48 protein-coding genes (1 of these 48 only partly in view) are annotated in these 55,722 nt (G+C 73.9%); 29 read left to right on the top strand and 19 right to left on the bottom strand.

Features of this window, described 5'->3' with window-relative positions; translation table 11 throughout:
* A protein-coding gene (locus tag DOO78_RS19350; RefSeq protein WP_165838984.1) for an IclR family transcriptional regulator crosses the window boundary here: on the top strand, positions 1-590 show its 3' portion. Its footprint begins 214 nt before the window's first position; the window shows 590 of its 804 coding nt (coding positions 215-804); the start codon falls outside the window, past its left edge; its stop codon occupies positions 588-590.
* Between the two features lie 239 nt (positions 591-829).
* Here DOO78_RS19350 and DOO78_RS19345 read toward each other — a convergent pair whose 3' ends face one another.
* From DOO78_RS19345 to DOO78_RS19325, 5 genes are all read right to left on the bottom strand, one after another.
* The gene (locus tag DOO78_RS19345) at positions 830-4,558 is read right to left on the bottom strand and encodes a cellulose biosynthesis protein BcsC (RefSeq protein WP_111471513.1); all 3,729 of its coding nucleotides are present in this window, start codon (positions 4,556-4,558) and stop codon (positions 830-832) included.
* A complete protein-coding gene (gene bcsA / locus DOO78_RS19340) occupies positions 4,558-9,054 on the bottom strand; it encodes a UDP-forming cellulose synthase catalytic subunit (protein WP_128080100.1) in 4,497 nt (1,498 codons plus the stop codon). The genes DOO78_RS19345 and bcsA overlap by 1 nt, the downstream gene beginning before the upstream one ends.
* The gene (gene bcsQ, locus DOO78_RS19335) at positions 9,051-9,866 is read right to left on the bottom strand and encodes a cellulose biosynthesis protein BcsQ (protein ID WP_165838983.1); all 816 of its coding nucleotides are present in this window, start codon (positions 9,864-9,866) and stop codon (positions 9,051-9,053) included. Before bcsQ ends, bcsA begins: the two co-directional genes overlap by 4 nt.
* 28 nt (positions 9,867-9,894) lie before the next feature.
* Complete coding sequence (locus DOO78_RS27900; protein ID WP_207802977.1) at positions 9,895-10,308, bottom strand: hypothetical protein; 414 nt, start codon at positions 10,306-10,308, stop codon at positions 9,895-9,897.
* Between the two features lie 449 nt (positions 10,309-10,757).
* Positions 10,758-11,645, bottom strand: coding sequence for a LysR family transcriptional regulator (locus DOO78_RS19325; RefSeq protein WP_111471510.1), 888 nt, complete (start codon positions 11,643-11,645; stop codon positions 10,758-10,760).
* A 148-nt stretch (positions 11,646-11,793) separates the two neighbouring features.
* Here DOO78_RS19325 and DOO78_RS19320 point away from each other — a divergent pair, with 148 nt between their 5' ends.
* Positions 11,794-12,003, top strand: a complete 210-nt coding sequence (locus DOO78_RS19320) for a DUF1127 domain-containing protein (protein WP_165838982.1) — start codon at positions 11,794-11,796, stop codon at positions 12,001-12,003.
* Positions 12,004-12,046: 43 nt separating this feature from the next.
* The gene (locus DOO78_RS19315; protein ID WP_111471508.1) at positions 12,047-12,901 is read left to right on the top strand and encodes a CmcJ/NvfI family oxidoreductase; all 855 of its coding nucleotides are present in this window, start codon (positions 12,047-12,049) and stop codon (positions 12,899-12,901) included.
* 130 nt (positions 12,902-13,031) lie between these two features.
* Here the strand turns inward: DOO78_RS19315 and DOO78_RS19310 are convergent, their stop codons facing one another.
* Entirely contained in the window at positions 13,032-13,487 is a 456-nt protein-coding gene (locus tag DOO78_RS19310) for a MarR family winged helix-turn-helix transcriptional regulator (protein ID WP_111471507.1), read from the bottom strand.
* A gap of 75 nt (positions 13,488-13,562) precedes the next feature.
* Between DOO78_RS19310 and DOO78_RS19305 the strand changes: the two genes are divergently transcribed.
* The 3 genes from DOO78_RS19305 to DOO78_RS19295 all read left to right on the top strand — a co-directional run bounded on the left by DOO78_RS19305 (position 13,563) and on the right by DOO78_RS19295 (position 15,291).
* Positions 13,563-13,916 carry a DUF1428 domain-containing protein gene (locus tag DOO78_RS19305; protein ID WP_111471506.1) on the top strand — a complete coding sequence of 118 codons (354 nt, stop codon included), beginning with the start codon at positions 13,563-13,565 and terminating at the stop codon, positions 13,914-13,916.
* Between the two features lie 81 nt (positions 13,917-13,997).
* Positions 13,998-14,777 (top strand): VOC family protein, encoded by a 780-nt coding sequence (locus DOO78_RS19300; RefSeq protein WP_111471505.1) that lies wholly within the window; start codon positions 13,998-14,000, stop codon positions 14,775-14,777.
* Positions 14,778-15,057: 280 nt separating this feature from the next.
* Positions 15,058-15,291 carry an alpha amylase C-terminal domain-containing protein gene (locus tag DOO78_RS19295; RefSeq protein ID WP_111471504.1) on the top strand — a complete coding sequence of 78 codons (234 nt, stop codon included), beginning with the start codon at positions 15,058-15,060 and terminating at the stop codon, positions 15,289-15,291.
* 216 nt (positions 15,292-15,507) lie between these two features.
* Here the strand turns inward: DOO78_RS19295 and DOO78_RS19290 are convergent, their stop codons facing one another.
* Entirely contained in the window at positions 15,508-17,847 is a 2,340-nt protein-coding gene (locus DOO78_RS19290; RefSeq protein WP_207802976.1) for a xanthine dehydrogenase family protein molybdopterin-binding subunit, read from the bottom strand.
* A gap of 140 nt (positions 17,848-17,987) precedes the next feature.
* Between DOO78_RS19290 and DOO78_RS19285 the strand changes: the two genes are divergently transcribed.
* From DOO78_RS19285 to DOO78_RS19245, 9 genes are all read left to right on the top strand, one after another.
* Complete coding sequence (locus DOO78_RS19285) at positions 17,988-18,767, top strand: fumarylacetoacetate hydrolase family protein (RefSeq protein ID WP_111471502.1); 780 nt, start codon at positions 17,988-17,990, stop codon at positions 18,765-18,767.
* 3 nt (positions 18,768-18,770) lie between these two features.
* Positions 18,771-20,000: an MFS transporter gene (locus DOO78_RS19280; RefSeq protein WP_111471501.1), complete on the top strand. Its 1,230-nt coding sequence runs from the start codon at positions 18,771-18,773 to the stop codon at positions 19,998-20,000.
* A 245-nt stretch (positions 20,001-20,245) separates the two neighbouring features.
* Positions 20,246-21,670, top strand: coding sequence for a PepSY-associated TM helix domain-containing protein (locus DOO78_RS19275; protein WP_111471500.1), 1,425 nt, complete (start codon positions 20,246-20,248; stop codon positions 21,668-21,670).
* The gene (locus tag DOO78_RS19270; protein WP_111471499.1) at positions 21,667-22,359 is read left to right on the top strand and encodes a MotA/TolQ/ExbB proton channel family protein; all 693 of its coding nucleotides are present in this window, start codon (positions 21,667-21,669) and stop codon (positions 22,357-22,359) included. The genes DOO78_RS19275 and DOO78_RS19270 overlap by 4 nt, the downstream gene beginning before the upstream one ends.
* Positions 22,360-22,365: 6 nt before the next feature.
* Entirely contained in the window at positions 22,366-22,797 is a 432-nt protein-coding gene (locus DOO78_RS19265; protein WP_111471498.1) for a biopolymer transporter ExbD, read from the top strand.
* 4 nt (positions 22,798-22,801) lie between these two features.
* Positions 22,802-23,626: an energy transducer TonB gene (locus DOO78_RS19260; RefSeq protein WP_111471497.1), complete on the top strand. Its 825-nt coding sequence runs from the start codon at positions 22,802-22,804 to the stop codon at positions 23,624-23,626.
* Positions 23,627-24,042: 416 nt separating this feature from the next.
* Positions 24,043-25,005: a transglutaminase family protein gene (locus DOO78_RS19255; RefSeq protein ID WP_111471496.1), complete on the top strand. Its 963-nt coding sequence runs from the start codon at positions 24,043-24,045 to the stop codon at positions 25,003-25,005.
* A gap of 27 nt (positions 25,006-25,032) precedes the next feature.
* On the top strand, positions 25,033-25,953 hold the full coding sequence (locus DOO78_RS19250) for a transglutaminase-like domain-containing protein (protein ID WP_111471495.1): 921 nt from the start codon (positions 25,033-25,035) through the stop codon (positions 25,951-25,953).
* 5 nt (positions 25,954-25,958) lie between these two features.
* Positions 25,959-26,693 carry an N-formylglutamate amidohydrolase gene (locus DOO78_RS19245; protein WP_207802975.1) on the top strand — a complete coding sequence of 245 codons (735 nt, stop codon included), beginning with the start codon at positions 25,959-25,961 and terminating at the stop codon, positions 26,691-26,693.
* A gap of 70 nt (positions 26,694-26,763) precedes the next feature.
* Here DOO78_RS19245 and DOO78_RS19240 read toward each other — a convergent pair whose 3' ends face one another.
* On the bottom strand, positions 26,764-27,600 hold the full coding sequence (locus DOO78_RS19240; protein ID WP_243634615.1) for a transporter substrate-binding domain-containing protein: 837 nt from the start codon (positions 27,598-27,600) through the stop codon (positions 26,764-26,766).
* Positions 27,601-27,751: 151 nt separating this feature from the next.
* Here DOO78_RS19240 and DOO78_RS19235 point away from each other — a divergent pair, with 151 nt between their 5' ends.
* On the top strand, positions 27,752-28,912 hold the full coding sequence (locus DOO78_RS19235; RefSeq protein WP_111471493.1) for a phytanoyl-CoA dioxygenase family protein: 1,161 nt from the start codon (positions 27,752-27,754) through the stop codon (positions 28,910-28,912).
* A gap of 157 nt (positions 28,913-29,069) precedes the next feature.
* Here the strand turns inward: DOO78_RS19235 and DOO78_RS19230 are convergent, their stop codons facing one another.
* Together DOO78_RS19230 and DOO78_RS19225 are read right to left on the bottom strand one after the other, a co-directional pair.
* A complete protein-coding gene (locus tag DOO78_RS19230) occupies positions 29,070-29,855 on the bottom strand; it encodes an ATP-binding cassette domain-containing protein (protein ID WP_111471492.1) in 786 nt (261 codons plus the stop codon).
* Between the two features lie 67 nt (positions 29,856-29,922).
* Positions 29,923-30,846, bottom strand: coding sequence for an energy transducer TonB (locus tag DOO78_RS19225; RefSeq protein ID WP_111471491.1), 924 nt, complete (start codon positions 30,844-30,846; stop codon positions 29,923-29,925).
* 263 nt (positions 30,847-31,109) lie between these two features.
* On the opposite strand from DOO78_RS19225, the gene DOO78_RS19220 reads away from it, so the two are divergent.
* The 4 genes from DOO78_RS19220 to DOO78_RS19205 all read left to right on the top strand — a co-directional run bounded on the left by DOO78_RS19220 (position 31,110) and on the right by DOO78_RS19205 (position 34,254).
* Positions 31,110-32,075: an ABC transporter substrate-binding protein gene (locus DOO78_RS19220; RefSeq protein WP_165838981.1), complete on the top strand. Its 966-nt coding sequence runs from the start codon at positions 31,110-31,112 to the stop codon at positions 32,073-32,075.
* Positions 32,072-32,830: an ABC transporter permease gene (locus DOO78_RS19215; RefSeq protein WP_165838980.1), complete on the top strand. Its 759-nt coding sequence runs from the start codon at positions 32,072-32,074 to the stop codon at positions 32,828-32,830. Before DOO78_RS19220 ends, DOO78_RS19215 begins: the two co-directional genes overlap by 4 nt.
* Positions 32,817-33,494, top strand: coding sequence for an ATP-binding cassette domain-containing protein (locus DOO78_RS19210; RefSeq protein WP_243634614.1), 678 nt, complete (start codon positions 32,817-32,819; stop codon positions 33,492-33,494). The genes DOO78_RS19215 and DOO78_RS19210 overlap by 14 nt, the downstream gene beginning before the upstream one ends.
* Positions 33,495-33,594: 100 nt before the next feature.
* On the top strand, positions 33,595-34,254 hold the full coding sequence (locus DOO78_RS19205; RefSeq protein WP_207802974.1) for a response regulator: 660 nt from the start codon (positions 33,595-33,597) through the stop codon (positions 34,252-34,254).
* Between the two features lie 46 nt (positions 34,255-34,300).
* Here DOO78_RS19205 and DOO78_RS19200 read toward each other — a convergent pair whose 3' ends face one another.
* The 4 genes from DOO78_RS19200 to DOO78_RS19185 all read right to left on the bottom strand — a co-directional run bounded on the left by DOO78_RS19200 (position 34,301) and on the right by DOO78_RS19185 (position 40,016).
* On the bottom strand, positions 34,301-35,692 hold the full coding sequence (locus tag DOO78_RS19200; RefSeq protein ID WP_111471488.1) for an ATP-binding response regulator: 1,392 nt from the start codon (positions 35,690-35,692) through the stop codon (positions 34,301-34,303).
* Positions 35,689-36,828: an FIST N-terminal domain-containing protein gene (locus DOO78_RS19195; RefSeq protein WP_207802973.1), complete on the bottom strand. Its 1,140-nt coding sequence runs from the start codon at positions 36,826-36,828 to the stop codon at positions 35,689-35,691. The genes DOO78_RS19200 and DOO78_RS19195 overlap by 4 nt, the downstream gene beginning before the upstream one ends.
* A 179-nt stretch (positions 36,829-37,007) precedes the next feature.
* A complete protein-coding gene (locus DOO78_RS19190) occupies positions 37,008-37,832 on the bottom strand; it encodes an ABC transporter permease (RefSeq protein ID WP_111471486.1) in 825 nt (274 codons plus the stop codon).
* Between the two features lie 63 nt (positions 37,833-37,895).
* Positions 37,896-40,016, bottom strand: a complete 2,121-nt coding sequence (locus DOO78_RS19185; RefSeq protein WP_111471485.1) for a catalase — start codon at positions 40,014-40,016, stop codon at positions 37,896-37,898.
* Positions 40,017-40,262: 246 nt separating this feature from the next.
* Between DOO78_RS19185 and DOO78_RS19180 the strand changes: the two genes are divergently transcribed.
* Complete coding sequence (locus DOO78_RS19180) at positions 40,263-40,517, top strand: DUF3297 family protein (protein WP_111471484.1); 255 nt, start codon at positions 40,263-40,265, stop codon at positions 40,515-40,517.
* 16 nt (positions 40,518-40,533) lie between these two features.
* A complete protein-coding gene (gene purU / locus DOO78_RS19175) occupies positions 40,534-41,394 on the top strand; it encodes a formyltetrahydrofolate deformylase (RefSeq protein WP_111471483.1) in 861 nt (286 codons plus the stop codon).
* Between the two features lie 129 nt (positions 41,395-41,523).
* Here purU and DOO78_RS19170 read toward each other — a convergent pair whose 3' ends face one another.
* From DOO78_RS19170 to DOO78_RS19155, 4 genes are all read right to left on the bottom strand, one after another.
* Positions 41,524-42,495 (bottom strand): Bug family tripartite tricarboxylate transporter substrate binding protein, encoded by a 972-nt coding sequence (locus DOO78_RS19170; RefSeq protein WP_111471482.1) that lies wholly within the window; start codon positions 42,493-42,495, stop codon positions 41,524-41,526.
* Positions 42,496-42,563: 68 nt separating this feature from the next.
* Complete coding sequence (locus tag DOO78_RS19165; protein ID WP_111471481.1) at positions 42,564-43,280, bottom strand: ribonuclease activity regulator RraA; 717 nt, start codon at positions 43,278-43,280, stop codon at positions 42,564-42,566.
* Between the two features lie 25 nt (positions 43,281-43,305).
* Positions 43,306-45,051 carry an L-arabinonate dehydratase gene (gene araD, locus DOO78_RS19160; protein ID WP_111471480.1) on the bottom strand — a complete coding sequence of 582 codons (1,746 nt, stop codon included), beginning with the start codon at positions 45,049-45,051 and terminating at the stop codon, positions 43,306-43,308.
* Between the two features lie 233 nt (positions 45,052-45,284).
* Positions 45,285-46,268, bottom strand: a complete 984-nt coding sequence (locus DOO78_RS19155) for a Bug family tripartite tricarboxylate transporter substrate binding protein (RefSeq protein WP_243634613.1) — start codon at positions 46,266-46,268, stop codon at positions 45,285-45,287.
* Positions 46,269-46,385: 117 nt separating this feature from the next.
* On the opposite strand from DOO78_RS19155, the gene DOO78_RS19150 reads away from it, so the two are divergent.
* From DOO78_RS19150 to DOO78_RS19140, 3 genes are all read left to right on the top strand, one after another.
* Entirely contained in the window at positions 46,386-47,099 is a 714-nt protein-coding gene (locus DOO78_RS19150) for a GntR family transcriptional regulator (RefSeq protein ID WP_111471478.1), read from the top strand.
* Between the two features lie 190 nt (positions 47,100-47,289).
* Positions 47,290-47,964 (top strand): ribulose-phosphate 3-epimerase, encoded by a 675-nt coding sequence (rpe, locus tag DOO78_RS19145; protein ID WP_111471477.1) that lies wholly within the window; start codon positions 47,290-47,292, stop codon positions 47,962-47,964.
* A 21-nt stretch (positions 47,965-47,985) separates the two neighbouring features.
* Positions 47,986-49,635, top strand: a complete 1,650-nt coding sequence (locus DOO78_RS19140) for a heparinase II/III family protein (RefSeq protein WP_207802971.1) — start codon at positions 47,986-47,988, stop codon at positions 49,633-49,635.
* A gap of 27 nt (positions 49,636-49,662) precedes the next feature.
* Here the strand turns inward: DOO78_RS19140 and DOO78_RS19135 are convergent, their stop codons facing one another.
* Complete coding sequence (locus tag DOO78_RS19135; RefSeq protein ID WP_111471476.1) at positions 49,663-50,787, bottom strand: glycosyltransferase family 4 protein; 1,125 nt, start codon at positions 50,785-50,787, stop codon at positions 49,663-49,665.
* 140 nt (positions 50,788-50,927) lie between these two features.
* On the opposite strand from DOO78_RS19135, the gene DOO78_RS19130 reads away from it, so the two are divergent.
* The 4 genes from DOO78_RS19130 (at position 50,928) to DOO78_RS19115 (ending at position 55,593) form a co-directional block, all read left to right on the top strand.
* Entirely contained in the window at positions 50,928-51,911 is a 984-nt protein-coding gene (locus DOO78_RS19130) for an aldo/keto reductase (RefSeq protein WP_111471475.1), read from the top strand.
* Positions 51,912-52,015: 104 nt separating this feature from the next.
* A complete protein-coding gene (gene purH / locus DOO78_RS19125) occupies positions 52,016-53,593 on the top strand; it encodes a bifunctional phosphoribosylaminoimidazolecarboxamide formyltransferase/IMP cyclohydrolase (RefSeq protein ID WP_111471474.1) in 1,578 nt (525 codons plus the stop codon).
* Between the two features lie 249 nt (positions 53,594-53,842).
* Entirely contained in the window at positions 53,843-54,457 is a 615-nt protein-coding gene (locus DOO78_RS19120; RefSeq protein ID WP_111471473.1) for a carbonic anhydrase, read from the top strand.
* A gap of 104 nt (positions 54,458-54,561) precedes the next feature.
* Positions 54,562-55,593 (top strand): DNA recombination protein RmuC, encoded by a 1,032-nt coding sequence (locus tag DOO78_RS19115; protein ID WP_243634612.1) that lies wholly within the window; start codon positions 54,562-54,564, stop codon positions 55,591-55,593.
* The last annotated feature ends 129 nt before the right edge of the window (positions 55,594-55,722 follow it).

The following is a 55,722-nucleotide window of genomic DNA, read 5'->3' as shown; positions in this document are numbered from 1 at the left end:
CCGCGCGCTATGAGCTCGGCCCGCTGATGCTGCGTGCCGGCCTCGCCGCGCTCGGGCGGTCCGATGCGCTGAAGCGGGCGGAGCGGGTGCTGGAGGGGCTGGCCGCGCGCACCGGGGAGACGGCGGCGGCGGCGGTCTGGGGCACGCATGGGCCGACGCATGTGCGGCTCGTCGAGGCGCGGCACGAGCTGGCCGCGAATGTCCCGCCCGGGCATGTCTGCCCGATGACCTATTCCGCCTCGGGGCTGGTCTTCTGCGCCTTCGGCGATGCCACGCAGACGCGGCCCCTGGCCGCGCAGGAGGTGGCGCAGAACCGCGCCATGGCGCGGCCCGGCGCGCCGACCAGCCTGGCCGCGCTGGACCGGCTGGCGGAGACGGTGCGAGCGCGGGGCTTCGCCACCACCGCCAATGAGGGGGAGGGCGGCCTGTCCGCCGTCTCGGCGCCGGTCTTCGAGGCGGATGGCAGGCGGCTGCGCCTGGCGCTGACCGTCTTCGGCCGCGTCGGCCGCCTCAATGTCGATCCGGCGGGGCCGGTGGCGGCGCTGCTGGTCGAGGCGGCGCGCCAGCTCGCCGCCGAATTGCACGGGTAGCGCCGCATCGCCCCGATGGCGATCCGCCCCAACCTGTCGCCTGCCGTTGCCCTGCCGCGGCTTGGCCGCGGCAGGCTGTGACGCATCCTGGGCCCGAGGCGAATCACGGGGCCCCCGCGACGGCGCGCAGCGACGTCATGGGGATGTCTCTCGGGGTTCCCGCGACGGCGCACAGCGACGTCGTGGGGATGTCTCTCGGGGCCCCCGCGACGACGCGCAGCGACGTCGTGGGGAATACCTTAGGGCCCCAGCCGCTGCCGCAGATAGACCATGGCCCGCGTCTCGTTCCAGTTCGCCGCCCGGTCGTAGCGCAGCGTGCCGCCGATCTGCAGCGAATCGGTCAGCGGATAGCTGCCGTCCAGCCGCACGCCGCCGATGACGCCGTTGCGCGTCTGCCCGTTGTAATGCGTGCTGAGCGTCGGGTCGCCCGCCGCCTGCGCCTCGAGCGAGCGCTGCAGGCCCCGGTCGTTCGGAAAGAGCGGCGCGTTGCTCTCGTGCCAGTTGGTGTAGCCGAGGGAGCCGCCGACCCGGTAGTCGAGCTCGCCCCAGCGCGCGCGGTAGTCGACCGGGATGTTCACGGCGGTGAAGGATTGCGGGCTGAAATACCCGCCCTGGCCGAGCGTGAAGTAGCGCAGGTTCTTGTCGTAGCCGAAATACACCAGGTCGAGCCCGCTGGTCAGCTCCTCGCCCGGCTTGCGCAGCACGGCATAGGAGAAGCCGGCGCCGGCCTCGACGCGGCTGTTGTCGGCGACGCCGCTGCCATCGAAGCTCGCCCAGCCGCCGCCGCCGTAGAGGGTGACGGGACCGGTCGTGTATTCGAGCTGCGCCCGCCCGCCGGTGCGCGTCACGCCGCCCCAGCTGCGGCCGCTCAGCGGATCCCGCTGGCCGCCCCAGGAGAGCAGGCTGTCGGTCACCGCGCGCCGCTCGCCGGTCACCCGCAGCCGCAGGCTGTCGTTCAGCAGCGGCGCGAATTCCACGCCGCCCAACATGTTCTCCTTGAGGAAGCCGAGCGGCGTGGTGCCGGCATCGAGGGTGAAATTCGGCCGTTGGTAGGCGAGGCCGAGGCCGACGCCGCTGGCATCCTCGCGCGGCCGCGCCGCGGCGCCCGGGTTGAGCGCGTTGCTGCCGAAGCGCCGCAGGCTGTCGGCATCGGCGCTGAGGCTGCCGGTGCTGACCGTCACCGGCGTCGCGCGCGCCACGATGCGCCCGTTCAGCGTCTCGGAGCGGATCGAGGCCTCGAGCGGCGCCGAGAATTCCTGCAGCCGGTCGAGGCCGGCCGTGCCGGAGCGGCTGCGCAGCGCGACGCCGCCCTGCAGCCGGCTCGCCCCCTCCTCCTGCACCGAGGCGAGCTCGCGCGCGATGTCGAGCGAGACCTGGTCGCGCAGCGGCGGCGCGCCGAGCCCGGCGCTCGAAGGCGCGGTGGCGCTGCTGCCGAAGGAGACCTGGCGCAGGAAGGGGTTGGGCGCGGCGAGGCCGGCCGTCTCCCCGGCGCCCTCGGGGCGCATCTGGCCGAGCTGGATGCGGCGCAGCTCCTGCGCCTCGCGCAGCGCCCGCATCGCCCGCCGGTCGTTGCCCGAGGCGCGGGCGATGCGCGCTTCCATCAGCTTCACCCGCGCATCCATCGGATGCAGGGCGAGCGCCTCCTCCAGCAGCGATTCCGCCCGCGCCCGGTCGCCGGCGAGGATCGCGGCATCGGCCGCCGTCATCCGCGCCTCGAGGTTGCGCGGGTCGCGCGCCAGCACCGCCTCGGCGATGCGCCGCGCCTCCTCCGGCTGCCGCGCGCCGTTGTGCAGCCGCGCCAGGGCGAGGCGGATGCTGGGATTCTCCGGATCGGCGGCAAGCAACGGGGCGAGCTGGTCATAGGCCTGCGCCTGCTGGCCCTCCTCGTTCAGCCGGTCGGCGGTGCGGATGGCGCTGCCCGCCCGCAGCGTGGCCAGCTCGCGCCGCTGCTCCGCGGTCAGCCGCGGATCGGCGCCGAGCAGCCGCGCCTGGGTCTCGGCCTCGGCGCTGTTGCCGGCGGCGAGCAGGGCGCCGGCGATCGCCAGCCGCGCCGTCGGCGAGGCATCGGCATTCACCGCGAGCGCCAGCCGGGCGGCCTCCGCCGCGCCGCCGGCATTCCCCGTCGCGCCGAAGGCGCGGATCACCGCGGCGGCGGTGGCGCCGCTCGGGTCGCGCCGGCTGGCCATCGCCAGCAGGCGCTGGCGGATCTCCGGGCTGCGCAGCGCGCCGGCGGCTCCGGCGACCTGCTGCACCTCGTCGACGGTGCGGGCGCGGGCGAGCAGGGCGTTCATCGCCGCCGGGCGCTGCCCCGCCGGCACCCGCCCGAGCAGGGCCACGACATCGCCGTTGCGCCCCTGCTCCTCGGCGAGCAGCGCCGCGGCATGCAGCGAATCGGCATCCGCGCGGCCACCGAGGCGCTCCTCCACCAGCGACCGCGCCGCGGCCGCCTCGCCCTGGCGCGTCAGCACCCGCGCCAGGTCGAGCCGCACCCAAGGGTTGCCCGGCTCGGCCTCCAGGGCCTGGCGCAGCAGCGCCGCCCGGGCGGCGAGGTCGGTGGTGCGCTCGGCGCTGGCGCGCAGCGAGGCGGCCCGCGCCGCGCCGGGGCTGGCGGGGCCGCCCGGCGGCCGCAGCCGGTCGGCCTCGGCGACCCGGCCCTGGGCGCGCAGCGCGCGTTGCAGCCCGGCCATGGCGGCGCCGAAATCCGGCCTCCGGGTGAGGGCGGCGCGGAACCGGGTCTCGGCGGCGGTGGCGTCGCCGCGGCGCAGCAGCACCTCGCCGAGCAGCGCCTCGGCATCGGCGCGGTCCGGCACCTCGCGGGCGACCGCCTCGCGCAACAGCGTCTCCGCCGCGTCGAGATCGTTGCGGGCGAGCGCGGCCCGGCCTTCCTGCAGCCCGACCGCATAGCCCGCGCCATCGAGCGCCGCGCCCCAATGCGGCCGCTGCTCCGGCGCGATGGCCAGGGCGCGCTCGATCAGCGTCTTCGCCTCGGCGGCGCGGCCCTCGCGCAGCCGCACCACGCCAAGGCCGGCCAGCGCATCGGCATCCTCGGGCTTCACCGCCAGGGCGTCGGCAAAGCCGCGCTCGGCCTCGCGCAGCCGGTTGCCGTTCAGCTCCTCGAAGCCGCGGATGCGCGCCTGGTCGCCCTGGGTGATGGCCGGGCGGGCCTCGCGCAGCTCGGCGAGGCGGCGGCGCATCGCCTCATCCTCGGGGAAGCGGGCGAGGAAGGCCTCGACCGCCGGCCGGGCGACGGGATCGGTGCCCTGCCAGAGCACCGCCTGCCGCCAGGCGCGGGTCGCCGCCTCGGCCAGCTCCGGCCGGTCGGCGAGGCCGCGCAGCCGCTCGATCCCCTCGGCGCGGTTGCCGGCGCGGTAGGTCAGCACCTCGGCCAGGGCGAGCTGCAGCCGGGCATCATTGGGCGAGCGGGCGGCGAGGGCGGTCAGCCGGGTGCGCGCCTCCTCGTAGCCGGCCGGCGTGCCGGCCAGGGTCTGGTAGTATTCGATCGCGCTCTCGGGCGGCGGCCCCTCGGCGCCGAAGAGCGTCCGGTAGCGGGCGATGGCCTCGGCGGCGCGGCCCTCGCGGCCGAGCCGCCTGGCCTCGGCCAGCGCCCCGGGGTCGATGCGGCTGGCCCGCAGCGCCGCCTCGATCTCGGCGATGCGCGCATCCGCCGGGTCGCGCTGCCGCAGCCGGGCGAGATAGCCGCCGGCGCGCTGCGCGTTGCCCAGGCCCGCCGCCGCCCGGGCGGCGCCGGCCAGCGCCGCGGCGTTGTCGGGCTCGACCGCCAGCACGCGCTCGTAGCCGCCGAGCGCCATGTCGAAGCGGCTCTGCTCCTGCCAGAAGGCCGCCTGGCGCAGCAGGGCGGCGATGGCGCCGCTCCCCTGGCCGCCCTCCTGGGCGAGACCGGCGGCGGGGCCGAGGCCGAGCGCGGCGGCGAGGGCGGCGGCGAGATGGCTGCGGGTCGAGGCGGGCATCAGATCTTCCCCCGCAGGCGCAGGATGGCGCGGCGGCGCAGCGCCGCATGCGCCGTCAGGCCGAGCAGCAGCCCGCTCGCCACCAGCAGGGCCAGCAGCCAGAACGGGCTGTTGCCGAACCAGCGCTGCGGCCAGAGCCAGAAGGGCAGCCGGCCGGCGTCGTAGGTCGGGCCGGTGCGGAAGCTGCTGACCTGCTCGCCGTTCAGCACGGCGAGGTCGCCCTGGATGCGCGGCAGCTGGGCCGGGTCGCGCAGCGCCGCGACCATCGCCTCGACCGCCGCCGGCGTGGCGCCGGTGACGACGAGCAGCGACTTGCCGGCCTGCAGCGGCGATTCGAAGCCCATCAGCGTGCCCATCCCCTCATGCGCATGGGCGAGCAGGGCCGAGGCGCTGGCCCGCTCGGAGCGCGAGGGGCCGCCGAGGACGAGGGCGCCGAGCGTCTGCAGCGCATCCGGGACGCTGACGGTCAGCCGCTCGCCCTCCAGCCGCACCGGCGCGTCCCGCAGCAGCGGGCGCAGCGGGCCGAGCTGGCCGAGGGCGCCGATGGCGATCAGCTCGCGCGTCGCCACCTGCTGCATCTGGCTCGTGCTCGCCACCGCCAGGCCGGTCGCGGGCAGGCCGACCTGGGCGGCGAGCTGGCCGACGAGGTTGAGGAAGGCCGAGATCTCCACCGGGTTCGGCCGGTCCGGCAGGACGAAGCCGGTGTCGGAGAGATCGGCGAGGCGGGTGTAGGGGAAGCCGGCGCTGGCGAAATGCGCGAGGTTCGGCAGCCGGGCGAAGCGGTGCGCGCGCGAGAGGTCGATGCTGCTCTCGGGGTCGATGCTGGCGCGGATGTCGCCCGGCGTCGCGGCGCATTCGCCGCGGCTGAGCGGGCGCATGTCGAAGCGGAGCTGCAGCTCGTTTTGGCCGAAGACGAGGTAGGGCGGCAGGCCGAGATGGCCGCCGGCCCGGCCGGCATCGGCGCTGGCCTGGGCCATCAGCCAGCGCCAGGGCGACCAGCCCGCCTCGTCGGCGAGGCGGAAGCTGCGGAGATAGGTGTCGCCGATCGAGACGTCGAGCCGCGCCGCGGCGAGGTCGATGACCGGCGCCGGCGGGTTGCGGAAGCCGATGTCGATGCCGAGCGGGCGGTTGCGGAAGGTGACGAGGTCGGGCGCGGTGCGGAAGGGGATGCGGACCGGGCCGGGGGCATAGCCCGAGGCCTGCAGTTCGCTCGCCGAGACCAGCTCGCCGAAGCGCACCGGGCGGTCGGTCGGGATCCAGCGCGGCGCGTCGTAGGGCTGGCGCGCCGGCAGGCGGGGCGCCTCGACCTGGGCGATCGGCCCGGCCAGCGTGCTGCGGCCGGCGGCGAGGGCGAGGGCGGCGGTGGCGGCCTCGGCGCCGTTGCGGCCGGCGACGACGAGCAGCGTGCCCATGGCGTCGTTCGGGTTGGCCAGCAGGGCCAGCGTCGGGCCGTCGATGCGCGGCATGGCCAGCCCCACCGGCTCGGTGCCGGCGCCGGCGAGGAGCAGGACCGCGTCGCCCCGCTCCGGCAGCGTGTTGCGCACCGGGAAGCGGGCGCCGCGATAGTCGGCGAGCTGGGCGAACCAGGAGGCGGTGACGGCGGCGGCGCGCAGCAGCGGGCTTCCCGGCTCGGCCGGCAGCACCACCGGCAGGGTCAGCGGCTCGTGCACGATGCGGGCGTCGAAGAGCGGCTGCGGCAGGCGCGCCAGGTCGCGCACCGGCGGCAGCCGCTCGATGGTGAGCTGCAGCGTCGACAGGTCGGAGATGTTCGCCCAGAGCAGGCCGGAGAGCGGGTCGTTGCACTCCGTGGTGTAGCGGCCGGCGAAGCGGAAATTGAGCCGGTTGCTGTCGGTGAAGAAGACCGGGTTGATGGGGAATTCGAGGGGGCCGAAGCTCGCCTGCGCCGGGTTCGGCCGGATCGAGCCGACCACCTGCTCGTTCAGGGTGATGCTGACCTCGCTCTGCCCGGGGAGCAGGGCGGGCGAGGCGCCGCCGATGACGACGAGCCGGGCCTCGCTCACCACCTCCTCGGCGCGCAGGCCGAAGAGCAGGCCCTGCAGGTCCGAGAGGCCGCGCAGCTGCATCGGGCCGCGCAGGCCGAGCTGGCCGAGGCGCAGCGTCACCCGCCGCGACGGATCGGGCGCGGCGGCGGGCGGCTCGGCGGCCGGCGCCAGGGGCTGCGCCAAGGGCTGCACGAGGGACTGCGCGAGGGGTTGGGGCTGCGGCTGCGCCACGGCGGCGGCGGGCAGGAGGAGGCAGAGCAGCAGCGCCGCGGCCTTGCCGGCCGCCGGCGGCAGCCGCTCCGAGCGCGGCGGGAGGATGTCGGACATGCGATCCTTGGGCTCGGTCTGGGCGGGTTTCCCGCTCGGGGCGTGACGGCGGAGATCGAAGCGCAGCCCGCCGCTGAAGACGTTGAAGGTGCTGGCGACCACGGCGCGGAGGGCGCGCAGCGGCCGGTCGAGCGGGAAGGCGTCCCACTCCAGCCAGGCATCGGCCCGGCCGAAGACCGTGCGCACGATGGCGGCGTCGTCGGCGAGCGAGGCGGGGGTGAAGATCAGGTGCACCGCCTCGCCCTCCCACTTCACGACCTTGGCCGGCACCGTCACCTGCTCGGTCGGCAGGACGAAGCTGATGCGGAGCTGGTCGCCGTCCCGCAGCCCGGTGGGGCGGGGGGCGGTCAGGGCGCCGCCGCCGAGGGAGAGGTCGCTCGTCACCGCCGCGACCTCGCGGCCGTCCTCGAGATGCAGCCGGGCCGGCAGGATCGCCGGCACGCGGGCATTCTCGCGCAGCTGCGGGCGCTCGCGGCCGACGGCGATGCTGGCGAGCAGGGGCACCAGGCAGAGCGCCGCCCAGATCGAATTCAGCAGGTAGGCCTGGAACCGCAGCGTGTCGGCGCCGCTGGTCAGGATGCCATGGATGCCGACGCCGAGGCCGAGGCCGAGCAGCGCCGCCATGATCAGGTTCGGCACCACGGCGCGGAAGTCGAGATAGCCGTTCGCGATGGTGCCGCCCTTGGCGGTGACGTTGAACTTGCCCTTGCGCGGCGAGAGCAGGGTCATGATCGTCACCGGCAGCAGGTGCACCGCGAGCGAGGTCTCGTAGATCTCGCTCCAGAAGGAGTGTCGGGTGTTGCCGGTGATGCGGCTGTTGGTGGCGATGGAGTGCACCATGTGCGGGCCGGCATAGGCGATGATCGCCAGCGGCGAGGCGGCGATGATGTTCACGCCGAGCAGCAGGTAGGCGAGCGGCGAGGTGAGGAAGATCAGCCGCGGCAGGCTGAAGAGGAAGCTGCTCGCCGCCATGAAGTAGCAGAGCCGCTGCCAGAGGGTGAGGCCGGAGGCGAGGAGCGGGTTCTCGATCCTGAGGATCTGGATCATGCCGCGCGCCCAGCGCATGCGCTGGCCGATATGCAGCATCAGCCGCTCCGTCGCCAGGCCGGCGGCGAGCGGCAGGCGCAGATAGGCGGTGCGCCAGCCGAGGCGCTGCATGCGGAGCGCGCAATGCGCGTCCTCCGTCACCGTCTCCGTCGGCACGCCGCCCACCTGCTCGAGCGCGATGCGGCGGATGACGGCGCAGGAGCCGCAGAAGAAGGAGGCGTTCCAGAGGTCGTTGCCCTGCTGCACGCGGCCATAGAAGAGCAGCCCCTCGTTCGGCACCTTGCGGCCGTTGGCGAGGTTCCGCTCGAAGGGATCGGGCGAGTAGAAGTGGTGCGGCGTCTGCAGCATGCAGATCTTTGGGTCGCGCACCATCCAGCCGAGCGTCATCTGCAGGAAGGCGCGCGTCGGGATGTGGTCGCAGTCGAAGATGACGACGTATTCGCCGCGCGTCAGCTTCAGCGCGTGGTTGATGTTGCCGGCCTTGGCGCCCTTGTTGTCGGGGCGCACGACATAGCCGGCGCCCGCGGCGGCGGCGAAGGCGCGGAATTCGGGGCGCCGGCCGTCATCGAGGATGTAGACCTTCAGCTTGTGCCGCGGCCAGTCCATCGCCATGGCCGCCAGCACCGTCGGCCGTACCACCTCGATCGCCTCGTTGTAGGTCGGGATGTAGACGTCGATCTCCGGCCAGCTGTCGGGGTCGGCGGGCAGCGGCACCGGCTTGCGCTCGAGCGGATGCACGGTCTGCAGGTAGCCGAGCGCCAGGGTGAGGACGGCGTAGGTCTCGGCGAGGAGGAGGCCGCTGCCGAGCAGCAGCTGCAGCGGCGTCTCGAACTCCAGCGTCTCGGTCAGGCGCCAGACCAGGTAGCGCACCGAGACGATGCAGGAGATGACGGCGAGGAACATGGTGACGCGCCGGCCCGGGACGCGCCGCAGCAGCAGCAGCGTGGCGATGCCGGCCAGGGCGAAGCAGCTCTGCTGCCAGGCCGAGAGCGGCACGCTGACGATCACCGCCGCGAGCAACAGGCCGGCCAGGGCGGCCAGAAGGTCGAGCGGCCGCAGCCGCAGGGCGCCGCGGCCCGGCCGGCGCCGCAGGGCGCGCCATCCCCGCGCCCGGCTCACGACGCCACCTGGAAGCACGGGCCGGCCTCGGCGGCCCCGGCGGGCCGCGGCGCCGGCAGGCCGGCGCCCAGGCAGCCGGCGAGGTGGCGCACATCCTCGAGCGCCGGGCTCTCCTCGGGCATGGCGGCGAGGCTCTGCCGCTCGGCCAGCGCGCGGGGGATCCGCCGGTCGCGGGCGACGGCGCCGACGAGCCCGAGGCCGAGGGTCTGGTCGGCGCAGTCGAACACCGCGGTGGAGAGCGGGTCCTCCGCCTCGACCTGGTTCAGCACCACCTGCACCCGGGCGTTCCGCAGGGCGGCGACGGTGCCGCGGCCGAAGAAGCTGCCGGCGGCGAGCTGGGGCAGCAGCGCGGCGCTCGCGGCATCGGCGAGCAGGATCACGAGCACGGTCTGCGCCAGGGCGGCGAGCAGGTGCAGCGCCGTCGAGGGGCCGGGCGGCAGGTCGGCGAGCACGACCAGCGCAGGGTCGGCGAGCATCTCCTGCAGCGGCGCCGTGAGCAGCGCCGGCGCCTGGTCGAGCGCCTGCGCCAGGCCGAGCGCCGAGCGCATGTCGGTGGCGCCGTGCGGCAGCAGCAGGACGCCGCTGGCGGTCTCGACCAGCGCCTCGCGCCAGCCGACGCCCTGGGCGAGCCCGGTCATGAAGCCCGGCTCGTAGTCGAACGGCACGCCGAAATGCAGGCGGAGCGCGTTCTGCGGATCGCAGTCGAGGGCCAGCACCCGATGGCCCTGCTGGCGCAGCAGCACGGCGATGGCGGCGCAGAGCGTGGTCTTGCCGACGCCGCCCTTGGGCGAGGCGAAGCAGATCAGGGGCACGGGGTGGACTCCGGAGCGGGGCGGCGGGTCATGGGCCGGTCCTGCCCGGCGGCCAGGCGGCGCGATGCCGGGCCACGGCCTGGCGGACCTCGCCGAGGAGGGCAGGCTCGGACAGCGCCGCCGGGCGGCCGACGAGGCGGGAGGCCGGCGCGGCCGGCCAGACGGCCGGGGCGGCGGCCAGGGGGGGGGCCAGAGGGGCGGCCGGTGGGGCGGCTGGCGGGTCGGAGGCGGGCGCCGGGCCGGCGGCCGCCGGAGCCGCCGCGGCGACCGGCGGCCTCGGGGCGGCCGGCGCGACCGGCGCCGGGGCGGGCGGCGGCTCCGGGCTCGCCGCCGGCACCATCCGCAGCCCGGCGGTCACCTCCTCGAAGGGGAAGCTCACATAGCCGAAGCGACGCAGGCCAAGTCGCCTGGCGACGGCAGCGATGTCGGGATCCTGATCCATCGAAGCGTCTCCTTCCTGGCGCGGCCCACCTGGGCGGGCGCGGCCGGACAGGTCCTTCGCTGCGGGATCGGGCGCATCATCCCGACACCTCAACCAGGACGGTTATGTCCTAGGGCAAAATATCACGGTTTTATGAGAAACCCTATGTTTTGGTTCAGCATCCTGGAGGATTTAATAACCTAAAGTTGGGTGTTGCCGCCTTCCGCGGCCAGCCTCGCGCGGCCCTGCTTTCGGGCCGCTGGCCCTAGGGCCGATCCCGACCGGGCGGATCGGCTGCCCGGATGACGATGCTCTGGAAACAGGAGCCTAGGGCGCTTCCCGTGAACCGGTATTCAGGGGAAGCGCCCTGGAGCAGATCCCGATCAGGTGGACTTACCTGATCGGGTGAAGATGCTCTGAAAACGGGAGCCTAGGGCGCTTCCCATGAACCGCTGTTCAGGGGAAGCGCCCTAGGCGCCGAGATGGCGGGCCAAGTGGTCGACGAAGACCTGCACCCGCGGCAGCCGGTGCCGGCCGGGGGCCGTCACCGCCCAGATCGGCACCTCCTCCGAGACATGCTCCGCCTCGAGGAGCGGCACCAGGCGACCCTCGGCGATGTCGCGGGCGACGATGAAGCCGCTCACCCGGATGATGCCGAGCCCGGCCAGCGCCATGTCGCGCAGCGCCTCGGCGCTGTCGGTGGTGGCGACGCCGCGAACGGCGAGGCTCTGCAGCCCCTCGGCGCTGCGGAAGGGCCAGACCGTGAGCCGCGACCGGCCGCGCAGCACCAGGCAGTCATGCGCCAGCAGCTCCTCGGGCCGCACCGGCCGGCCGCGGCGGGCGAGATAGGCGGGGGCGGCGCAGACCACCCGCCGGCCCTCGGCGATCCGCCGCGCCAGCAAGGAGGAATCGCCGAGCGCGCCGGTGCGCAGCAGCACGTCCACCTGCTCCGCCACCAGATCCACCCGCCGGTCGGTCACCGTCAGGTCGAGGGTGATGGCCGGGTAGCGGGCGAAGAAGTCCGGCAGCAGCGGGATCAGCCGGTGCCGGGCGAAGGCGGTGCCGGTGTTCACCCGCAGCAGCCCGCCGGGACGGCCGCGGCAGGCGGTCACGTCCTGCTCCGCCGCCTCGATCAGCGAGAGGATGTCGCGGGCCCGCGCCAGATAGACCTCGCCCTCCGGCGTCAGGCCGAGGCGGCGGGTGGTGCGGGTCAGCAGCCGCACCCCGAGCCGCGCCTCGAGCCGGGTGAGCTGCTTCGACATGGCCGAGGCGGTGAGGCCGAGGTCGCGCGCCGCGGCGGCGAGGCTGCCGGTCTCGATGATCCGGACGAAGGCGGCCATGTCGGAGGGCTGGCTCATGGTGGGCGCCCCATTGCTGAAGGATGGTCACGAGTGTCGGTCCATCCTGCCGGATTATCGCCGTCTGGGACCAGATCCACCTTGACCCCAGGAAGGCCGGCGAGCCCTGCCTCGCCGCCGAGAGGGTCAGACGATGCACATCACCCGCGTGACCGCACCCGCCATCCCGGACCTCGCCTCGCGCCCCACCCCGGCGCCGCAGCCGCGCACCCCGCATTGGCTCGCCTGGCTGGAGGCGCGGCTGGCCCGCCGGGCCGAGCGCCGGCAGCTCCTCGCCCTCGAGCCGCGGGAGCTGCGCGACATCGGCCTCACCCCGGCCGAGGCCTGGGCGCTGGCCCGCGCCCCGCGCCGGCACTGATCCGCCTGCACCACCGCCTGCCACGACACGGAGGATACCCGCCATGAGCCTCGACCTTGCCGAAGCCCCCCTCGCCACCCGGCCGTCCGCCACCATCGAGGCGGAGCTGAACTATCTCGGCCCGGTGGAGGGCCGCCCCTACACCTACACCTTCGAGCCGCCGGAGGGCCGGCCGCGCAGCAATATCGGCATCGCGCCGCAGCGGGTGGCGATCCGCGACCTGCGGCCGCTCGCCGCCACCGCCTCGGTCGACCGCGAGGGCTTCGCGGTGGCGCGCGGCGCCAGCGTGCTGCGCGACTTCGACGACGAGGCGGCGATCCGCGCCGTCTACTACCCGGAGAGCGCGCGCATCCTGCAGGCGGCGACCGGCGCCGCGCGGGTGCACATCTTCGACCACACCATCCGCCGCCGCATCCCCGGCGCCGAGGATCGCGGCGCGGTGCCGCGCCAGCCGGTCTCGCGCGTGCATGTCGACCATACCGAGCGCTCCGGCCCGCAGCGGGTGCGCGACCTGCTGGGCGAGGAGGCGGAGGCGCTGCTGCGCGGCCGGGTGCAGATCGTCAATCTCTGGCGGCCGCTGGCCGGGCCGGTGCGGGACATGCCGCTCGCCGTCGCCGATGCCCGCACCGCCGCGCCGGCGGATTTCGTGGCGAGCGACCTGATCTACCGCGACCGCGTCGGCGAGACCTACCAGGTGCGCTTCAACCCGGCGCATCGCTGGTACTGGCTGCCGGAGATGATGCCCGAGGAGGCGCTGCTGCTGAAATGCTACGACAGCCGGCGCGAGGGCGTGGCGCGCTTCGCGCCGCATACCGCCTTCGCCGACCCGACCGCGCCGGCCGACGCGCCGCCGCGGCAGAGCATCGAGATCCGCGCGCTGCTCTTCCATCCGGCGTGAGGGCGGCATGGGCGCGGCGCGCCGCCCGGTCGGCATCGCTCTCGCCCGCGATGCGGACCGGATCGTCGCGCGCCGGCGTCGCTGCGGGGGTGAGGGCGACGGCGCCTTCGGTCGTGGTCGCATTGGCTTTTCAGCCGAGGCTGCGCAGGGTGGCGCGGAGGTCATCCGCCCCGCAGCCCCGCAGCCCGGCCTCGATCGCGGCATGGGTGGCGCGCCAGAGCGGCAGCGCCGCGGCCAGCCGGGCATGGCCGGCAGCGGTGAGGCGAAGCTGGCGGCTGCGCCGGTCGGCCGGATCGGGCGCGACCAGGACGAGGCCCTCCCGCTCCAGCGGCTTCAGCGCCGCGGTCAGGGTGGTGCGGTCCATCGCCAGCAGGCGCGCGACGGGCGCCATGGTCGCCGCCTCCGGCCGGTTGAGCGCCATCAGCAGCGAGAATTGCCCGTTGGTCAGCCCGGCCGGCCGCAGCGCCTCGTCGAAGCGGCGCGCCAGGGCCCGCGCGGCGCGCTGCACATGCAGGCAGAGGCAGGCGTCGCGCACGGCGAGGGTGGTCTCGAAGGGGATCGGCTCGGTGATGACGCTGATTGACATGCACGTATTATGTTGATATCAACATATATGTCAAGGCGGCGCCGGGCCGCCGGGACGAGGAGAGGGAACCACCGGATGCCCTATGTGGAAGGCTTCGTGCTCGCCGTGCCGAACGACCGGAAGGCGGTCTTTCTCCAGCAGGCCGCCGCGGCGGCGCCGGTGTTCAAGGAGTGCGGCGCGACGCGCGTGGTGGAGTGCTGGGGCGACGACGTCCCCGAGGGCAAGCGCACGGATTTCCACCGGGCGGTGCAGGCCGAGCCGGGCGAGGTCGTGGTCTTCAGCTGGATCGAATATCCCTCGAAGGAAGTGCGCGACGCCGCCAACCAGCGCATCCGCACCGATCCCCGGATGCAGGCGATCGGCGAGAAGATGCCCTTCGACGGCCGCCGCATGATCTTCGGCGGCTTCCTGCCGATCCTCGACGTCTGATGCCGAGGGCATGGCGGCGGCCGGCCAGGCGGCCGTTCCCGGGTCAACGGCGACGGCCCCCGGCCTGAGGGAGAGCGCGGCATGACCAATGCGCATGGCGACTTCATCTGGTACGAGCTGTGGACCTCCGACCCGGATGCGGCCGCGGGCTTCTATGGCGGCGTCCTCGGCTGGCAGGCGACGCCGGTGGAGGGCTCGGCCATCGGCTATCGTCTCCTCGGCCCGGGGCAGGCGGCGGTGGCCGGCCTCATGGAGGTCCCACGGGACGCCGCCGCGGCCGGTGCGTCGCCGCGCTGGCTCGGCTATGTCGGCGTCGACGATGTCGACCGGGCCGCTGCCGCGGTGCTGCGGGAGGGCGGCGCGCAGCACGTCCCGCCGACGGACATTCCCGGCATCGGCCGCTTCGCCCTGCTCGCCGACCCGCAGGGCATCCTCTTCTACCTGATGCGCGGCGCCGGCGAGGCGGCGAGCACCGCCTTCGCGCCGGACCGGCCCGGGCATTGCCATTGGAACGAGCTGTCGACCCCCGATCCCGCCGCGGCGCTCGCCTTCTACGGGGGGCTGTTCGGCTGGGCGCCGGGCGATGCCATGCCGATGGGCGAGCTCGGCGAATACCGCTTCCTGGTGCAAAGCGGCCGGACGATCGGCGCGATGATGCCGCGCCTGCCGCAGGGCGCGGCCTCCTGGCGGTTCTATTTCGGCGTCGCGGACATCGATGCCGCGGCCGCGGCCGTCGCCGGGCATGGCGGCGCGGTCCTGCACGGCCCGGCGGAGGTGCCGGGCGGGCTGTTCGTCATCCAGGCGCGCGATCCGCAGGGCGCGGCCTTCGGGCTGGTGGGACAGCGCCGGCCGGGGGGCTGAGCCCGCCATGGCGGCGGCGCGGCAACGGCGCTGCCCAGCGGGCGTGTCCTAAGGGCGTGTCCCAAGGGCGTTTCCTCAGGGTGTTTTCTGGGGGTGTTCCGGCGGCGGAGGGCGGTGTTGGAGGGTCTGTGATGACGACGCACGGTTTTGTTGGCAGATCGTAATGCCCGGCTCGGTTTAACTCGGCCTAGAGGAAGACTGGCGCAGCCTAGGAGCCCCCCGGCTCCGGTCGCCCCCGCGCTGGACTGCCTGCAAGACGTTGCGAAAGGCGCCCCCTGTGATGTTCAAGCATCTTGTCGTCGCCACCAACCTGCATCCGGGCCAGCCGCACTATTTCGTCGGCTACAAGGATGACGGCGAGTACACGGAAGTCATCTGGACCAACGACAGCTGGCAGGCCCGCTGGTTCGATGCGCCGGACGCGCAGACCGAGGCCAAGCTCCTGGCGATGCTCTGCCCCACCTACAGGATCGAGGCGCAGCAGGTGAGCAACGCCGGCGCGGCGGGCGGCTAGACCGCGATCCGCTCACCCCGGTTCGCGGAGCATGGTCGGTCCCGGTGTTTGGTCACGTGTGTCACGCCTTCGCGTGATCCCATCTCAGGCGATCACGCTCCAGAGCGGATCCCGATCGGCTGGCGCCGCCCGCTCCCCGCACCACCGCTGCGCGGCGTCGCGGGGAGCGGGGCGGTCACCAGGCGGCCATCAGGTTCCTGGGGCCCATCCGCGGGATCAGGCGCCCCCCGGGTGCAGCAGCGCCCAGACCCGCGGCGGGGTCAACGGCATCTGCAGGCGATCCGCCGCCGCCGCATGGCCGCCCCGCGCCAGCGCATCCGCCACCGCATTCACCAGCGCCGGCGTCGCGCCGATGGTGCCGAGCTCGCCCACGCCCTTCACCCCGAGCGGGTTGGTGGTGCAGGGGATGCTCTGGTCGAGCGCCGTCACGTAGCCGGCGATCATGTCGGCCCGAGGCATGGCGTAGTCCATGAAGCTCGCCGAGAGCGGCTGCCCCGAGTCGGGATCGTAGATGATCTGCTCGCAGAGCGCCTGGCCGAGCCCCTGCAGCGCGCCGCCGGCGATCTGCCCCTCGACGATCAGCGGGTTCACCACCCGCCCGGCATCGTTGGCCGAGACGTAGGAGAGGATCTCCACCTCGCCGGTATCGGGATCGATCTCCACCTCGCAGACATGCGTGCCGTTCGGCCAGGTGGGGCCGCCCACGGTGCTGGACGAATCGATGAAGATCCGGCCGTCGGGCTGCTGCGCCGCCAGCTCGAACAGCCCGATGCCGCGATCCGTGCCGGCGACCTGGATGCGGCCCTCGCGGTATTCGAGATCGACCGCCGCGGCCTCCAGCGCCTCCGAGGCGAGGTCCTTCGCCCGGTCCACCGTCCGGTCGGCGGCGACCTTCACGGCCGAGCCGGCGGTGAAGAGGGAGCGCGAGCCGGCGCTGCCGAAGCCGCTGCCGCGGTCGCTGTCGCCGAACACCACGCGGATCCGCTCGATCGGCACGCCGAAGACGTCGACCGCGAGCTGGGCGTAGGAGGTGGCGATGCCCTGGCCCATGGCCTGGGTGGTGGCATAGACCTCGATCTCGCCCTCGCCCTTCACCGCGACCGTCACCCGCTCCTCGAAGGCGTTGCCGCCGGTCCATTCGAGGAAGGTGGCGATCCCCCGGCCGCGCAGCCTGCCGCGGGCGCGGGACTGCTCGGCGCGGGCCGCGAAGCCGTCCCAGTCGGCCAGCTTCAGGCCCTGCTCCATCACCTGGCCGAAGCGGCCGCTGTCATAGGTCTGGCCCATGGCGTTGGTGTAGGGCATCAGCGCCGGGTCGATCAGGTTGCGCCGCCTGAGCTCGGCGGGGTCGAGCCGCATCTGCCGCGCCGCCGCGTCCATCAGCCGCTCGATCAGGTAGATCGCCTCCGGCCGGCCGGCGCCGCGATAGGGGCCGGTCGGCGCGGTGTTGGTCATCAGCGCGGTGAATTGCAGGTCGATGGTGCGGATGTCGTAGATGCTGGTCGAGACCCAGGGCCCGATGAGGAGCTGGATGGCCACCCCCGGGTTGCGCGGATAGGCGCCCATATTGGCCAGCGTCCGCACCCGGAAGGCGAGCACCTTGCCCTCGGCATCGAGGGCGAGCTCGGCGCGGCTCTCGGTGTCGCGGCCGTGCAGCGCCGAGAGGAAGTCGTCGAGCCGCGTCGCCGCCCATTTCACCGGCCGGCCGAGCCGCTTCGCCGCGAAGGCGACCACCGCGTCCTCCGGGTAGATCCCGGTCTTCATGCCGAAGCCGCCGCCGACATCCCCGACCAGCACGCGCACCTTCTCGGCCGGGATGCCGAGCACCTCGTCGGCGATCGAGTCGCGCGCCGAGGAGGGCATCTGCGTGCTCATCCGCACCGTGATCCGCTCGCTCGCCGCGTCGTATTCGGCGAGCACCACGCGCGGCTCCATGGAGACCGGGGCGAGGCGCTGGTTCACCAGGTCGAGCGAGACCACATGCGCCGCCGCCTGGAAGCCGGCCTCGGCGGCGGCCGCGTCGCCGTAGCGCGTCTCCGCCACCAGGTTGCCCGGTGCCGCCTCCCAGACCAGCGGCGCGCCCGGCGCCGCGGCCTCGGCCAGGCCGACCACGGCGGGCAGCTCCTCATACTCCACCAGCACCGCCTCGGCGCCGTCGCGGGCCGCGGCCAGCGTCTCGGCGATGATCGCCGCCACCGGCTCGCCGACGAAGCGCACATGGCCCTGGGCGAGCACCGGCCGCGGCGGCGCGGTCAGCGCCCCGCCATCCGGCCGCTTGAAGGGCAGGGTGACGAGCATCGGCTTGGCGCCGGCCGCCGCCAGGTCGTCGCCGGTGATGACGGCGAGGACGCCGGGCAGCGCCAGGGCCGGGGCGGGGTCGATCGAGAGGATGCGCGCATGCGCCTGCGGCGCGCGGAGGAAGACCAGATGCGTCTGGCCGTCCGGCGCGACGTCGTCGGTGAAGCGCCCGGCCCCGCTCAGCAGCGCCCGGTCCTCGATCCGCCGCACCGCCCGGCCGCTGCCGAAGCGGCCCATGCCCTGGTCCATGCCGTCTGCCACGATCGTCGTCCTCCTGCCGTATCGGCAGAGTAGGGCGGAAGCCGGCGGCGCGGAAATCTCCCCTCGCCGCGGTGGGGGGGCTTCATCCCGGCGGCATCCGCGGCCATGCTGCGGACGGGGCAGGAAGGGGACGCCGGGTGATGGCCGGGACTGGCACGCAACAGGCAGCCGAACGGGCCGCCGACAGGCTGGTGGCGGTGCGCCGGGGCGGCGCGCCCATCGCCGGGCTCGGCGCCGACGCGCCGCGCGACGCGGCGGGCGCCTTCGCAATCCAGGCAGCCGTGCTGCAGCGGCTCGGCGCCAGGGCCGGCGGCTGGAAATGCGCCGCGCCGCCGGGCAAGCCGCCCTCCGCCGCCATGCTCGATGCCGCCGGCATCCGCAAGGCGACGGGGCCGGAGCCGCTGCGCTGGCCGGTGCCGCCGGGCGGCCGGATCGGCATCGAGACCGAGATCGCCTTCCGCCTCGGCCGCGACCTGCCGCCGCGCGACACGCCCTATTCCCCGGCCGAGGTGGAGGAGGCGATCGCCGCCGCCTTCCCGGCGATCGAGCTGGTGACCAGCCGCTACGCCGATCCCGGCGCGGTCTCGCCGCTCGAGGCGATGGCCGACAGCATCGCCCATGCCGGGCTGGCGTTCGGTCGCGACGTGCCGCACTGGCGCGAGCTGGAGCTGCGATCCCTCACCGTCCGCCAGACCTGCGGCGGGGCGGTGCAGGTGGAGAAGCCGGGCGGCAACCCCTCCGGCGATCCCCTCACGCCGCTGGTCTGGCTGGCCAATTTCCTGCCGACGGTGGGGCTGCGGCTGGAGGCCGGGCAGGTCGTCACGACCGGGAGCTGCACCGGCCTGATCTATGTCGATGGCGGCCAGCGCGTCACCGGCGGCTTCGCGGGCTTCGGCGAGGTGGCGGTCGAGCTCGGCTGAGCCATGCCATCGGACAGGGTCGAGGCGCGCCGGCCGGCCAGTCCCGCCGCCGCGCCCGTTGCCGCGCCGCGGCTGGTGGCGGCGCTGGCGGCGGTCGTGGCGATGAACCTGCCGCTCGGCACCGTCTATGCGTACAGCGTCTTCCTCCGCCCGCTCGAGGCGGTGCTCGGCCTCGGCCGGGCCTCGCTCTCCTTCGTCTTCGGCCTGGCGATCCTCTGCTTCACGCTGGGGATGAATTTCGGACCGCTGCTCTACCGGCGGGCGCCGGCGCCCTGGCTGCTGGCCGGCGCCGGCGCCCTCTCCGCCGCCGGCATGGCGGTGGCGGCGCTGGCCGAGGGGCTGGGGCAGCTCGCCCTCGGCTATGGCGTGCTCTTCGGCCTCGGCGGCGGCGTCGCCTATGTGGTGCTGCTGCAGGGCATGAACCTGATGCTGGTGCGCCGCCGCGGGCTGGCGAACGGCTTCATGGTCAGCCTCTACCCGCTCGGCGCCATGATCGGCGCGCCGGTCTTCGGCTGGGCCATCGGGCAATGGGGGCTGCGGGCGACGCTCGGCGGCCTCGCCGCGACGCTCGCCCTGGCGACGCTGCTGGCGGCGCTGCTGGCCGCCCTCTCCGGCATGCGCCTCGCCCCGCCCGCCGGCGCCGCGGCGGGGCCGGCGCCGGCCCGGCGCCTGGCGATCTTCCTCCGCCTCTGGCTGGTCTTCTTCCTCGCCGCCGCCGCCGGGCTGACGGTGCTCGGCCAGGCGGCCGGGATGGTCGAGGCCTATGGCGGCAGCACCCTGCTCGCCCTCTCGGCGACGACGGCGATCACCGGCTGCGTCGCCGGGGCGCGGATCGGCGGCGGCTGGCTGGCCGACCGCTTCGCGGCCGCGCGGGTGCTGATGGCGGCGCATGCGCTGGCGCTGGCGGCCGATGCGCTGCTGCTGCTCTTCCCCGGGCCGCTGCTGGCGGTCGGCGCGCTGGCGACGATCGGCCTGGGCTACGGGCTGGTCAGCGGCAGCACCGCGGCGGCGATCGGCGTCTATTGGGGCGCGGCGCAGTATGGCCGGCTGGCCGGGCGGCTCTACGCCGCCTGGTGCCTCGCCGCCATCACCCTGCCGGTGGTGGCCGGCCGGCTCTATGACCTCAGGGGCGATTACGCGGCGGTGATCCTCATCGCCGCCTGCGGCAACCTGCTCGGGCTGCTGGTCGCGGCGAGCCTGCCGGGGCGCGCCGAAGGGGCGAGCGGGACGTAGCAAACTCGCGACCGGGCGCAACGGCATGGCTGCCACCCGCTTTGCAATCTTGCGAGTCATTTGCAACTGCGATAGCGCCTGCCCTTGCAATATCGCAGCGCACCAACCCGCCGGACGAAGACTGCCGTGATACAGCGCCACCCTGTCCCCGACGGGCAGCCGGGCCATGGCCGGGCTCGCCCCCTTGCCGCCGTTCCGGCCAGGCCGGCCACGGGTTGGCAGCCCTGCCGTGGCGGGGCCGGCGCATGAGCGCCGCCATCCGCCACTGGCTCCTCCTCGGGCATCGCTGGGCCGGGCTGCTGCTTGGCCTCGTCCTGCTGCTCATCGGGGTGACCGGCAGCATCCTCTCCTTCCAGCGCGAGATCGAGGCGGCGCTGAACCCGGCGCTGTTCCGCGCCAGCGGCCCGGCCGATCCCGCCATCACGGCGAGCGCCGTGCAGCGCATCGTCGAGGCGCGCGGCCGGCAGGTCGGCACCATCCGGCCGCCGGACGAGGTCTGGCCGGTCTGGGTGGTCTCCCCGGCCCGCGGCCCGGGGGGCGGTGGCCCCGGCGGCGGTGGACAAGGCGGCGGTGGCCAGGGCGGCGGCAATCCAGGGGGAGGGGCCCCGGGGGGCAACGTCCCTGGGGGTGGCGTCCCTGGGGGCAATGCTCCCGGGGGCAATGGTCCGGCAGGCAATGGCCCCGGCGGCGGCGCGGGCGGTGGCCCGGGTGGCGGCGCGCCTGGTGCCGGCAGCGCCCCCGGCGGTGGTCCCGCCAGCGCGGCCAATGCCGGCGCCCGGCCCGCCGCCGCGGGTGCCGGCGCCCCGTCGCTGACGCTCTACATCGATCCGGCGACCGGCGCCGTGCTCGGCGAGCGCGACACCCGCAACGGCTTCATCAGCATCACCCGGCAGCTGCACGAGAACCTGCTGCTGCGCGAATGGTCGGGCCGCGAGATCGTCGGCTGGCTCGGCGTGCTCACCATCCTCTTCTGCGTCACCGGCATCTGGGTCTGGTGGCCGCGCGACGGCGCCTTCGGCCGGGCGCTGGTGCAGATCCGCAAGCGGCCCTCGGTGGTCCTCAACCTCGACCTGCACCGCGTCATCGGCATCTGGATGGCGATCGTGCTGCTGGTGGTCTCGGTCTCGGGCGTCGCCATCATCTTCCCCGGCTGGTTCCGCCCGCTGCTCGGCATCAGCGCCCCGGCCGGCGGCGGGCCCTTCGGCCAGGCGACGCAGCCGGCGCAGCCGCCGCGGCGCGAGCCGATGCGCGTCGATGCCGATGCCGCGGTCGCCGCCGCGCTCGCCCATCTGCCCGGCCAGGTCGTCACCGGCATCACGCCGCCGACCCGGCAGCGCCAGGTCTGGACCCTGACGCTGCGCCCCGAGAGCACCGACCCGGAGGTGCGGGCCCGCACCTTCCTCACCATCGATCCCTGGAGCGGCTCGGTGCTCGAGGAGCGGGGCCCGCGCACCCGCAGCCTGGCCGAGGAGACGCTCGCCCTGCAGCGCTGGCTGCATGGCGGCGCCGTGCTCGGCATGCCCGGCCGCCTCCTCGTCTTCCTCTCCGGCCTCGCCATGCTGGTGCTCTTCGTCACCGGCCTCGCCGCCTGGCTGCTCCGCCGCCGCAACCGGCGACGCACCCGGCGCCGCGCCGAACAGGCCGTCGCCCTTTCCGGAAAGACCGCATGAACCCCGCCGCCCCCACCCCCGTCGCGCCGCCCGACCTCTCGCCGCTCACCCTCATCCTGCACGCCGACCCGATCGTGCAGGGGGTGATCGCGCTGCTGCTGCTCGCCTCGGTCGCCTGCTGGGCCATCATCCTGGAGAAGGCGGTGACCTTCCGCCGCCTCGCCGGGGAGGCGCGCCGCCTCGCCGCGGGCGGGACCGAGGCCAAGGCGGAGGGCGACGGCCTCGTCGCCGCCACGCTGCGCGCCGGCCAGGCGGAATGGCGCGAGGGCCGCGACCCGGCCGAGACCGCCGGCGAGTTCCGCGCCCGGCTGGAGCACGCCATGCGGGCCGCGATCGGCGCCACGCTGCGCCGCGCCGAGCCGGGCCTGCCGCTGCTGGCGACCATCGGCTCGGTCAGCCCCTTCGTCGGCCTCTTCGGCACGGTCTGGGGCATCATGCACAGCTTCGCCGGCATCGCGGCGCAGCAGGACACCAGCCTCGCCACCGTCGCCCCCGGCATCGCCGAGGCGCTCTTCGCCACCGCGATCGGCCTCGTCGCCGCCATCCCGGCGACCATCGCCTACAACCGCTGCACGACCAAGCTGCACCGCATCCGGCAGGAGGCGATGGCGGCCGCCTCGGCGCTGGCGCTGCGCCTCGCCCGCCGGCCGGCGGTGGTCGCCGGCGGCCGCAACGCCGCGCTGGGCTGAGCCGCCATGGCGATGCTCCTGCCAGGCGGCGGCGGCGAGGATGACGACGCGCATCCCGTCTCCGACATCAACGTCACGCCGCTGGTCGACGTGATGCTGGTGCTGCTGGTGATCTTCATGGTCACCGCGCCCATGCTGACCGCCGGCATCCAGGTGGACGTGCCGCGCGCCGCGGCCGCCCGCCTCACGCCGCCCGAGCCGCCGCTCGAGCTCGGGATGACGCGCGAGGGCCAGATCTTCCTCGGCAAGGAGGAGGTCGAGGAGGCGGCGCTGCCGCAGCGCCTCGCCGCCATGCATGCCGAGACGCCGGACCGGGCGGTGCATCTGCGCGCCGACCGCGGCATCGAGTATGGCGAGGTGCTGCGCGTCATGGGTCTGGTGCAGCAGGCCGGCATCCAGCGCGTGGCGCTGGTCTCCCGGCCCGAGACGGCGCGCTAGGGCCATGGCCGCGATCGGAATGGCCCTCGGCGCCGCCCGGGACGACGCCCGGGATGACGGGCCGGCGCCGCAGCAGGCGCGCGGCTCGGGCCGCAACCTGGCCTGGATCGGCTCCATCGCCCTGCATCTCGCCGCCGGCGCGGCGCTGATCTTCATCAAGCCGCCGCCGCCGCTGCCGCCCGAGCAGGTCATCACGCTCGAGATGCCGCTGGCCGAGGATGCCAGCCCCGAGCCCGAGGCGCTGCCCGAGCCGGTCGCCGCGCCGGTGGAGCCGCCGCCGGCCGAGCCGCCGCCCATGGAGCCACCGCCCGAGCCGGTCGCCGAGCCGCCGCCGGAACCGCCGCCCGAGCCGGTGCCGGAGCAGGTGGTGGCGGACCTGCCGGCGCCGCCGCCGATGCCGCCGCCGCCCGTGCCGCCGCGGCGGCCGCCGACGCCGCGCCCGGTCGCCCAGACCCCGGCGCCCGCCGCCCCGGCCGTGGCCTCGGCGCCGCCGGTCGAGGCCCCGGCCCCCACGCCGGCGGCGCGCGTCAGCGCCGCGGCGCCCTCGGCGAGCTACATCTCGCGCCTCTTCGCCGCGCTGGAGCGGCACAAGAGCTACCCGCAGGAGGCGCGGCTGCGCCGGATCCAGGGCATCGCCCTGCTGCGCTTCAGCATGCGCCGCGACGGCAGCGTGACGGCGTTCCGGCTGCTGCGCAGCGCCGGCGACCCCAGCCTCGACGAGGCCGTGCTGGCGATGATCCAGCGCGCCTCGCCGCTGCCGGCGCCGCCCGACGACCTGCCGGGCGATCCGGTCGAGCTCAGCGTGCCGATCCGCTTCAGCCTGCGCTGAGCCGGGCGGCGCAGGCAAGAAAGCCCACCGGACGGAGCGTCCGGTGGGCAGTTGACTTGAGGGAACGGGAGGACGGGCAGATCGCCCGATGCCCTCTCTAGGGCCGACGCCACCCCGGCCGCTGTGCCGCGGCGCACAAGGCCGGCACCGCGGCGGCGGGGCTTTTGCTGCACCGCCCGCGAACTTTCCGCTTCCTGTCCGGTTCTCCTGGCGTCACGCCCCGGGGCGATGCGGGGAGGCCGCGCGGCGCGCGCATGCCGCGGGCGATGTTTCCCCTCGTCATGGAAGTTTCCGGGCTGCTAGACCATGATCCGTTCACGCGGGTTCACGGACCATGGTCTAGCGCGCTGTTTGGTCGCGTGATTCACGCCTGTGGTGAGTCCACCTCAGGCGATCGCGCTCTAGGTCTGCCCGTCATGCCGATCCTCAAGGTCCGTCACGTCACCACCTACCGCTACCGGCAGCCGGTCGGCTTCGGGGAGCACCGCATGATGCTGCGGCCGCGGGAGGGGCACGACCAGCGGTTGTTCGAGGCGCATCTCGACATCACGCCGGCCCCCACCACGCTGCGCTGGCTGCACGACGTCTTCGGCAACAGTGTCGCCATCGCACGCTTTTCCGGCCGGGCGCGGGAGCTGCGCTTCGAGAGCGTGGTGCGCCTCGACCACCATCCGCTGAACGCCCTCGATTTCCAGATCGAGGATTACGCGAGCACCTATCCCTTCTCCTACGGCATGGAGGAGATCCCCGACCTCGCCCGGTCCATCGAGCGGCACTATCCGGATCCCGAGCGGCAGGTGGACCGCTGGGCGCGGCGCTTCCTGCGCCGCGACGGGCCGACCGGCACCCTGCCGCTGCTCGAGGCGATGACGCATGCCATCCGGCGCGAGCTCACCTACATCCCCCGCCACGAGCGCGGCATCCAGGACCCGGTGAAGACCCTGAAGCTCGGCAGCGGCACCTGCCGGGACTTCGCCGTGCTGATGATGGAGGCCGCGCGCTCCCTCGGCCTCGCGGCGCGCTTCGTCTCCGGCTACCTCTACAGCCCGGGCCATGATAGCGAGGGCCGGGCCGGGCCGGGCCATGTCGGGGGCGGCAACACCCATGCCTGGGTGCGCGTCTACCTGCCCGGCGCCGGCTGGGTGGAGTTCGACCCGACCAACGGCATCGTCGGCAACCGCGACCTCATCCGCGTCGCCATCGCGCGCGATCCGTCGCAGGCCCTGCCGCTGCACGGCACCTGGTTCGGCTTCCCGGCGGACAGCCTCGGCATGACGGTCGAGGTCTCCGTCACCTGCGAGCCCGCGCCCGGGAGCCCCGCAACCGCGAGCAAGGCGGCGCCGGAGCCGCCGGCGCGCTCCCGCGTCCTCACGCCCTGAGGGCGGCACCGAGAAGGAGACAGCGCCGTGCAGATCCGCGCAGGCTTCGAGATCGCCTATGACTGCCCGCAGCCGACGCCCATGCTCCTCACGCTCAGCGTGCATCCCTCGCGGCTGCCGGACGTGATCGGGCCGCACGGCATCGGCTTCGACCGGCCGGTCGACGCCACCGACTACCGCGACGGCTTCGGCAACATCGTCACCCGCATCCTGGCGCCGCCGGGGCGCCTGACCATGGCGGCGGAGTTCCTGGTGCAGGACCCCGGCACGCCGGATGCGGTGGCGCCGGAGGCGATGCAGCACGCGGTGCAGGACCTGCCGGACGAGGCGCTCGTCTTCCTCCTCGGCAGCCGCTACTGCGACACCGACCGTCTGTCCGACACGGCCTGGTCGCTCTTCGGCGGCACGCCGCCGGGCTGGGCGCGGGTGCAGGCGATCTGCGACTACGTGCACGACCGCATCGCCTTCGGCTACGAATTCGCCGACCCGACGCGGACCGCCTCCGGCGCGCATGCCGAGCGGCGCGGCGTCTGCCGCGACTTCGCGCATCTGGCCGTCGCGCTCTGCCGCTGCATGAACATCCCGGCGCGCTACTGCACCGGCTATCTCGGCGATATCGGCGTGCCGCCGGTCGACTACCCGATGGATTTCAGCGCCTGGTTCGAGGCCTATCTCGGCGGCCGCTGGTACACCTTCGACGCCCGGCACAACACGCCGCGGATCGGCCGCATCCTGGTGGCGCGCGGGCGCGACGCCACCGATGTCGCCATCACCACCAGCTTCGGGCCCTGCATCCTGGCCGGCTTCCGCGTCATCACCGACGAGGTGCCGCCGCCGCCGGCGCAGGACTGGCCGGCCTCGCCGCATGACGATGCCTCGGCCCTCGCCGATGGGCCGGCCTCGCTGGCGCAGTCGCTCTCCGACGATCGCGGGCAGCCGCACGGATGAGCGGGATGCCGGCCCCTGTCACGCTGTGCAATGCCGGGGGCGGCTCGCCCGTCCTGCTGCTCTGCGAGCACGCCTCGAACCACATCCCGCCCGAATACCGCGACCTCGGCCTGCCGGCCGCCGAGCTGCAGCGCCACATCGCCTATGACATCGGCGCCGCCGAGCTCGCCCGCCGGCTCTCCGCGCGGCTCGACGCGCCGCTCCTCCTCGCCGGCTATTCCCGGCTGCTGATCGACCTGAACCGGCCGCTCGCCGCACCCTCCAGCATCCCGGAGATCAGCGAGGCGACGGTGATCCCGGGCAACCGGGGCATCGACGCCGCGGAACGGGCACGCCGCCAGGCCGCCTGGTTCGTGCCCTTCCACGACTGCGTCGCGGCCCTGCTCGATGCCCGGATCGCCGCGGGGCAGCGGACCGTCGTCATCGGCGTGCACAGCTTCACGCCGGTCTATCTCGGCCAGCGCCGGCCCTGGCATGCCGGCATCCTCTATGGCGAGGCGCGCGGGTTCGGCACCGCCCTGGTGCGGGCCCTCGCCGCCGAGCCCGGCCTCGTCATCGGCGACAACGAGCCCTACCGCATCGAGGCGGCGATGGACTACACGGTGCCGGTGCATGGCGATGCCCGCGGCCTGGATGCGGTGCTGCTGGAGGTGCGGCAGGACCTGCTGGGCGATGCGGCGGGCTGGGACGCCTGGGCCGATCGCCTCGCCCGGGCGCTGCGCCAGGCCATCCCTCGCTGATGCGGCCAGGCTGATGCGGCCAGGCTGATGCGGCCGGGGCCGGTGGACGGGCCCCCGGCGCCGCCGGGTCTTAGGCGGCCGGCGCCACCGAGAGGCCGCGCACCTTGTGCGCCTCGATCAGCCGCGCGACCAGGCCGGAGGATTTCGCCTCCTCGACGAAGCCGCGCAGGAATTCGGCCCCGGCGGCATTCTCCCGCGCCGTGCCGATCGCCTGCTGCACCGCCATGAACTGCCCGTCCAGGATGCGCGCGCCCGGCAGCGCCTCGACATCGGAGATCAGGCCCGGCCGCAGCCCCGCATAGACCTCGAGCTTGTTGTCGAGGAAGTGGCGGAAGGCCGCCGCGCCGCCGCCCGGGATCAGCACCAGCTCGGCCTGCTTGATGTTGCGCTCGAGCCAGAGCGTGTAGGCGGCGCCGGCGCTGCTGCAGATGCGCAGGCCCTTGCGGTCCACCTGGTCCATGGCGGTGATCGGCGAGCCGGGCGGCACCAGATAGGTCGCCTCGATCTCGCAATAGGCGGCGGTGAAGGCGATCTTCGCCGCGCGCTGCGGCTCGGCGCCGATCAGCGCGATGTCCCAGGCGCCGGTGCCGGCGGCATCGGCGATCTCGTTCGGCCGCGCGAAGGGGACGAGCTGCACCCGCACGCCGAGCCGCTCGGCGATCGCGCGCGCCATGTCGGGCGAGACGCCGTCCGGCTCGCCCGCCGGCGTGCGGCCGGTGACGAGCAGGAAATTGCCGAGATTGATGCCGGCGCGCAGCACGCCGGTCGGGGCGAGTTGGGAGGTGATCTCGGGGGACATGCGCGGCGTTCCGTTGCGGTGGGCCTGCGCCCGGGCGGGGCGGCAGGCGGGCAGGGACGGAAGGAGGGCGGCCATCAGCGCGGCCGGCAGGTCGCGTCGCCTCGCCATGCCCGTCTCCTCCCGTCGAGGGCGGGATTAGACCGCCCCGCCCCGGTCCCGGCAAGGCGTCCGGGCGCGGCTTGGTCGGTCGATTGTCACCGGCCGCGCCGCCGACCTATGCTGCCCGCGCCATCCCGCGCGACGGCAGGAGGGAAACGCCATGAACAAGCCGGTGACCCAGCTCGGCGTCGATTACGGCCCGGAAGAGGCCGCGATGCAGGCCTATCTGCGCCAGGGCGAGGCGCGCGCCTTTGCCCTCGGCAATCGCGGGCCGCTCCGCCTCGGCCCCGACGGCCGCATCCATCCCGAGATCCTCGAGGCCTATTGGCGCTGCGGCTTCTACGTCTTCGAGGGCGTGCTGGGCGCGGCGGAGCTGGCCGATATCGAGGCCGACATCCACGCCATCCTCGACCGCCTGCCGGTGGAACGCGGCGCGGCGGTGGATGCGCAGGGCCGCCCGGCGCTCGCCGCCGACTGCAAGGCGCCGACGCTGTTCTGGGCGAAGCCGCTTGGCGACCCGATGGGCGGCACGGCGGCGGCGAACGGCCGCCATCCGGTGAAGATGTTCGAGCCCAAGGCCTCCTCCGACGCGCCGCGCGAGATCGTCTACCTCATCCTCGGCTCGCTGCAATTCTCCGAGGCGCATCTGCGCGTCTATGGCCATCCCGGGCTGCTCGCCATGGCGGCGGCGGTGAACGGCGACGACTTCGTGCCCTTCAACGAGGCGCTCTTCATCAAGGAGCCGGGGCGCGGCGCCTCGGTCGCCTGGCACCAGGACGGCGTCACCCACTGGAACAGCCCGGACTGGGACGAGGGCACGCATGGCTTCAACTTCATGGCCCAGCTCTATGGCTGCACCCCGGCCAACGGCGTCTGGGTGGTGCCCGGCTCGCACAAGCTCGGCAAGGTCGACATCAAGGCGCGGATCGCCGCGGCGGGGACGGAGCGGCTGCCGGATGCGGTGCCGATCGTCTGCAAGCCGGGCGACGTCGCCATCACCAACCGCCAGACCGTGCACGGCTCCTTCGCCAATACCAGCCCGAACTGGCGGGTGACGCTGAACTTCGGCTTCCACCGCCGCCGCTCGGTCCTCGGCGTCGAGGCCGGCGGCGTGCACAATGCGCGCGCGGTCTACGACGCGGCGCGGATCCGCGAGCGGGCGCGGGTGATCGGCTACGGCATCGATGCCCGCCGCCAGCGCTTCCCCGAGGAGACGCCCTATCTCTACCGCCCGCATGCCGAGGCCGGCGAGACCTGGCGCTGGGACGCGGCGGCGAAGGCGGGGATGCGGGACTACAACCTGCTCGACCTGAGCATCTGATGCCGACGGCATAGAGGGCTTCGGTCATGCCGGGGGCCCGGACGGGCGCCGCGCCCAGGGGCGCGACGGCCCGGGCGAACCGGCGGTTTGCGCCGGGCACCTGAACGGCCGCTGGCCTGAGCCGGCGAGGGCGCGCGCGGCCGGCGCGCCCCCTCGCTCAGCCGGCGGCCGGCGCGGCGGTGAGCCGGGCGAAGGCGGCCGGCAGGTCCGGCGCGCCCGCCTGGGCCAGCACCTCCGGCACGCTGCCCTCGGCCTGCACCCGGCCGGCGGCGAGCATGATCACCCGCGCCTCCTCCGGCACCTCCTCGATCAGATGCGTCGCCCAGAGCACCGCGAGGCCCTCCGTGGCGCAGAGCTCGCGCACGTGCCGGCGCACCGCCATCCGGCTCGGCAGGTCGAGCCCCGTCGTCGCCTCGTCGAGCAGCAGCAGCGAGGGGCGGGTCAGCAGGGCGCGGGCCACCTCGGCGCGACGGCGCTGGCCGCCGGAGAGCGCCCGCACCGTGCTGCCGGCGCGGTCGGCGAGCTCGACCCGGGCAAGCTCGTGCATCGCCCGCCGCCGCGCCTCGGCGCGCAGCAGCCCGTGCAGGGCGCCGTGATAGAGCAGGTTCTCGATCACCGAGAGGTCGGGATCGAGGGTCGGCTGCTGGAACACCACGCCGAGCCGGGCCAGGGCGGCGCCCGGCGCCTCCCGCATCTCCGCCCCGAAGATGCGCACGCTGCCGGGCCTGCGGGCATCGAACAGGCGCGTCACCAGGGCGAAGAGGGTGCTCTTGCCGGCGCCGTTCGGGCCGAGCAGCACCGCGAACTCGCCCGGCATGACGCGGAAGCCCACCGCATGCAGCACCTGGCGGGCGCCATAGGCGAAGGAGAGCTGCGACAGCTCGAGGGCTGGCGTGGCGCGGCGGGCGGATGCAGCGGCGCTCTCTGTGTCCGGATGCGGCATGGACCTGGCACGTCTCCCCTGCGCCGCACCATCCCGCGGGCCCGGCGGGCGGGCAAGCCTGCCCGGTTCAGTCGTCGAGCCGGAAGCGGACCGGGACATCGACCCAGGCCTCGATCGGCCGCCCGTTCTCGAGCGCCGGCGCGATCTCCCAGCGGCGGGCCGCGGCCTCGGCGGCGGCATCGAGCTCGCGGTCGCCGGTGCCGCGCAGCAGCCGGATCTCCCGCGTCGTGCCGTCGGCGGCGATGCGCAGGCGGAGCAGCGCCGTGCCCTCGATCCCGGCCTCCCGGGCGCGGTCGGGGTAGCGCGGCGGGGCGGGCGGGCGGCGGAAGCGCGCCGCGCCGGTCAGGACCGGGATGGCGGCGGGCGCGGCCGCCGGCGGCGCGGCGGGAGCGGGCAGGGCGGCGGTCGCAGGCTGGGCCGGGGCCGGGCGCGGCTCGGGCCGTCGCGGCTCGGCGCTGCGCGCCGCGGGGCTGCGCCGCGGCGCGGGCTCGGCCGGCGCGGCCGGTGGCAGGGGCAAGGTCGGCTCCGGCTCGGCCTCGGCCGCGCGGGCGGCCGGCGGCGGCGGCACCGGCAGGGCCGCGACCTGGGTTGGCGGCTCGACCGCCGGCGGCGGGGCGGCGGCCTCGGCCGGTGAGGGCGGGATGTCCGAGGGCGGGATGTCCGGGGGCGGCGGCAAGGCGGGGGGCGGCGCCGGTGGCGGCAGCAGCTCCCCCACCATGGTGGCGAGGGCGTCCTCCGGCTCCAGCCCCGCCAGGGGGTCCGGCGCGAGCACCGCCGGCTCCGGGGCCGGCGGCGCCGTGGCGAGGGGCGGGGGCGGCGCCGGCTCGGGCGCGCTGGCGGCCGGCGCGTCCTGCCAGAGCAGCGTCACGCCCGCCTCGGGCATCGCCGCCGGCGGCGCGACATGCCAGGCGAGCGCGAGGGCGATGCCGGCCCCGGCCGCGGCGTGCAGGGCGAGCGAGGCGATGGCGGCCCAGCCGAGGCGCCGGCGCATCCCCTGCCATCCCTCCGGCCTGTCGGGCCGTCCTGCCATGCCGCCCCGTTCCTCCCGTGCTGCCCCGCATGCTGCGCCCGGCGCGCCGCGCTGGCAAAGCGGCGGCGGCCCGGCCGGCGGCGCGGGGGAAACGCCGCCGGGGCGGCCGCGCTGCATCCGCGGGCGGCCGCGGCGCCGGCTCCGGGCATGGATGCGCCGCGGAAACTGGGATAAGCCATCCGCAAGGCCGGGACGTTCTTGCGCGGAACCGGGGAGGGGCGGAGATGCGAAGACGGGACTGTGCGCGGCTGCTGGCCGGCCTGCCCTTCGCCGCGCGGGCGGCCGAGGCGCCGCGCATCCGCATCGGCATCCTGAAATTCGGCACCGTCGCCTGGGAGCTCGCGGTGATGGCCCGGCATGGGCTCGACCGGGCGGAGGGCATCCGCATCGAGACCTTCGAGCTCGCCGGCAACGAGGCGACGCGGGTGGCGCTGCAGGCCGGAACGGTCGACCTGATCGTCGCCGACTGGCTCTTCGTCTCGCGCCAGCGGGCCGAGGGCCAGCCCCTGGTCTTCGCGCCCTTCTCGACCGCGATCGCGGCGCTGATGGTGCCGCCGCGCGCCCCGGCGCAGGCGCTCCGCGAGCTGCGCGGGCGCCGCATCGGCGTCTCCGGCGGGCCGCTGGACAAGGCCTGGCTGCTGCTGCTGGCCGAGGGGCGCCGCCAGGGCGTCGACCTCGCCACCGAGGCCGAGCCGGTCTACGGCGCCCCGCCGCTGCTGACCGAGCGGATGCGCCGCGGCGAGCTGGACGCCGCGCTGCTCTTCTGGAACTTCGCCGCGGCGCTGGAGGCGGAGGGCCACCGCGAGCTGCTGCCGATCGAGGCGGTGGAGCGGTCCCTCGGCGCGACCGCCCCGGTCGCCATGATCGGGCATGTCTTCGCCGAGTCCTGGGCGGCGGCGAACCGCCCGGCGATCGACGGCTTCCTGCGCGCCAGCGCCGCGGCCAAGCGGATCCTCGCCGAGAGCGACGCCGAGTGGGAGGCGCTGCGGCCGCAGATGCGGGCCGAATCCGAGCCGATGTTCCGCCGCCTGCGCGACCGCTTCCGCGCCGGCATCCCCCGCCGCCCGGTGACCGAGGAGGAGGCCGATGCGGCGCGGCTCTACGCCGTGCTGGCCGATCTCGGCGGGCCGCGCCTGATCGGCCGCGCCACCAGCCTCGCCCCAGGCACCTTCTGGCAGCTCCCGGCATGAGACGGCTCGGCCTGCCGGGGCTGCGCCTCGCCTCGGCGCTGCTGCTGCTCGGGCTGTGGTGGGCCGCCGCGGCCATGGCGCAGGACCGGGCGCTGCCGGGCCCGCTCGCGGTGCTTGCCGCGCTGCGCGCCGAGCTCGCCGCCGGGGCGCTGCTGCCGGCGCTGGCGGCCACCCTCGCCCGGGTCGCCGCCGCCTTCCTCCTCGCCATGGCGCTCGGCAGCGCGCTCGGCTACGCCATGGGCCGCAACGGCATCACCGATGCCGCGCTCGATCCCTGGGTGCTGCTGCTGCTGAACATCCCGGCGCTGGTCATCATCCTGCTCGCCTATATCTGGTGCGGCCAGACCGAGGCGGCGGCGATCGGCGCGGTGACGCTGGCCAAGCTGCCGAACGTGGTGGTGGTGGTGCGGGAGGGGGCGCGCGCCCTCGACCCCGCGCTCGACGAGGTGGCGACGGCCTATCGCCTCACCCCCTGGATGCGGCTGCGCGAGGTGGTGCTGCCGCAGCTCGGCCCTTTCCTCGCGGCGGCGGCGCGCTCGGGCCTCGCCATCCTCTGGAAGATCGTGCTGGTGGTGGAGCTGCTCGGCCGGCCGAGCGGCGTCGGCTTCGAGATGAACATGCGCTTCCAGCTCTTCGACGTGCCGGGGCTGCTGGCCTATTCCCTCGCCTTCGCCGCGGTGATGCTGGCGATCGAGGGCTTCGTGATGCAGCCCGCCGAGCGGCGGGCGCGGGCATGGCGCGGTGCCGCCGCTTGAGCTGAGCATCCGGCGCAAGCTGTACCGCCGCGCCGGCGCCCCGCCGGTGGAGGCGGTGCGCGACCTGGCGCTCAGCTTCCCCGCCGGCTCCGTCACCGCCCTCTTCGGCCCCTCGGGCTGCGGCAAGACGACGGCGCTGCGCATCCTGATGGGGCTCGATCCGGATTTCGAGGGCGAGGTGCGGCACCGCCCGGCCCGGCTCGGCGTGGTGTTCCAGGAGCCGCGGCTGCTGCCCTGGCGCAGCCTCGGCGACAACCTCCGCATCGTCGCCCGCGCCGCCGGCCTGCCGGCGCCGCCGGTGGAGGCGCTGCTGGCCCGGGTCGGGCTGGAGGGCTGGGCCGGGCGCTATCCGCGCGAGCTCTCCCTCGGCATGGCCCGCCGCGCCGCGCTCGCCCGGGCGCTCGCAGTCGAGCCCGAGCTGCTGGTCCTCGACGAGCCCTTCGTCTCGCTCGACGAGGCGACGGCGGCGCAGCTCCGCGCCCTGGTCGCCGCGGTGCTGGCCGAGCGGCGCGTGACCGCGGTGCTGGTGACGCATGCGCTCGAGGATGCGGCGGCGCTCGCCGACCGCATCGCCCTGCTGACGCCGCGGCCGGCCCGGCTGCGGCGGCTGGTGGCGGTGCCGCGCGGCGACCTCGCTGGGCTGCGCGCCGCGCTCGCCGGCTGATGGCCCGGCCGGTGCCGGCTGGCAAAGCGCCGGATCAGGGCCATTATCACCGGGTCCGATCCGGCCCCGCGCCGCTCCGTTGCAGAATGGTATCGCTCCCGTGGTCCAGATCCTGATCGTCGACGACCATCCGCTGTTCCGCGAGGCGCTGCGCGGCGCGGTCACCGCCGTGCTCGACGGGGCCGAGGTGGAGGAGGCGGACGGGGTCGAGGCGGCCGGCCGGGTGCTGGAGCGGCTGCGGAACCTCGAGCTGGTGCTGCTCGATCTCGGCATGCCCGGCGTCGCGGGCTTCGAGGGGCTGATCGCGCTGCGCTCGCGCTTCCCGCGGGTGCCGGTCGTCATCGTCTCCGGCCATGAGGATCCCCGCGTGATGCGCGAGGCGATCCGGCTCGGCGCCGCGGGCTTCGTGCCGAAGAGCATCGAGCGGCCGGTCCTCGCCCAGGCGCTGCAGGCGGTGCTGAACGGCGAGGTCTACATGCCCGCGGCCGCCCCGGCGGGCGCGACGCCGGAGGAGGGGATCGCGGCGCGGCTCGCCGGGCTGACGCCGCAGCAGCTCCGCGTGCTGCAAATGATCCGCCAGGGGCTGCTGAACAAGCAGATCGCGCATGAGCTCGGCATCGGCGAGACCACGGTGAAGGCGCATGTCTCCGAGGTGCTGCGCAAGCTGAAGGTGGTCAGCCGCACCCAGGCGGTGATCGAGACCGCCAAGCTCGACCTGGTGGCGCTGGAGCGGATCGCCGGGGGGCAGGGGCATCCTTGATGCCCCCCCTCGGGCGGATACCGGCCCTGGCCGGGCCGTCGGGGGCTCAACCCGGCGGCGCGGCCAGGGCCGGGGTGCGGGCGAGGAGATGCGCCATCAGCGCCCTGAGGGCGGCCGGCCGCACCGGCTTGCGCAGCAGCTCGCAGCCGGCGCGGCGCGAGGCCGCCGCCACCTCCTCCGAATGGTCGGCGCTGACGACGATGGCCGGCAGCTCGGCGCCGAAGCGGCGGCGCAGCCGGGCGACGACCGAGAGCCCGTCGACATCGTCGTCGAGGTGGTAGTCGGTGACCAGCAGGTCGGGATGGCGCTCGAGGCCGCCGGCCAGGCGGCGTAGCGAGGCGAGGGCGCGCACCGGCAGCACGTGGCAGCCCCAGCGGTCGAGCAGCCGGGCCATCGCCGCCAGGGTCGCGTCGTCGTTCTCGACGAGGAGGACGAGCGCCCCGGCGATGCCGTCCAGCCCGGCATTGCCCGGCGGGGCGGCCACCGGCTCCGCCATGGCCGCCTGCCCGGCGCCGCGCGGCAGGGCGAGGCGGAAGACCGAGCCGACGCCGAGCTGCGAGCGCAGCTCCAGCCGGTGGCCGAGGGCCCGCATCTGCCGACGGACGATGGCCAGGCCGAGGCCGAGCGCGACCTCCTCGCCCTCGGTCATGCCGCCGCGGTGGAACTCCTCGAAGATCAGCTCGTGTTCGCGCTCCGGGATGCCGATGCCGGTATCGGCGATCTCGATGACGCAATCGGCGCCGCGCTGGCGGGTGCCGAGCAGCACGCCGCCGCGCCGGGTGTAGCGGATGGCGTTGGAGAGCAGGTTCTGCAGGATCCGCTGCAGCATCACCGGGTCGCTGCGGACCGTCACCCCGGCCGGCCGCACCCGCAGCCGCAGGCCCTTGCGCTCCGCCAGCGGCCGGAAGATCGCCTCCAGCGCCGCGAAGCAGGCATCGAGCGGGAAGTCCTGCACGCGCGGCCGCACCAGCCCGGCATCCAGCTTCGAGATGTCGAGCAGGGCCCGCAGCAGGTCCTCGATCGTCTGCAGGGACTGCTCGACCCGCATCGCCACCCGCCGCGCCTCCGCCTCCCCCTGCAGGTCGACCAGCGTCGCCATGAAGAGCCGGGCGGCGTTGAGCGGCTGCAGCAGGTCGTGGCTGGCGGCGGCGAGGAAGCGGGTCTTGCTGAGATTGGCCCGTTCCGCCTCCTCCTTCGCCGCGGCGAGGGCGGCGTTGCTGCGCTCCAGCTTGCGCAGCGCCTCGGTCAGCTCCTGGGTGCGGCTGCGCACCTGCGCCTCGAGGCCGATCGCGGTCTGGAAGAGGGAGAAGGCGTTGCCCTGCCGGTCGATCGAGCGTTCCACCCGTTCGATCAGCACGGCGTTGATGCGCTCGAGCTTGGCGATCCGCCGCTCCAGCGCCGCGCGGCTCTCCTCCGGCCGGCCGGGGCGCCCGGTCATCCCGCGGGCCGGGGCCGGCCGATGGCGACGCCCGAGAAGGTCTGGTTCAGGTGCATGCCGCCGAACTGCTCGCCATAGGTGAAGAAGCCGACCACCTGATGGCGGCGGTAGAGATCCTCGATCCGCGGCCGCACCCGCCGCCGTGCCGCATCCAGCCGCCGCAGCACGCAATCGAAGCCGATCACCAGGTCGAGGCCGCCGAGCGCCCGGTCGAGCCGGGCGAGCTCCGCCTCGGCCGCCGCGACGAGGTCGCGCGGGCGGGCGATGGTCAGCACCACGCCGTCGTCGATGGCGCAGAAGAAGGAGAGCGACCCGTCCGGATTCACCCGCTGGATCGAGCGGCAGTAATGGCTGCCGCCGACCCGCACCACGACGGGATGCGAGGCGAAGAGCACCGGCGTCAGCTCCTCCGGGGCGACGCCGACCGCGGCGGCGTATTCCGCCGCCGCCGGCTCGGCATTCAGCTCGTGCACGATGCGCCGTTCCGGATCGCAGCGCGTCACCACGAGCTTGCGGCCGGTCGGCGAGAAATTGTCGGTGTGGAACACCTCCACCGGATGGTCGGTGTCGACCAGCACGATGACCGCGGCCTGGCGATGCACCCGCCCGCCATGCAGCTGACTGGTCACGCCGAAGCGCAGGCCATCCCCGGCCGAGCCGCCGACGACCGGGATGTCGTCCAGCGCCATGGCGATGGTCGAGACGCACATCTCCTCGCGGTAGGACATGCCGTCGATGAAGACGAGGGCGAAGCGGTGGCCGGGCGCCGCGGCGCGGTCGCCGCAGCGCCGCTCCAGCGCGGCGCGCAGCCGGCGCGCCACGGCCGCGCCATTCTCGACGGTCAGCCCGCCCAGCTCGGAGATGATATCGGTGGCGACGCGGAAGCCGCCATGCGGCAGGGCCAGGGCGACGACGGTGTCGCTGGCGATGCCGTCGGGCGTGATCTCCCCGGCGGTGCTGCAGCCGGCGACGGGCAAGCCGGGAAAGGTAGCGGCGAGGGCCTGGGCCAGGGCCTCGGCATCGAAGCTCGGGGCGAAGAAGACCAACAGTTGCCCGTAGCGGCTGGGGTCGATCTGCCGCGCGAATTCGGCGACAACGGCCTCGGCCGACCCGGCATCGCTCCAGGCGGTCAGCATGCCGGAGGCGTGCATCCTGGCCCTCGTCCTGGACTCCGGGCGCATGCCTTGCAAAGCCGTTTCCCCGCCGATGTCGAGCCCGGTTGGGGACGCATTATGCGGGCTGCGCCCAGCCGTCGCAACCGATGCGGCGCCTCGGCCACGGCTCCATGGCGGGGCCGCGCCGCCGGGCCGGGGGCTCAGGCGGCGGCGCGGCGCGCCAGCATGCCGCGCTGCGGGTCGTAGCCGAGCACCGCGGCGCCGCCGAAGAGCAGCAGCGCCGCCGTCACCGCCGCGAAGGAGACCGGGTCGAACTGCGCGTAGAGGGCGAAGCGGATCAGCTCCACCGCCTGGGTGAAGGGGTTGGCCTGGCAGATCCAGTAGAGCGTCAGGCTCGCCTCCTGCACCCGCCAGAGCGGGTAGAGCGCCGAGGAGGCGAAGAACATGGGGAAGATGACGAAGTTCATCACCCCCGCGAAATTCTCGAGCTGCTTGATCCAGGAGGACAGCAGCAGGCCGAGCGCGCCGAGCATCATGCCCGCCAGCACCAGGGCCGGCAGAACGGTGAGGTAGCCGATTGCCGGCGGCTCCACCTCCCAGAAGCGGGCGACGAGCAGGAAGACATAGACCTGCGCCACGCCGACCAGGACCGAGGCCAGCAGCTTGCAGAACAGCATCCACCAGCGCGGCAGCGGGCTGGTCAGCAGCACCCGCATGCTGCCGACCTCGCGGTCGTAGACCAGGGAAAGGCTGCTCTGCATGCCCTGGAACAGCAGCACCATGCCGGCGAGGCCGGGCACGATGTAGACCTCGTAGAGCACATAGGTCTCGTAGGGCGGGCTGATCGAGACGCCGAGGACGAAACGGAAGCCGGCGGCGAAGATGGCGAGCCAGACCAGCGGCCGCACCAGGGCGGAGAAGAAGCGGCTGCGCTGGTGGATGAAGCGCAGCGCCTCGCGTCGCACGATGCCGAGGAGGCAGCGAAACCAGGCGGCGGCGGTTAGGGACGGTCCTGGATGCGGCATGCGACGATCTCCCGGGCGCAGGATGGCGCGCCCGGGCCGGTCGGGCCAGAGGGGCGGGGCGGCTCAGACCGCGTGCACCAGCGCCTCCCGTTCCCAGAAGCGCACGGCGCGGCAGGCCTCGATGAAGGCCTTGGCGTCGGCCGGCTTGCGCAGGGCGACGAAGCCGCCATCCATCTCCGTCAGCCCGGCCTTCTGGAACAGCGGCTGCGCCGTCTCGGCATAGCCGATGAACTTGGCGTGGGCATAGGCGTCGTTGACGAAATCCTTCGCCGTCGCCTCCTTCGCCAGCAGCGCCGCGCCCTCGGCCGAGGGCAGGACCGCCACGGCGTCGTAGAGTACGGAGGGGCCGCCATTGATCTTCTGCTTGGCCGGCACGGTCTTGCCGTCGCTGGTCTTCACGCCGCCGACCTTCGGGGCGATGAGCTCGAGCATCGCGCCCTCGGCCTGCGCCGCCTCCTGCAAGGCCGCGAGCAGCGCGGCCTCCGTGCCGTCGCTGACCAGCACGCCGATCTTGCGCCCCTGCATGCTCTTCGGCCCATTGCGCTGGATGCTGAGGGCGGGGGAGGGCGGCAGGGTGCCGAGCACCGGCCGCGCCGGCGTCGCCGGCTTGGGGAGCGGGGCGAGGCCGAGCCCCTCGGCGACCTTGCCGGCGAGACCCTCATCCACGTTCAGCAGATGCGCGACGACGCGGGCCCGGATCGTCGGCGTCTCGACCTTGCTGAGCTCGAAGACGAAGGCGTCCTTGATATGCGTCTGCTCGACCGGCGTCTGGCTGACGTAGAATTGCCGGGCCTGGCTGTAGTGGTCGGCGAAGAGCTCGGCGCGGATCCGCCGCTTCTCGCCGGATTCGGCCGCCGGATAGGTCTGGAAGCCGCGCTCGCGCGATTCGCGCGGTCCGCCATCCTCGGCGCCCCAGGAATTCGGCTCGTAATTGGCGCGGCCGCGCGGGTTGCGCATGGCCATATGGCCATCCTGCTGGAAATGCGTGACCGGGGATTTCGGCGCGTTCACCGGGATATGGGTGAAGTTGGGGCTGCCGAGCCGCTTCAGCTGCGTGTCGAGATAGGAGAAATTGCGGCCCTGCAGCAACGGGTCGTTGGTGAAGTCGATGCCGCGGACGATGTTCTGGGTGCAGAAGGCGACCTGCTCGGTCTCGGCGAAGAAATTGTCCACCGTGCGGTCGAGCACCATGCGCCCGACGATGCGCACCGGCACCAGCTCCTCCGGGATGATCTTGGTCGCGTCCAGCACGTCGAAATCGAATTTGTCGGCGAAGGCCTCGTCGAAGACCTGCAAGCCGAGCTCCCATTCCGGGAAGTCGCCGGCCTGAATGGCGTCCCAGAGATCGCGGCGATGGAAGTCGGGATCGGCGCCGTTGATCTTCACCGCCTCGTTCCAGACCACGGATTGCAGGCCCAGCTTCGGCTTCCAGTGGAATTTCACGAAGCTCGACTTGCCCTCGGCATTGACCAGCCGGAAGGTGTGGACCCCGAAGCCCTCCATGAAGCGGAAGGAGCGCGGGATGGTCCGGTCCGACATGATCCAGAGCAGCATGTTGACCGATTCCGGCGAGAGCGACACGAAATCCCAGAAATTGTCGTGCGCCGTCTGAGCCTGCGGGAAACCGCGGTCCGGCTCCTGCTTCGCCGCATGGATCAGGTCGGGAAATTTGATGGCGTCCTGGATGAAGAAGACCGGGATGTTGTTCCCCACCAGGTCCCAGTTGCCCTCCTTCGTGTAGAATTTCACCGCGAAGCCGCGCACGTCGCGCGCGAGGTCGGGCGAGCCCTTGTTGCCGGCAACGGTCGAGAAGCGGACGAAGACAGGCGTCTTCTCGCCCTTGCGCTGGAAGAGATCGGCGCAGGTGAGGTCGGACAGGGCCTCCGTGGTCTCGAAGGTGCCATGGACGCCGAAGCCGCGGGCATGCACCACCCGCTCCGGGATGCGCTCATGGTCGAAATGGAAGATCTTCTCGCGGAAATGAAAGTCTTCCAGCAGCCCCGGCCCGCGCGCGCCGATCCGGAGCGAGTTCTGGTCGTCGGCGACCGGAATGCCCTGCTGGGTCGTGAGCACCGGAACCTTGCCGCCGGCGACCTGATGCGTCTCCCCGCCCTGGCCGCGCAGGATCTTCGCATCGGCGATCTGGGCAGGCGACAACGCCTCGGTCTTCGGGTCTGCGGGCATGCGTGAACTCTCCTGAGGCCTGGACCCGGCCCCGGAGGTGACGCTGCCGGGTCTGGGTCGCGCGGCCAGGACAACGCGGCAGGCCTGAAACCGTTGGGCGGCAGCGGCCGAGATTCGGCCCGCCGGGCGAAATGCCGGCCGCGGGCGCCCCCTTCCGGCCGGGGATGGTTGGCAGATTCGCCGCGGCTGGCTACTCACCGGGGGGCCGCGCGGCCCGGTTCCGCGCCCGAGATGCGAGTAGCTGCCATGACCGAGACCCTGCCCGACCGGCTCTCCACCGATCCCGCCAGCCCCTATTTCAACGCGGAGCTGCTGCAACGGGGCGTCGGCGTCCGTTTCAAGGGCGTCGAGAAGACCAATGTCGAGGAATACTGCGTCTCGGAGGGCTGGGTGCGGCTCTCGGTCGGAAAGACCACGGATCGGCGCGGCCGGCCGATGACGATGAAGCTGCAGGGGAGCGTGGAACCCTATCTCCGCGACGCCCCGCCGCCCGAAGCCTGAGCGGGAGCCGCCCGGCATGCCCGCGACGCGGCACGTCCTCACGCTCTCCTGCCCGAACCGGCCCGGCATCGTCGCCGCCGTCTCGACCTTCCTCTTCGAGGCCGGCGCGAACATCGCCGAGGCGCAGCAATTCGACGATGCGGAGACGACGCGCTTCTTCGCCCGGATCGTCTTCGACCATCCGCGGGGCGCGCCGGACGAGGCGGCGCTGCGGGCCGGGCTGGCGCCGATCGCCGAGCGCTTCGCCATGCGCTGGGCCCTGCGCGACCTGGCGGACAAGCCGCGGGTGATGCTGCTGGTCTCGAAATTCGACCATTGCTTGGCCGATATCCTCTATCGCTGGCGGATCGGCGAGCTGCCGATGGTGCCTTCGGCCATCGTCTCGAACCACCCGCGCGAGACCTTCGCGCATCTCGATTTCGCCGATATCCCCTTCCACCACCTGCCGGTGACGAAGCAGACCAAGCTGGAGCAGGAGGCGGCGATCTGGGCGCTGGTTCAGGAGACGCAAAGCGAGCTCGTCATCCTCGCGCGCTACATGCAGGTGCTCTCGGACGGGCTGGCGGCCAAGCTCGCCGGCCGCTGCATCAACATCCACCATTCCTTCCTGCCCGGCTTCAAGGGCGCGCGGCCCTACCACCAGGCGCATGCCCGCGGCGTGAAGCTGATCGGCGCGACGGCGCATTACGTGACCGCCGATCTCGACGAGGGGCCGATCATCGAGCAGGACGTGGAGCGGGTGACGCATCGCGACAGCCCGGACGACCTGGTGCGCAACGGCCGCGACATCGAGCGGCGGGTGCTGTCGCGGGCGCTGCGCTGGGTGCTGGAGAGCCGGGTGATCCTGAACGGCAGCAAGACGGTGGTGTTCAGCTAGAGCAGATCCTGTCCGGATGACCTCATCCGGACAGGTGAAGATGCCCGTAAAAACAAATACCTAGAGCATTGCAGGTGAACGGAAGTTCGCAGGACATGCTCTGGGACCCTCCCGGCGCGGGGGGGTGTATCAGTCCGGCGTGATGTTGCCGACCTGCACCACATGCCGCCAGCGGGCGATCTCCGTCCCCTGGAAGGCGGCGAATTCCTCCGGGCTGTTCGCCACCACCTCGAAGCCCATCTCCGCCAGCTTCCCGGTCACCGCCTCGCTGCGCAGCGCCCCGGCGACGGCGCCGTGGATGCGCCGCAGCAACGGCTCCGGCAGCGTCGCCGGGCCGCCGAAGCCCTGCCAGGAATAGACCACGAAATCGGCCAGCCCGGCCTCCGCCGCGGTCGGCACGGCGGGCAGCAGGGGGCTGCGCGCCTCGGCGGTGATCAGCAGCGGCCGCACCCGCCCATCCTGGATCTGGCCGATGATGGAGCCGAGATTCTGGAAGGAGAGCTGGGTGTCGCCGGCGATCAGGCTGGTCGTCGCGGGCGCGCCGCCGGAATAGGGGATATGGGTGATGTCGGTGCCGGTCGCCTGCTTGAACATCTCCATGGTCAGGTGATCGGAGGAGCCGACGCCGCTGGTGGAATAGGCGGCCTTGCCCTTCTGCCCCTGCAGCCAGGCGATCAGCCCCTTGAGGTCGGTGGCCGGCACCTTCTGCGGATTCACCACCAGCACGTTCGGTGTGCGCACGGTCTGGGTGATGCGGGCGAGCTGCGTCACCGGGTCGTAGCCAAGGTTGGGCCGCAGCGCGACGTTGATCGCCCAGGTGCTGATCGGCGCATGCAGCAGCGTGGTGCCGTCCGGCGCCGAGCGGATCACCTGCCGCGCCCCCACCTCGCCGGTCGCGCCCGGGCGGTTCTCCACCACGAAGGGCTTGCCGCTGCTCTGCTGCAGCGACTGGGCGATGGCGCGGGCGATGATGTCGGAGGAGCTGCCGGCGGCGAAGGGCACGATGATGGTCACGGTGCGCGGCGGCCACTCCTCCTGCGCGCGGGCGCGCGCCGGCAGGGCGAGCAGGGCGGTGGCGGCGAGCAGGCTGCGGCGTTGCATGGTCTCGTTTCCTCCCTCAACCAGGTGGCGCGGGCCGGCCGGCGGCTGCCCGCCGGCCCCGCCCTGACTCAGCGCCCCTGGGCCTTCCGCCAGGTGGCGAATTCCTCGAGGCTCTTCGGATCGGTCGCCGGGTAGAGGCCGCGGATGCTGCGCCCCTCGGCCACCTTCTCGGTGACGAAATCCTCGTAGGCGGTCATCTCCGTCGCCTCGGCGGCGAGCTCATCGGCGAGATGCGCCGGCAGGACGATGACGCCATCGGCATCGCCCACCAGCACGTCGCCCGGGAAGACCGGCGCGTCGCCGCAGGCGATCGGCTCGTTGATGCCGACCGCCTGGTTCAGCGTCAGGTTGGTCGGCGCCGAGGGGCGCTGGTGGAAGGCGGGGATGCCGAGCGTCGCGATCTCGGCGCTGTCGCGGAAGCCGCCATCGGTGACGACGCCGGCGGCGCCGCGCGCCTTCAGCCGCCCGACCAGGATGCCGCCGGCCGAGGCGGCGCGGGCATCCTTGCGGCTGTCGAAGACCAGCACTGCGCCGGGCGGGCATTCCTCGATCGCCTTGCGCTGCGGATGCGTCGGGTCGCGGAACACCTCGAGCCCGTTCAGGTCCTCGCGGGCCGGGATGTAGCGGACGGTGAAGGCCTCGCCCACCATGCTCTCGGTCGGGCGGTGCAGCGGCAGCACGCCCTGGATCATCTGCCCGCGCAGCCCGCGCTTGTAGAGCGCGGTGGCGAGGGTCGCGGTGCTGACCCGCTTGAGCTTGTCGCGGGTCTCGGGGCTGAGGGCCATGGGGTTTCCTCCTCTCTCGGTCGGTTCAGTAGATGACGGGCTCGGCGACCGGGGCGCCGAAATCGGTGCGCAGGAAGTCGAAGTCGCAGCCCTCATTGGCCTGCTGGATGTGCTTGGTGAACATCCAGCCATAGCCGCGCTCGAAGCGCACCGGCGGCGGCACCCATGCGGCGCGGCGGCGCGCCAGCTCCTCCTCGCCCACTTCCATGCGGATGGAGCGGGCATCGACATCGACGGTCACGATGTCGCCGGTCTGCAGCAGCGCCAGCGGCCCGCCGACATAGCTCTCCGGCGCCACATGCAGCACGCAGGCGCCGTAGGAGGTGCCGGACATCCGGGCGTCGGAGAGCCGCAGCATGTCGCGCAACCCCATCTTCAGCAGCTTCTTCGGCATCGGCAGCATGCCCCATTCCGGCATGCCCGGCCCGCCCTGCGGCCCGGCGTTGCGCAGCACCAGCACGCTGTCCGGGGTGAAGGGGAAGCTCTCGTCCTCGACCGCCTTCTTCATCGAGGGGTAGTCGTCGAAGACGAAGGCCGGGCCGGAATGCTTGAGGAATTTCTGGTCCATCGCCGCCGGCTTGATGACGCAGCCATCCGGCGCCAGGTTGCCCGTCAGCACGGCGAGCGAGCCCTCGCCATAGATCGGGTTGTCGAGGCTGCGGATCACGTCGTCGTTGTAGACGCGGGCGCCCTCGATATTCTCGGCCACCGTGCGGCCGGTGCAGGTGACGCAATCGAGGTGCAGGTGCGGCGCGATCCGGCCCATCAGCGCCCGGATGCCGCCGGCATAGAAGAAATCCTCCATCAGGTACGTGTCGCCCGAGGGGCGGACATTGCCGATCACCGGCACCCGGCGGCTGTAGCGCTCGAAATCCTCGAGGCTGATATCCTGGCCGGCGCGGCGCGCCATGGCGATCAGATGGATGATGGCATTGGTCGAGCAGCCCATGGCCATGGCGACGGCGATGGCATTCTCGAAGGCCGCGCGGGTCTGGATGCGCTGCGGCGTCAGGTCCTCCCAGACCATCTCGACGATGCGCCGGCCGCTCTCGGAGCAGAGGCGGATATGACCGGCATCGGCGGCGGGGACGGAGGAGCCGCCCGGCAGCACCATGCCGACCGCCTCGGCGATCGCGGTCATGGTGGAGGCGGTGCCCATGGTCATGCAGGTGCCATGGCTGCGGGCGATGCCGGCCTCGACGCCGAGCCAGTCCTGCTCGGTGATCTTGCCGGCCCGCAGCTCGTCCCAGTACTTCCAGCTATCGGAGCCGGAGCCGAGCACCTTGCCCTGCCAATTGCCGCGCAGCATCGGCCCGGCGGGGACGAAGATGGCCGGGATGTTCATGCTGGTCGCGCCGAGCAGCAGGCCGGGCGTCGTCTTGTCGCAGCCGCCCATCAGCACCGCGCCGTCCACGGGGTGGGAGCGCAGCAGCTCCTCCGTCTCCATGGCGAGCATGTTGCGGTACATCATCGTCGTCGGCTTGACGTAGCTCTCCGAGACGCTGATCGCGGGCAGCTCCACCGGGAAGCCGCCGGCCATCAGGATGCCGCGCTTCACGTCCTCCGCCCGCTGCCGCAGATGGGTGTGGCAGGGGTTGAGGTCGGACCAGGTGTTGACGATGGCGATCACCGGCTTGCCCTGCCACTCCTCCGGCGCGTAGCCCATCTGCATGGCGCGGGAGCGGTGGCCGAAGCTGCGGAGATCGGCCGGGCCGAACCAGCGCGCGGAGCGCAGATCGGCGGCTTGCTTGCGGGGCGGGAGCTTGGTCATTGGGGGCATGTCCTGTCAGGCGATCGCGGGGGAACGCCGGCCTTCCGGCGGGTCGGCAGCTTGGTCTAACGCAGGGCTCGCGTGGCGTCGCGGGGGCATGGCGGCGTGCCCGGATCCTGGCCTGCGGCCGGCGTCGCCGGCCGGGCGCCGCAGCTCATGCCGCATAGCCAGGCTGCCGGAGGCAGCGCCGGCGACTGGGGGCATTGATGGGGCGACGTCCAGGCCTGCCGCTCTCAGTCGAGCTGGATCTTCGCCCGGCGGGCGACCTCGCCCCAGCGGGCGGTCTCGCTGGCGACGAAGCGGCCGAATTCCTCCGGCGTGTTGCCGACCGGGGTGATGCCGAGCTCCTGGAAGCGGGACGCGACGCCGGGGCTGGCCAGCGCCGCCACCGCTTCCTTGTGGAGCCGGGCGATGATCGCCGGCGGCACCTTCGCGGGGGCGAAGACGCCGTGCCAGGAGAGGCTCTCGAAGCCCGGCACGGTCTCGGCGACGGCTGGGATGTCGGGCGCTGCCGGGCTGCGCTGCAGCGTGGTGACGCCGAGGATGCGGAACTTGCCCTCCCGCGCGAAGGGCAGGACCGAGGAGAGGTTATCGAAGGCCATGGGCAGCTCGCCCGTCATCAGCGCCGTGGTCACCTGGCCGCTGCCGCGATAGGGCACGTGCTCGATCCGGGTGCCGGTCATCTGCATGAAGAGCGCCCCGGCGAGGTGCACCGAGGTGCCGACGCCCGAGGTGCCGAAGGCGGTGTCGCCGGGCTTCTCCTTCAGGACGGCGATGAGCTCGGCGAGGCTCCGCGCCGGCATGTCGTTGGCGACGGCGATGGCGTTGGGCTGGGCGGCGAGCTGGGTGATGGGGGCGAAGTCGCGCGCCACGTCATAGGGCATCTTCGGCGTGATCGCCGGGTTGATGGCGTGGCTGCTGATGGTGCCGAGGCAGATCGTATAGCCATCCGGCGTGGCCCGGGCGCAGGCCTCGGAGCCGATATTGCCGCCGGCGCCGGCCTTGTTCTCGACCACGATGGGCTGGCCGAGCGACTTGCTCATCTCCGTGCCGACCAGCCGCGCGATGGTGTCGGAGACGCCGGCGGAGAAGGGGACGATCAGCCGGATCGGCTGGCTCGGCCAGGCCGGCTGGGCCTGGACGGGGGCGCCGGGCGAGGCGAGGGCGGCGAGCAGCGCGAGGCTGGCGAGGACGGGGCGGCGGTTCGGCTGCGGCACGGAGTTCCTCCTGGGGGCCGGGAGCAGGCCCGATCTTGTCTGAGATCCCATATATCAGATTTCACATGGGCAGCAAGATATTGGCTGGCATTCCCCTGGCTGGTACCGTGCCGCCGCATGACCGCGACCGACCTCGCCCCCGATGCCACCGGCCTGCCGGCGATCGCGCCGCTCGCGCCGCGCCGCTCGGCGGCCGAGATCGCCTATGAGCGCCTGCGCCAGGCGGTGATCACCCTCGCCCTGCCGCCGGGCACGGTGCTCTCCCGCGCCGCCCTCGCCGCCCGGCTCGGCGTCAGCCAGACGCCGGTGCGCGAGGCCCTGCTGCGGCTGCAGGAGGAGGGGCTGATCGACGTCGTTCCGCATTCCGCGACGCGGGTGGCGAAGATCGACCTCGCCAGCGCGCGGGAGGCGAATTTCCTGCGCCTGGCCATCGAGGTCGAGGTCGTGCGCCGCCTGGCCGCCGCGCCCGCCCCGGCGCTGGCCGCCGGCTTGCGCGCCGAGGTGGCGCGGCTGCGGGAACTATGCGCGCAGGGCGAGCAAGAGGGCTTCGTCCATGCCGATGAGGCCTTCCATGGCCTGCTCTACGGCGCGGCCGGCGTGCCGGGGCTGCGCGAGCTGATCCACAGCCGCAGCGGCCATCTCGACCGGCTGCGCCGGCTGCACCTGCCGAGCCCGGGCAAGGCGGAGCAGATCGTCGCCGACCACGCGGCGCTGGCGGATGCGATCATCGCCGGCCAGCCGGCGCTGGCGGAGCGCCATCTGCGGCGGCATCTCTCCGGCACCTTCGCCGAGATCGAGCGCATCCGCGCCGAGGCGCCGGCCTATTTCTGAACGCGCCGCGACGACGCCGTGCCGTCGGCGCGGCTTAGGGAGACGTCACGGCTTTCTCCCTACAAGGCGGCCGGATACAGGGTGGTCGGCGGAAACCGGCTGCACCTCACGCTTCCGGCATCGCCGGTAGGCCGATGCCCGGCCGGCGCGCCTTGCCCGGGCTCTGGCGGCGCCGCTAGAAGCTGCTGCAATGCCGTCCCGTCCCATCCGAATCGCGCCCTCCCTGCTCGCCGCCGATTTCGCCCGCCTCGGCGAGGAGGCGCGGGCCGTGGCCGCGGCGGGCGCCGACTGGCTGCATCTCGACATCATGGACGGCCATTTCGTTCCCAACATCAGCTTCGGGCCGGTGGTGGTGAAGGCGCTGCGCGGGCAGGTGGACATCCCCTTCGACGTCCATCTGATGATCGCCCCGGCCGATCCCTACCTCGCCGCCTTCGCCGAGGCGGGCGCCGACCTCATCAGCGTGCATCCCGAGGCGGGGCCGCACCTGCACCGCACGCTGCAGACCATCCGCGGCCTCGGCAAGCAGGCTGGCGTGGTGCTGAACCCGGCGACCCCGGTCTCGGCGGTGGAGACCGTGCTCGACCTCTGCGACCTGATCCTGGTGATGTCGGTCAATCCGGGCTTCGGCGGCCAGTCCTTCCTCGAGAGCCAGCTCGGCAAGATCGCCAGCCTGCGGCAGATGATCGATGCGCATGTGGCGCGCGGCGGCCAGCCGGTCGCGCTCGAGGTGGATGGCGGCGTGACGGCGCGGACCGCCGCGCGCTGCATCGAGGCCGGGGCCGATGTGCTCGTCGCCGGCACGGCCGTCTTCGGCGCCGCCGACTACGCGCGGGCGATTGCGGATATCCGGAGTGCCGCCTGATGCGGCTGGCGGGGGCTGCCGATGCGTGACCTGATTCGCGGCACCCGCCGCTTCATCGCCGGGCTGAAGCCGGTCCGCGTGCCGGAGGCGCCGGCGCGCTCCTTCCGCGACCTCTGGCCAGGCGATGCCGGCCGCGCCGCCCGCCTGCTGCGCGGGGAGTACGAGGTGCAGGGCACCACGCGCAGGCTGGAGCCCGGCGGCGAGGGGTGGGAGGCCGAGGCGGGCCCGGTGACCTGGCGCGCGGCGGCGCATGGCTTCGCCTGGCTGCGCGACCTCCGGGCCCTCGGCACCGACACCGCCCGGCTGCGTGCCCGCGACCTGACGGAGGACTGGCTGCTGCGCGGCGGCCAGGAGATCCTCGCCCAGGCGCCGGATGTGGCGGCTGCCCGGGTTTCCGCCTGGCTCGGCCATTGGGATTTCCTGGCGGCGACCGCCGAGGACGGCTTCCGCCGCAAGCTGCTGGTCCGCCTCGCCCAGGATGCGCGCGGCGTCGTCGGCGCCCTGCCGGCCGAGGCGCTGCACCGCGGCGCCCTGGTGACGCTGAAGGGCGCGATCGCCGCCGCCGTGGCGCTCGAGGAGGAGGCCTGGATGACCCGGGCGCTCCGCTTCCTGCCCGGCGAGCTGGAGCGGCAATTCCACCCCGATGGCGGCCATGTCGAGCGCTCCCCGGCGCAGCTCCTGCAGGCGCTGCAGGACCTGATCGAGATCCGCAACCTGCTGCACGGCGCCAGTATCAACGCGCCGGCCCTGCTCTCGACCGTGCTGGAACGCGCCGGCCAGGCGCTGCGCCTCTTCCGGCATGGCGATGGCGGCCTCGCCCAGTTCAACGGCACGCGCGAGGACGGGGCCGGCCTCGTCGACCTCGTGCTCACCCAGGGCCAGGCGCGCGGCCGGGCGCCGCTGCTGCTGGAGGAGAGCGGCTTCCACCGGCTGCAGGCCGGCCGCACCCTGGTTATCGCCGATGCCGGGCCGCCGCCGCCCGGCCGGGCCCGGGACGGCCAGACCGGCCTGCCGCGCGGTGCCGACCGCTTCGCCCATGCCGGCACGCTCTCCTTCGAGATGTCGGTCGGCCGCGACCGGGTCATCGTCAATTGCGGCGCGGCGCCGGCCGCCGAGGCGGATTGGCGCGACGCGCTGCGGGCAACGGCGGCGCATTCCACCCTGGTGCTCGCCGAGACCAACAGCAGCGAGCTGAAGGAGGAAGGCCTCGGCCGGCACCCCGAGCGGGTCGAGGCCGACCGGCAGGAGGCCGATGGCGCGCAATGGCTGGATGCGACGCATGACGGCTGGCGCAAGCCCTTCGGCGCCACGCATCGCCGCCGCCTCTATCTCGACCGCGAGGGCAACGACCTGCGCGGCGAGGACCTGGTCGAGATGGCCGAGGCGGATGCGCCGGTGCCCGCCTTCCTGGTCCGCTTCCACCTGCACCCCGCCGTCGTCGCCACGCCGCAGCCGGAGGAGCAGGCGGTGCTGCTGAAGCTGCCCTCCAGCCAGGTCTGGCGGCTGCGCGTGAAGGGAGCGAAGCTGGCGCTCGAGGACAGCCTCTATCTCGGCGGCAGCGAGCCGCGCCGGGCCCGGCAGGTGGTCCTCACCGCCGAGCCGCAGACCACCACGGTGCAATGGGCGATCGGCCGCGTGCAGGCCGGCGCCGGCGATCCCGGGGAGGGCTGAGGCCGGCCCGCGGCGAGGCGGCCCGTCTCAAAGCCCCAGCAGGTCGAGCGTCCGCCCCACCACCTTCGCCTCGGTGTAGCGTTCGAGCGCCCGGGCGCGGCCGGCCGCGCCCATGCGGGCCCGCGCCGCCGGATCACCGGCCAGGCGGCGGAGCGCCGCGGCCAGCGGCGCCGCCTCGGCCGGCGGCACCAGCAGCCCGGTCTCGTCCGGCACCACCATCTCCCGCGGCCCGCTGATATCGGTGCTGACCACCGGCAGGCCGCAGAGCATCGCCTCGATCACCGACATGGGCAGCCCCTCGAAATGCGAGGGCAGGGCGAAGACATCGGCCGCCGCCAGCAGCTGCGCCACGTCGGTGCGGTAGCCGAGGCGGCGCAGCCGCGGGCCGAGTGCCGCCGCGGCCGCGGCGAAGAGCGGCTCCAGATCCTCGCCATGGTCGGTGGGCAGCCGCTCGCCCACCACCCACAGGACGCAGTGCGGCGGCGTGTCGCGCAGCGCCGCCAGCAGCTCGTGATAGCCCTTGTGCCGCACCAGCCGCGAGACGGCGATGACGACGCAATCCTCCTCTCCGGCGCCGAGCTCGGCCCGCAGCGCCGCCCGCGCCGCGGCATCGGGGTGGAAGCGGGACGGGTCGCGGCCGTTGCCGACCGCGACCGGGTGCGGATGGAGGCCGCGCCGCTTCGCATCCGCCGCCTCCTCCTCGCTGACGGTGAGGAAGATGTCGGTGATGCGGCCGGCCGCGCGCTCCAGCGCCAGGGAGAGCGCGCGCCGCCAGGCCGGGCCGGGCTGGTTGAAGAGGAAGCCGTGGCAGGTATAGGCGATGCGTGGCCTGCCATCGCCGCGCCGGACCAGCCGGGCGGCGAAGCGCGCCAGCAAGCCGCTGATCGGCATATGGCCGTGCACCAGGTCGAACCCCTCCTCGCGCAGGATGCGCCGCAGGGCGCGGAAGGCACGAAGCTGGGCGAGCGGGTTCAGCGAGCGGGCCATCGGCACCGGGATGATGCGGAACCCCTCCTGCCGCGGCAGGTCGAGCAGCGGCCCCTCGGCGCAGAGCCCGACCACCTCATGCCCGCGCTCGCGCGCGCCGCGCATCAGCGGCAACAGGAAATGCCGCAGGGCGAAATCGACGTTGACGACCTGGGCGACCTTCACGCGGCGCGCTGCCTTCCGGTGGGGGGGAAGGTGGGGCGATATCACGCCGACAGGGCGCCAGGAAGCCAGGGGGCAGGGCAGGGCTTGCGACTGGGCGGGAAGCGGCCTCCCCTCGGCCGACAAGCACCGAGGAACGCCCGATGCCCGACACCGCCCGCTTCCGCCCGCCGGGGCCGCTCGGCCTCGGCGGCGCGCCGCTCGGCAACATGTTCGCCCCGATCCCGGAGGCGACCGCCGAGGCGGTGCTGGAGGCCGCCTGGGAGAGCGGCATCCGCTTCTACGACACCGCGCCGCATTACGGCGCCGGCCTCTCCGAGCACCGCTTCGGCCATATGCTGCGGCAGCGCCCGCGCGAGGACTACGTGCTCTCGACCAAGGTCGGCCGGATGCTGCGCCCCGATCCGGCGGCGCCGCGCGACTACCGCATGTTCCGCGACCCGCTGCCCTTCCGGGTGGAGTACGACTATTCCGCCGATGCGGCCCTGCGCTCGGTGGAGGACAGCCTGCAGCGCCTCGGCCTCGCCCGCATCGACATCGCCCTGATCCACGACATCGCCGAGGACACGCATGGCGCGGAGTGGGAGCGGGTCTTCGACGCGGCGATGGCCGGCGCCGCCCGGGCCCTCACCCGGCTGCGCGAGGCGGGCACCATCCGCGCCTGGGGGCTCGGCGTGAACCGGCCCGAGGCCTGCCTGCGGGCGCTGGAGCGGGCCGATCCCGACCTCTTCCTCATCGCCGGCCGCTACACCCTGCTCGACCAGGGGGCGCTCGCCGCCCTGCTGCCGGCCTGCCTGCGGCGCGGCGTCTCCGTCGTCATCGGCGGGCCGTACAATTCCGGCCTGCTCGCCGGCGGCGGCACCTTCGACTACCGCGAGGCGCCGCCGGAGCGCGTCGCGGCCCGGGACCGGCTGGCCGCGCTCTGCGCCCGCCACGGCGTCGACCTGCGCGCCGCGGCGCTGCAATTCGCCGCCGCGCATCCGGCCGTCGCCGCCGTCATCCCCGGCGCGGTCGAGCCGGGGCAGGTGCGGGCGAATGCGGCGCTGATGCGCGCCCCGATCCCGCCGGCGCTCTGGCCGGCGATGAGGGCGGCGGGGCTGCTGCCGCCGGAGGCGCCGACGCCCTGACCCGCGCGCGGCGCAAGGGAGCATGCCGGGGGCGAGGTTGCGGGGGCGAGGTTGCCGAGGTCCGGGCTCCGGCAGTATGCCGCGCCCGATCCGGAGTGCCCCCGATGACCGATCCCGTCCCCGTCCGCCGCGCGCTTCTCTCCGTCTCCGACAAAACCGGGCTGGTGGAATTCGCCCGCTTCCTCGCCGGCCAGGGTGCCGAGATCCTCTCGACCGGTGGCACCGCCAAGGCGCTGCGCGAGGCGGGCATCCCGGTGAAGGACGTCTCCGAGCATACCGGCTTCCCGGAGATCCTGGACGGGCGGGTGAAGACGCTGGTGCCGCAGGTGCATGGCGGGCTGCTCGGCCGGCGCGACCTGCCGGCGCACCAGGCGGAGATGCAGCAGCACGCCATCGCGCCGATCGATCTGGTGGCGGTGAACCTCTACCCCTTCGAGGCGACGGTGGCGAAGGGCGCCGGCTACGAGGACTGCATCGAGAACATCGATATCGGCGGCCCGGCGATGCTCCGCTCGGCGGCGAAGAACCATGCGCATGTCGTGGTGCTGACCGAGCCGGCGCAATTCGCCGAGGTGCAGGCGGAGATCGCGGCCGAGGGCGGCACCAGCCTGGCGACCCGCAAGCGCCTCGCCGCCGCCGCCTATGCCCGGACCGCGGCCTATGACGCGGCCATCAGCACCTGGTTCGCCGGCCAGCTCGGCGAGGCCTTCCCGCCGCGCCTCGCCTTCGCCGGCATCCTGAAGCAGACGCTGCGCTACGGCGAGAACCCGCACCAGCAGGCGGGCTTCTACCTCGATGGCAGCAACCGGCCGGGCATCGCCACGGCGCGGCAGGTGCAGGGCAAGGAGCTTTCCTACAACAACCTGAACGACACCGACGCCGCCTTCGAATGCGTCGCCGAGTTCGAGCGCCCGGCCATCGTCATCGTCAAGCACGCCAATCCCTGCGGCGTCGCCATCGCCGATGACCTCGCCAGCGCCTGGGATGCGGCGCTGCGCTGCGACCCGGTCTCGGCCTTCGGCGGCATCGTCGCCGCCAACCGGCCGCTGGATGCCGCGGCGGCGGAGAAGATCGCCGCCATCTTCACCGAGGTGGTGGTCGCCCCCGATGCCGACGCGGCGGCGCAGGCGGTCTTCGCCCGGAAGAAGAATCTCCGCCTGCTGCTGACCGGCGCCATGCCCGATCCGGCGGCGCCGGGCCTGACCGTCCGTTCGGTCGCCGGCGGCTTCCTGGCGCAGTCGCGCGATGCCGGCCGGGTCGCGGCCGAGGCGTTGAAGGTGGTGACGCAGCGCGCGCCGACGCCGCAGGAGCTGGAGGACCTGCTCTTCGCCTTCCGCGTCTGCAAGCATGTGAAGTCGAACGCCATCGTCTATGCCAAGGGGATGGCGACGGTCGGCATCGGCGCGGGGCAGATGAATCGGGTCGAGAGCAGCCGCATCGCCGCCTGGAAGAGCGAGGCGGCGGCCAAGGCGGCCGGGTTGCCGGAGCCGCTGGCCAAGGGCTCGGTCGTTGCCTCGGACGCCTTCTTCCCCTTCGCCGACGGGCTGGAGACGGCGGCGGCGGCGGGGGTGACGGCGGTGATCCAGCCGGGCGGCAGCATCCGCGATGCCGAGGTGATCGCCGCCGCCGACAAGGCGGGGCTCGCCATGGTCTTCACCGGCATGCGGCATTTCCGGCACTAATTGCATCCCCACGACGTCGCTGCGCGACGCCGTGGGGGGCCGTGAGTCGCTCCGGGCCCGAGATGCGTCACAGCCTGCCGCGGCGGAGCCGCGGCAGGGCAACGGGTGGCGGCCTCCCAATCGGCCGTCCGGGAACCGGACTCGCCGTCGGGCTTTGCCGGCAGGGGCGGCGGGGGTCGTTGCGCGGCATCGTTCTGGCATGGGGCGGCCGGCCTGGCGCCGGGCCGGCCGGTGTGGAGAGGGCAGGGCATGGAAAGGCTGATCGGGGGCTACCGGCGGTTCCGCGCCGAGACCTGGCCGCGCGAGAAGGCGCGGTTCGAGGAATTGGCGGCGCAGGGGCAGCGGCCGCAGACCATGGTGATCGCCTGCTCCGACAGCCGGGTCGATCCGCAGATGATCTTCTCGGCCGGGCCGGGCGAGCTCTTCGTGGTGCGCAACGTGGCCAATCTGGTGCCGCCCTACATGCCGGATGCCGCCTTCCACGGCACCAGCGCCGCGGTGGAGTTCGCCGTGCGCGTCCTCGGGGTGCGGGCGCTGGTGGTCATGGGCCATGCCCTCTGCGGCGGCGTGAAGGCGCTGATCGAGGGCGTGCCGCCGGCGGCCGGGGATTTCGTCGCCGGCTGGATCAGCATCGCCGAGGGCGCCCGCCGGGTGGCGCTCGCCTGCGACGATCCGGAGGCGCGGCAGGAGGTCGGCGAGCAGGAGGCGGTGCGCATCTCCCTCGCCAACCTGATGACCTTCCCCTGGGTGGCGGAGGCCGTGGCGGCCGGGCGGCTGACCCTGCACGGCGCGCATTTCGGCGTGGCGACCGGAAGGCTGGTGCTGCTGCAGCCGGATGGCCGCTTCGCGCCGCCCGAGCGCTGATCCCGACGACGCCGCGAGACTGGCCCCCGGGCTTCGCGCAATGCGACATTGCGGAAGGCCGCGACTCGGGGGAGCCGCGGCGGGACGATCCGGGGGAGGGCGCCTTGCCCGATTGGCTGCTGCCGCTGCTGGTGCCGCTGGCCGCCGGGCTTGCCGGCGCGCTGCTGGCCGGAGCCATCGCGCTCGCCGTCCGGCCCCAGGGCGGCGGCGGTAGCGGGGAGGGGGTGCTGCTGCTGGCCGAGCGCATGGAGGCGCTCTCAGACCGGCTGGACCAGGCCGTGGCGGCGCAGAACGAGCGGCTCGGCCGGACGCTGGCCGAGAGCGCCGAGCGCACCCAGGAGAGCGCCCGCCGCATCCATGAGCGGCTGGCGGTGATCGACGCGGCGCGCGCCAATATCGAGGCGCTGGGCGGGCAGGTGACGACGCTGGCCGGCATCCTCGGCAACAAGCAGGCGCGCGGCGCCTTCGGCGAGGTGCAGCTCCGCGACATGCTGGCCGACCGGCTGCCGGCCGAGGGCTGGGCCTGGCAGCACGGCCTCTCCAACGGCACCCGCTGCGACGCGCTGATCCGGCTGCCCTTCCCGCCCGGCCCCATCGCCATCGACAGCAAATTCCCGCTCGAGGCCTGGCAGGCGCTGCGCCGGGCCCCGGACGAGGCCGCCCGCGCCGCGGCCGAACGCCGCATGGCGGGTGATATCCGCAAGCATGTCGACGACGTCGCCCGCAAATATGTCTGCCCCGGCGAGACCGCCGAGGGGGCGCTGATCTTCCTCCCCTCCGAGGCGCTGCATGCCGATCTGCACGCCCTCTTCGGACCGCTGGTGGCCGAGGCGGCGCGGCGCGGCGTCTATCTCGTCTCGCCCGGCACGCTCTGGGCGGTGCTCGGCGCCATGCGGGCGCTGATGCGCGATGTCCGGCTGCGCTCCGAGGCGCAGCACCTCCGGCGCGAGGTGGCGCGGCTGGCCGAGGAGACGGGGCGGCTCGATCGCCGGGTCGCCAGCCTGAAGCGGCATTTCGCCGAGATGCAGACGGATGTGCAGGGGATCGAGATCACGGCGCAGAAGATCACCGCGGCCGGGGCGCGGATCGAGGCGGTCGAGCTGGCGGAGGCGCCGGTGGCGCGCGCCGCCGAGTGATACCGGCGGCATGAATACTCCCTTCATGCCGAGCGCCCGAACGGGCGCCGCCGCACATGCGGCGAAGCCAAGCAACTGTCTTTTGTGTGAATGTGGTGTTTTAGGCTGGGGCGTAGGGTTTGTTGTCGC

Origin of the sequence: Roseicella frigidaeris (genome assembly GCF_003258945.1) — a bacterium.
Taxonomy (GTDB): domain Bacteria; phylum Pseudomonadota; class Alphaproteobacteria; order Acetobacterales; family Acetobacteraceae; genus Paracraurococcus; species Paracraurococcus frigidaeris.
This window is presented reverse-complemented; position numbering and strand designations above follow the sequence as displayed.

What these genes read in the sequence shown, in the direction of transcription:
- DOO78_RS19345 (WP_111471513.1), bottom strand. Translation starts at nt 4,558, where the DNA reads ATGCCCGCCTCGACCCGCAGCCATCTCGCCGCCGCCCTCGCCGCCGCG.
- DOO78_RS27900 (WP_207802977.1), bottom strand. Translation starts at nt 10,308, where the DNA reads ATGGATCAGGATCCCGACATCGCTGCCGTCGCCAGGCGACTTGGCCTG.
- DOO78_RS19325 (WP_111471510.1), bottom strand. Translation starts at nt 11,645, where the DNA reads ATGAGCCAGCCCTCCGACATGGCCGCCTTCGTCCGGATCATCGAGACC.
- DOO78_RS19315 (WP_111471508.1), top strand. Translation starts at nt 12,047, where the DNA reads ATGAGCCTCGACCTTGCCGAAGCCCCCCTCGCCACCCGGCCGTCCGCC.
- DOO78_RS19310 (WP_111471507.1), bottom strand. Translation starts at nt 13,487, where the DNA reads ATGTCAATCAGCGTCATCACCGAGCCGATCCCCTTCGAGACCACCCTC.
- DOO78_RS19305 (WP_111471506.1), top strand. Translation starts at nt 13,563, where the DNA reads ATGCCCTATGTGGAAGGCTTCGTGCTCGCCGTGCCGAACGACCGGAAG.
- DOO78_RS19300 (WP_111471505.1), top strand. Translation starts at nt 13,998, where the DNA reads ATGACCAATGCGCATGGCGACTTCATCTGGTACGAGCTGTGGACCTCC.
- DOO78_RS19295 (WP_111471504.1), top strand. Translation starts at nt 15,058, where the DNA reads ATGTTCAAGCATCTTGTCGTCGCCACCAACCTGCATCCGGGCCAGCCG.
- DOO78_RS19285 (WP_111471502.1), top strand. Translation starts at nt 17,988, where the DNA reads ATGGCCGGGACTGGCACGCAACAGGCAGCCGAACGGGCCGCCGACAGG.
- DOO78_RS19280 (WP_111471501.1), top strand. Translation starts at nt 18,771, where the DNA reads ATGCCATCGGACAGGGTCGAGGCGCGCCGGCCGGCCAGTCCCGCCGCC.
- DOO78_RS19275 (WP_111471500.1), top strand. Translation starts at nt 20,246, where the DNA reads ATGAGCGCCGCCATCCGCCACTGGCTCCTCCTCGGGCATCGCTGGGCC.
- DOO78_RS19270 (WP_111471499.1), top strand. Translation starts at nt 21,667, where the DNA reads ATGAACCCCGCCGCCCCCACCCCCGTCGCGCCGCCCGACCTCTCGCCG.
- DOO78_RS19265 (WP_111471498.1), top strand. Translation starts at nt 22,366, where the DNA reads ATGGCGATGCTCCTGCCAGGCGGCGGCGGCGAGGATGACGACGCGCAT.
- DOO78_RS19260 (WP_111471497.1), top strand. Translation starts at nt 22,802, where the DNA reads ATGGCCGCGATCGGAATGGCCCTCGGCGCCGCCCGGGACGACGCCCGG.
- DOO78_RS19255 (WP_111471496.1), top strand. Translation starts at nt 24,043, where the DNA reads ATGCCGATCCTCAAGGTCCGTCACGTCACCACCTACCGCTACCGGCAG.
- DOO78_RS19245 (WP_207802975.1), top strand. Translation starts at nt 25,959, where the DNA reads ATGCCGGCCCCTGTCACGCTGTGCAATGCCGGGGGCGGCTCGCCCGTC.
- DOO78_RS19240 (WP_243634615.1), bottom strand. Translation starts at nt 27,600, where the DNA reads ATGGCGAGGCGACGCGACCTGCCGGCCGCGCTGATGGCCGCCCTCCTT.
- DOO78_RS19235 (WP_111471493.1), top strand. Translation starts at nt 27,752, where the DNA reads ATGAACAAGCCGGTGACCCAGCTCGGCGTCGATTACGGCCCGGAAGAG.
- DOO78_RS19230 (WP_111471492.1), bottom strand. Translation starts at nt 29,855, where the DNA reads ATGCCGCATCCGGACACAGAGAGCGCCGCTGCATCCGCCCGCCGCGCC.
- DOO78_RS19225 (WP_111471491.1), bottom strand. Translation starts at nt 30,846, where the DNA reads ATGCGCCGGCGCCTCGGCTGGGCCGCCATCGCCTCGCTCGCCCTGCAC.
- DOO78_RS19220 (WP_165838981.1), top strand. Translation starts at nt 31,110, where the DNA reads ATGCGAAGACGGGACTGTGCGCGGCTGCTGGCCGGCCTGCCCTTCGCC.
- DOO78_RS19215 (WP_165838980.1), top strand. Translation starts at nt 32,072, where the DNA reads ATGAGACGGCTCGGCCTGCCGGGGCTGCGCCTCGCCTCGGCGCTGCTG.
- DOO78_RS19200 (WP_111471488.1), bottom strand. Translation starts at nt 35,692, where the DNA reads ATGACCGGGCGCCCCGGCCGGCCGGAGGAGAGCCGCGCGGCGCTGGAG.
- DOO78_RS19195 (WP_207802973.1), bottom strand. Translation starts at nt 36,828, where the DNA reads ATGCTGACCGCCTGGAGCGATGCCGGGTCGGCCGAGGCCGTTGTCGCC.
- DOO78_RS19190 (WP_111471486.1), bottom strand. Translation starts at nt 37,832, where the DNA reads ATGCCGCATCCAGGACCGTCCCTAACCGCCGCCGCCTGGTTTCGCTGC.
- DOO78_RS19185 (WP_111471485.1), bottom strand. Translation starts at nt 40,016, where the DNA reads ATGCCCGCAGACCCGAAGACCGAGGCGTTGTCGCCTGCCCAGATCGCC.
- DOO78_RS19180 (WP_111471484.1), top strand. Translation starts at nt 40,263, where the DNA reads ATGACCGAGACCCTGCCCGACCGGCTCTCCACCGATCCCGCCAGCCCC.
- purU (WP_111471483.1), top strand. Translation starts at nt 40,534, where the DNA reads ATGCCCGCGACGCGGCACGTCCTCACGCTCTCCTGCCCGAACCGGCCC.
- DOO78_RS19170 (WP_111471482.1), bottom strand. Translation starts at nt 42,495, where the DNA reads ATGCAACGCCGCAGCCTGCTCGCCGCCACCGCCCTGCTCGCCCTGCCG.
- DOO78_RS19165 (WP_111471481.1), bottom strand. Translation starts at nt 43,280, where the DNA reads ATGGCCCTCAGCCCCGAGACCCGCGACAAGCTCAAGCGGGTCAGCACC.
- araD (WP_111471480.1), bottom strand. Translation starts at nt 45,051, where the DNA reads ATGACCAAGCTCCCGCCCCGCAAGCAAGCCGCCGATCTGCGCTCCGCG.
- DOO78_RS19150 (WP_111471478.1), top strand. Translation starts at nt 46,386, where the DNA reads ATGACCGCGACCGACCTCGCCCCCGATGCCACCGGCCTGCCGGCGATC.
- rpe (WP_111471477.1), top strand. Translation starts at nt 47,290, where the DNA reads ATGCCGTCCCGTCCCATCCGAATCGCGCCCTCCCTGCTCGCCGCCGAT.
- DOO78_RS19140 (WP_207802971.1), top strand. Translation starts at nt 47,986, where the DNA reads ATGCGTGACCTGATTCGCGGCACCCGCCGCTTCATCGCCGGGCTGAAG.
- DOO78_RS19130 (WP_111471475.1), top strand. Translation starts at nt 50,928, where the DNA reads ATGCCCGACACCGCCCGCTTCCGCCCGCCGGGGCCGCTCGGCCTCGGC.
- purH (WP_111471474.1), top strand. Translation starts at nt 52,016, where the DNA reads ATGACCGATCCCGTCCCCGTCCGCCGCGCGCTTCTCTCCGTCTCCGAC.
- DOO78_RS19120 (WP_111471473.1), top strand. Translation starts at nt 53,843, where the DNA reads ATGGAAAGGCTGATCGGGGGCTACCGGCGGTTCCGCGCCGAGACCTGG.